Genomic DNA, 55283 nt, shown 5'->3' with positions numbered 1-55283 from the left:
TAGCGCCAGCTGTCGAACACGATGGGCCCATAGCCGGTGCGCGCCGTGGACCGGCCGTACTGCTTCGGGAAGATGGCGTCGGTGTCGACGTTCGGGCGGTCCAGCGGCACCACCAGGCCCGCGTGCAGGCCGCCCGGGAACGAAGGCATCAGGCGGCGGGCCCCTGCGAGCCGATCTGGCGGCGGTACCACTCGTGGAAGTGCTGCATGCCGTCTTCCATCGGGCTCTGGTAGGGGCCGGTCTCGTCGTCGCCGCGCTCCAGCAGCGCCTTGCGGCCGGCGTCCATGCGCAGCGCGATCTCGTCGTCTTCCACGCAGGTTTCCATGTACGCGGCGCGCTGCGCCTCGACGAAGTCGCGCTCGAACGCGGCGATCTCTTCGGGGTAGAAGAAGGCCACCATGTTCAGCGTCTTCTGCGGCGAGACGGGGTGCAGCGTGGACACGGTGAGCACGTGCGGGTACCACTCCACCATGATGTGCGGGTAGTACGTGAGCCAGATCGCGCCGTGCTTGGGCTGCACGCCGCCGCGGAAGTCCATCAGCGCCTTGTGCCAGCGTTCGTACACCGGGCTGCCGGCCTTGCCCAGCCGATTGGCCACGCCCACGGTCTGCACCGAGTACTGCTCGTGGAAGTCCCAGCGCAGGTCGTCGCAGGTGACGAAGTTGCCCAGGCCCGGGTGGAAGGGGCCGACGTGGTAGTCCTCGAGGTAGACCTCGATGAACGTCTTCCAGTTGTAGTCGCAGTGGTGCAGCTCGACATGGTCGAGCACCATGCCTTCGAAGCTCAGCTCCTTGAGCACGCGCATGCCGGCCAGCTCGGCGGCGACGTCGCGGCCGTTGTCCTCGAACAAGAGGCCGTTCCACTCGCGCAGCTTCCAGCGGTTGAGGTCCAGGCACGGGTCCTGCGCGAAGTGCGGCGCGCCCAGCAGCGCGCCGGCGGGCACGCTGGACTGGCCCGCGCTGTAAGTCCAGCGATGCAGCGGACACACGATGTTGCCGCCCGACTCGGCGTTGACCGAGCCGCTGCCGCGCAGGATGACGGCCTGGCGGTGGCGGCAGACGTTGGAGACGAGTTCGACGCCCTTCGGCGTGCGCACGAGCGCGCGCCCTTCGCCTTCCTGGGGCAAGGCGTAGTAGTCGCCGGCCTCCGGCACGGCGAGCGAGTGGCCCACGTAACGCGGGCCGCGATGAAAAAAGGTTTCCATCTCGCGCTTGAAGAGCGCGTTGTCGAAGTAGCTGGAAACGGGCAGTTGGCTTTGGGCCTGCTGGAGCTGAAGACTTAAATCAGACATTTCACCTGACCTAGAGACTCCCCCTATGAAGGGGCAGGGATGCGCTTGAAGCCAAGGCCGGGGCGCGAAGGGGACGGGGATTGTACCCGCGGGGTTCAGCGGTGGGCGGGGGCCTAAAATCCACCCTTTGCCCGACAGAAAACCGAAATGCCCAAGGACCCGTTCAAGCCCCCGGCCAGCTACGAGGCGGCGCTCGAGGAGCTGGAGCAGCTGGTGCAGGTGATCGAGTCCGGGCAGCTTCCGCTCGAACAGCTGCTCACCGGCTACCAGCGCGGCGCCGAGCTGCTGGCGTTCTGCCGCGGCAAGCTGGAAGCCGTGGAGAACCAGATCAAGGTGCTGGACGAAGGCACGCTCAAGCCGTGGACGCCGCAGTGACGGGATCGCTCGATTTCGCGGGCTGGACCCGTGACCGCCTCGGCCGCGTGGAAGCCGCGCTGTCCGGCTGGGTGGACGTGGGCGGGCCCGCGGGCCTGGGCGAGGCCATGCGCTACGCGGTACTCGATGGCGGCAAGCGCCTGCGCCCGCTGCTGGTGCTGGCCGCGGCCGAAGCGGTGGGCGGCCACGAAGGCGCCGCGATGCGCGCGGCCTGCTCGGTCGAATTGATCCATGCGTATTCGCTCGTGCACGACGACCTGCCTTGCATGGACAACGACGTGCTGCGCCGTGGCAAGCCGACGGTGCACGTGAAGTTCGGCGAGGCGCAGGCGCTGCTCGCGGGCGATGCGCTGCAGGCGCTGGCCTTCGAACTGCTCGCGCCCGAAGGCGACGTGGTTCCGGTGGCCGTGCAGGCCTCGCTGTGCCGCCTGCTCGCGAAGGCCGCGGGCGCGCACGGCATGGCCGGCGGCCAGGCCATCGACCTGGCCAGCGTCGGCCGCTCGCTCACCGAAGACGAACTGCGCCACATGCATCGCCTGAAGACCGGCGCGCTGCTGCAAGGCAGCGTGATGATGGGCGCGGCTTGCGGGCGCGCATCCGCCAGCTCGTCCGCGGCGTTGGCGCGCTACGGCGCGGCCCTCGGCCTGGCGTTCCAGGTGGTGGACGACATCCTGGACGTCACGGCCGATTCGCAGACGCTGGGCAAGACCGCGGGCAAGGACGCCGAGCAGGACAAGCCCACCTACGTTTCGCTGCTGGGCCTGGAGCGTTCGCGCGAACACGCGCGCGAGCTGCTGGCCGACGCCTTGGGCGCGCTGGACGCCAGCGGCCTGGAAGACACCCGCGCGCTGCGCGCACTGGCCCGCATGGTGGTCGAACGGGACAACTGAACACGCATCCATGGCAACCCTGCTCGAAACCATCCATTCGCCGGCGGACCTGCGCCGGCTCGCCCGCGGGCAGCTGCCGCAACTGGCCGACGAACTGCGCGCGTTCGTGCTCGACAGCGTCTCGCGCACCGGCGGCCACCTGTCGTCGAACCTGGGGACGGTGGAACTGACCATCGCGCTGCACTACGTCTACAACACGCCGGAAGACCGGCTGGTGTGGGACGTGGGCCACCAGACCTACCCGCACAAGATCCTCACCGGCCGGCGCGAGCGCATGCCCACGCTGCGCCAGCTGGGCGGCCTGTCGGGCTTCCCGCGCCGCGACGAGAGCGAGTACGACACGTTCGGCACCGCGCACTCGTCCACCAGCATCTCCGCCGCGCTGGGCATGGCGGTGGCCGCCAAGCAGAAGGGCGAAGACCGCAAGAGCGTCGCCATCATCGGCGACGGCGCGATGACCGCCGGCATGGCGTTCGAGGCGCTGAACAACGCGGGCGTCGCCGACAGCGACCTGCTGGTGATCCTGAACGACAACGACATGTCGATCAGCCCGCCGGTGGGCGCGCTCAACCGCTACCTCGCGCAGCTGATGTCGGGCCAGTTCTACTCGGCCGCCAAGAACGTCGGCAAGAACGTGCTGAAGGTCGCGCCGCCGCTGTTCGAACTGGCCAAGCGGCTGGAGGAGCAGGCCAAGGGCATGGTGGTGCCGGCCACGCTGTTCGAGAAGTTCGGCTTCAACTACATCGGACCCATCGACGGCCACGACCTCGACTCGCTGGTGCCCACGCTGGAGAACATCCGCCAGCTCAAGGGCCCGCAGTTCCTGCACGTGGTGACGAAGAAGGGCCAGGGCTACAAGCTGGCCGAGGCCGACCCGGTGGCCTACCACGGCCCCGGCAAGTTCGACCCGAAAGTGGGCCTCACCGCGCCGGCCACGCCGCCGAAGAAGACTTTCACTCAGGTGTTCGGCCAGTGGCTGTGCGACATGGCCGCCAGGGACGAACGCCTGGTGGGCATCACGCCCGCCATGCGCGAAGGCTCGGGCCTGGTGGAATTCGAGAAGCGCTTCCCCGCCCGCTACTTCGACGTCGGCATCGCCGAACAGCACGCGCTGACGTTCGCCGCCGGCCTGGCCTGCGAAGGGCTGAAGCCGGTGGTGGCGATCTACTCCACGTTCCTGCAGCGCGCGTACGACCAGTTGATCCACGACGTGGCGCTGCAGAAGCTGCCGATGGTGCTGGCGCTGGATCGCGCGGGCCTGGTGGGCGCGGACGGCGCCACGCACGCGGGCGCGTACGACATCGCTTTCCTGCGCTGCATCCCGAACGTCAGCGTGGCGTGCCCCGCCGACGAGAACGAATGCCGGCAGCTGCTCACCACCGCGTTCGGGCAGGACCACACGGTGGCCGTGCGCTACCCGCGCGGCGCGGGCGTGGGCGTGGAGACGCAGCCCGGGCTGGAGCCGCTGCCTTTCGGCAAGGGCGAAGTGCGCCGCCGGCGCGCGGCGGGGCAGGGCGGCATCGCCATCCTCGCTTTCGGCACGCTGCTGCACCCGTCGCTGCAGGCGGCCGGGAAGCTGGATGCGACCGTGGCCAACATGCGCTGGGCCAAGCCGCTGGACACCGCGCTGCTGCTGGAACTCGCGCAATCGCACGAAGCGCTGGTGACGGTGGAAGAAGGCTGCGTGATGGGCGGCGCGGGCAGCGCGGTGCTGGAAGCGCTGCAGGCCGCGGGCATCGTCAAGCCGGTGCTGCAGCTGGGGCTGCCCGACGTCTTCATCGAGCACGGCGACCCGGCCAAGCTGCTCTCGCTGCAGGGACTGGATGCCGCGGGCATCGAAAGCTCGGTGCGTGACCGGTTCGGCGAACTCGCTTCGCGCGGCACGCCTTCGCTCAAGGTCGTGGGCTGAACGCGATGCGCGCGTCGCGCGTGCCCGAAGGCTGAAGTTTTTCTGACACGCCGCGGTTCAACGAAAGTGTTCGCGATGAACCGCAAGGGAAAACCCCTGAGTACCTAAGTGTGGTCATTCCTAGAATGGCGGCGACATTCGTTGTCATCCGTTATTCGTACCAAGAGGAGACCCCATGGATCGTCGTTCCCTGATCAAAAACGCCGGCATCGGCAGCGTGCTGGCGGCGGGCGTCGCCCCGGCCGTAGTCCACGCGCAGTCCGCCATCCGCTGGCGCCTGGCCTCCAGCTTCCCCAAGTCGCTGGACACCATCTTCGGCGCGGCCGACACCTTCGCCAAGTCGGTCAAGGACATGTCGGGCGGCAAGTTCGAGGTCTCCGTCCATGCCGCCGGCGAGCTGATGCCGGCCTTCGGCGTGGTCGACGGCGTGCAGCAGGGCACCATCGAATGCGCGCACACGGCGCCTTACTACTTCTTCGGCAAGGACGAGTGCTTCGCCCTGGGCTGCGCCATCCCCTTCGGCCTGAACAGCCGCCAGATGACCGCGTGGATGTACGAGGGCAACGGCCTGAAGCTGATGCGCGAGTTCTACGCCAAGTACAACATGATCAACTTCCCCGGCGGCAACACGGGGGCCCAGATGGGCGGCTGGTTCCGCAAGGAGATCAAGAGCGTTGCCGACCTCAAGGGCCTGAAGTTCCGCATCGGCGGCTTCGCCGGCCGCGTGCTCGAGCGCATGGGCGGCGTGCCGCAGAACATCCCCGGCGGCGAGATCTACCAGGCGCTGGAGAAGGGCACCATCGACGCGGCCGAGTGGGTGGGCCCGTACGACGACCAGAAGCTGGGCTTCAACAAGGTGGCGCCGTTCTATTACTACCCCGGCTGGTGGGAAGGCGGCCCGCAGCTGGACTTCTTCATCAACCAGAAGGCGTACGACGCGCTGACGCCCGAGTACAAGGCCATCGTGGAAGCGGCCGCGTCCAAGGCCCACGTCACCATGCAGGCCCGCTACGACGCGCTGAACCCCACCGCGCTGAAGCAGCTGGTGGGCGCCGGTACCAAGCTGCGCCCGTTCCCCAACGACGTGATGAACGCCTCGTTCAAGGCCGCGATGACCGTCTACAGCGAACTCAACGCCAAGAACGAAAGCTGGAAGAAGATCTACGCGGACTACGACAAGTTCCGCGCCGACCAGAACCTGTGGTTCCGCTTCACCGAGATGAGCTTCGACCGCTTCATGCAAAGCCAGAAGCTCTGAACGCGGCTTCCTTCCATCCAAAAGAGCCGGGCGATGCCCGGCTCTTTTTTTGCCTGACGTCCTCCTGACGTCGCGCCGGATCTGTCAGGCGGCTGACAGCCTCGCCCGCGAACCGAACCGGAAGATCGCGCGGCGTTGATCGCGCGCGCTCGAAACAACACCACAGGAGATACATCATGGACCGCCGTTCCCTCATCAAGCATGCCGGCATCGCGGGCGTGCTCGCCGCCGGCGCGGCGCCGGCCGCGCACGCGCAGGCCGCCATCCGCTGGCGCCTGGCCTCCAGCTTCCCCAAGTCGCTGGACACCATCTACGGCGGCGCCGAGGTGTTCGCGCAGAAGGTCAAAGCCCTGTCGGGCGGCAAGTTCGAAGTCTCGGTGCACGCGGCCGGCGAGCTGATGCCCGCCTTCGGCGTGGTGGACGGCGTGCAGCAGGGCACGGTGGAAGCGGCGCACACCGCGCCGTACTACTTCTTCGGCAAGGACGAAACGTTCGCGATCGGCGGCGCCATTCCCTTCGGCCTGAACAGCCGCCAGATGAGCGCGTGGACCTTCGAGGGCAACGGCCTGAAGCTGATGCGCGAGTTCTACGCCAAGTACAACATCGTGAACTTCGCGTGCGGCAACACCGGCGCGCAGATGGGCGGCTGGTTCCGCAAGGAAATCAAGAACGTCAACGACCTCAAGGGCCTGAAGTTCCGCATCGGCGGCTTCGCCGGCAAGGTGCTGGAGCGCATGGGCGGCGTGCCGCAGAACATCCCCGGCGGCGAGATCTACCAGGCGCTGGAGAAGGGCACCATCGACGCGGCCGAGTGGATCGGCCCGTACGACGACCAGAAGCTGGGCTTCAACAAGGTCGCGCCCTTCTATTACTACCCGGGCTGGTGGGAAGGCGGCCTGCAGCTGGACCTGTACGTCAACCAGAAGGCGTACGACGCGCTGAACGCCGAGCAGAAGGCGATCGTGGAATCGGCCAGCGCGCAGGCGCACGTGGAGATGCAGGCCCGCTACGACGCGCGCAATCCCGTCGCGCTGAAGCAGCTGGTGGGCGCGGGCGCCAAGCTGCGCCCGTTCCCGGCCGACCTGATGGCCGTCGCCTTCCGCGAGTCGATGAAGCTGTACGACGAGCTGTCCGCCAAGAACGAGAACTGGAAGAAGGTGTACGCCGACTTCACCAAGTTCCGCGCCGACCAGAACCTGTGGTTCCGCTTCACCGAAGCCGGCTTCGACCGCTTCATGCAAAGCCAGAAACTGGGTTGACCCAAAAGCATTCGACCGCTCGAGAAAGCCGCACGGAAGTGCGGCTTTTTTCATCTGGATGCGCCGCAGCATGAGTACTGCCGCTGCAACCGCCGCAAGACTTCCGTCAGCCTTCCGCGGCCGCGCAGCCCATCATCGCCGCCGCGTTTTACCGCCAATTTCAAACAGGAGTTCCCATCCAATGGACCGTCGTTCCCTGATCAAGCAGGCCGGCATCGCCGGCGTGCTGGCCGCGGGCATCGCCCCCGCCGTGCACGCGCAGGCCGCCGTGCGCTGGCGCCTGGCTTCCAGCTTCCCCAAGTCGCTGGACACCATCTTCGGCAGCGCCCAGAAATTCTCGGAAGTCGTGAAGTCGCTGTCCGGCGGCAAGTTCGAGGTGTCCGTGCATGCGGCCGGCGAGCTGATGCCCGCGTTCGGGGTGGTCGACGCGCTGCAGAACGGCACGCTGGAGATGGCGCAGACCGCGCCGTACTACTTCACCGGCAAGGATGCGATCTTCGCGTTCGGCTGCGCGGTGCCCTTCGGCCTGACGGCGCGCCAGATGGACTCGTGGATGGAGCACGGCAACGGCCGCAAGCTGATGGACGAGTTCTACGGCCGCTACAACATGAAGAGCTTCAGCGCGGGCAACACCGGCACCCAGATGGGCGGCTGGTACCGCAAGGAGATCAAGACCGTCGCCGACCTCAAGGGCCTGAAGATGCGCATGGGCGGCGGCCTGTTCGGCGAGGCGATGGCCAAGCTGGGCGTGGTGGCGCAGAACATGCCCGCGGGCGAGGTGTACCAGGCGCTGGAAAAGGGCACGCTGGACGCCACCGAATTCGTCGGCCCGTACGACGACGAAAAGCTGGGCTTCAACAAGGTCGCCCCGTTCTACTACTACCCCGGCTGGTGGGAAGGCGGCGCCGAGCTGGAGTTCTTCGTGAACACCAAGGCCTGGGACTCGCTGTCGCCGGAAAACAAGGCGATCGTGGATGCCGCCACCAAGGTGGCCGCGCGTGACATGACCGCCAAGTACGACGCGGTGAACCCCGCGGCGCTCAAGCGCCTGGTGGCCGCCAAGACGCAGCTCAAGCCGTTCTCCAAGGAACTGATGGACGCCGGCTTCAAGGCTTCCATGGAAGTGTTCGCCGAGCACGAAGCCAAGGACGAGATGTTCAAGAAGATCCACCAGGACATGCGCGCCTTCCAGCGCGACCAGCTGCTGTGGACCCGCTTCTCGGAATACCGTTACGACAACTACATGACGGGCGTGAAGATCTGAGGCGCCGGCCTTGGATTCGAAAAAGGGGCCTTCGGCCCCTTTTTCTTTGCCGTCGCGCGGGAGATGGGCTGCCCTCGGCTAGATTCAGGCCATGGATCACCATGTGCCACTCATCGCGACCATCGCAGCCGCCCTGGGCCTGGCCCTGCTGCTCGGCTTCATCGCCGCCCGCCTGAAACTGCCCGCGCTGGTGGGCTACCTGCTGGCGGGCATCCTGATAGGGCCGTACACGCCCGGCTTCGTGGCCGACACTTCGCTCGCCTCGCAGCTGGCCGAGATCGGCGTGATGCTGCTGATGTTCGGCGTCGGGCTCCATTTCTCGCTGGGCGACCTGCTCGCGGTGAAACGCCTGGCCGTCCCCGGCGCCATCGTGCAGATGCTCGCCGCCACGGCGATGGGCGCGGGCCTGGCCACCTGGTGGGGCTGGGACCTGCGGGCCGCGATCGTGTTCGGCATCGCGCTGTCGGTGGCCAGCACGGTGGTGCTGCTGCGCGCGCTGGAATCGCTGGGCGTGCTGGACAGCTTCAATGGCCGCGCGGCCGTGGGCTGGCTGGTGGTCGAAGACCTGGCGATGGTGCTGGTGCTCGTGCTGCTGCCGCCGCTGGCGGCGCTGGCCGGCGGCGAGGGAGGCGACGGCGGTGGCGCCAGCCTCTGGAAGAGCCTGCTCATGACGCTGGCGTCGGTCGCCGTGTTCGTCGCGCTGATGCTGGTGGTGGGCCGCCGCGTGTTCCCGTGGGCGCTGTGGCAGGTGCAGAAGTCGGGTTCGCGCGAGCTGTTCACGCTGTGCACGATCGCGGCCGCGGTGAGCATCGCCTACGGCGCGACCAAGCTCTTCGGCGTGTCGTTCGCGCTGGGTGCGTTCTTCGCCGGCATGGTGCTGCGCGAATCGGAATTCAGCCACCGCGCGGCGGAAGAATCGCTGCCGCTGCGCGACGCCTTCGCCGTGCTGTTCTTCGTCTCGGTCGGCATGCTGTTCGACCCGGTGGTGCTGGTGGAGCAGCCGCTGCGCGTGCTGGCGGTCACGGCGGTCATCGTGCTGGGCAAGTCGGTCGCCGCGCTGCTGGTGGTGCTGGTGCTGCGCTACCCGCTGCACACGGCACTGACGGTGTCGGCCAGCCTGGCGCAGATCGGCGAGTTCTCGTTCATCCTGGTCAGCCTGGGCGGCGCGCTGCACGTGCTGCCGCCCGAAGCGCAGAGCCTGGTGGTGGCGGGCGCTATCCTGTCCATCGCGCTGAACCCGCTGCTGTTCAGGATGGTCGAGCCGGCGCAGAAATGGCTGCTGGCCAACTCGCAACTCGCGCGCGACCTCAACGCGCGCCAGGACCCGTTGGCCGAACTGCCGATGGACACCGAAGGGAAGTTCCTCGAGCGGCAGGTGGTGCTGGTGGGCTGCGGCCGCGTCGGCCGCCAGATCGCGCACGCGCTGCGCTCGGCGGGCGTGCCCTACGTGGTCGCGGAACAGAACCGCGAGATCGTCGAACGCTTGCGCGCCGAAGGCGTGCCCGCGGTGGCGGGCGACGCGGCGCTGGCCGAAGTGCTGGTGCAGGCGCATGTGGCGCGCGCGCGGCTGCTGGTGATCGCCACGCCCGACACCCTGGGTGTGCGGCAGATGGCCAAGAACGCGCGGCTGCTCAATCCCGGCATCGAAGTCGTGGTACGCAGCCACAACGAGGCCGAGGCGCAGCTGCTGGAGAACGAGCTGTCCGGCAAGGTGTTCCTGGGCGAGCGCGAACTCGCCCGCGCGATGACCGACTACGTGGTCGCGCGCTGCGCTCAGGCCTGAAAGGCGATCACCGCCACCGCCGTGGGCGCCAGCGCGCCCAGCAGCAGCCCGCCGGCGCCGATGGTGCCGTCGTTGAAGCCGGGGCGCAGCAAAGCCACGCCGGCCGGATTCGACGCGTTGGCGATGACCGTGAGGCCGCCGCCCGCCGCCGCGCCGGCCGCGAGCCGGCCACCACCATGATCGCGAACACGAACAGCGGCTCGGTGTACTGGCGCGATTCCAGGTAGTCCACCGCGGGCGCACCCAGCAGGGCCAGGCCCAGGATGGTGAGCAGCGACCAGAAGCCGAACACGACCTCCACTTCGCCCAGCAGGTGGAACAGGCCTTCGTGACGGGGGAAGCGAGCGCTCAGTCGCTCGAACTGGCGGGCGATGTTCGTGTGCGCCAGGGCGCACGCGAACATCGCCGCCGCCAGCCAATCGGCGGAGGTGGGGGCTGTCCTGTCATGGCCCCCGAGTCCAGGGACTTACTTCTTCTGCGTGCCGAACAGCTCGTCCATCTTCTTCTGCTCGTCGTCGGCCGAGGGCTCGAGGGGAGGCGCGAGCGGGTCAGAGGCACCGCCGGCGGATGGCGCGGCGGAAGGCGCAGGCTCCGTGTCGGCGGGCATCTCGATCTTCACCTTGTCCAGGTCGATCTTCTCTTCCTTGTCGCGCGAGACGATGCCCGGGAACGCGATGATCAGGCCCACCATCACGATCTGGATGATCACGAACGGCACGGCGCCCCAGTAGATCTGCATGGTGGTCACCGGCGCGATGGTCTTGCGCGTGATCTTGTCCACGTACTCCTTCATCGGGGCCACGCTGCGCAGGTAGAACAGCGCGAAGCCGAACGGCGGGTGCATGAACGAGGTCTGCATGTTCACGCCGAGCAGCACGCCGAACCAGATCAGGTCGATGCCCATCTTCTCGGCCACCGGCCCGATCAGCGGCACGATGATGAACGACAGCTCGAAGAAGTCGAGGAAGAACGCCAGCACGAAGATCAGGATGTTCACCACGATCAGGAAGCCGAGCTGGCCGCCGGGCAGGCTGGTGAGCAGGTGTTCCACCCAGCGCGGGCCGTCCACGCCCTGGAACACCAGGCTGAACACCGTGGAGCCGACCAGGATGAACACCACGAAGCACGAAAGCTTGGTGGTGGTGTTCAGGGCCTGCTTCAGCAGCGAGAAGCTCAGGCGGCCGCGCAGCATGGCCATGATCAGCGCGCCCAGCGCGCCCATGGCGCCGCCTTCGGTGGGTGTGGCGATGCCCAGGAAGATGGTGCCCAGCACCAGGAAGATCAGCAGCAGCGGCGGGATGAGCACGAAAGTCACGCGCTCGGCGATGCGCGACAGCAGGCCCAGGCTGGTGACCTTGTTCACGACGGCGGCGATGAACGCCAGGATGACGCCCGCGGCCATGGAGATGACGATGGTTTCGTCGGTCGCCACCTTGACCGGGCCGGACCCCTGGGTCCAGCCGACGATGGTGCCGTAGTGCTCGCCCATCACGAAGGCGACCGCCGTGCAGATGAGGGTGAGCACGAGCAGCGACGGCAGGCCGCTGCGGCCGTCGCTTTCGCGGATGGTGCGCGCCTCCAGCGGCAGGGCGGGCACGGTGGACGGCCTGAAGATCGCCATGCCGATCACGTACAGCACGTAGAAGCCCGTGAGCACGAAGCCCGGGATGAACGCGCCCTTGTACATGTCGCCGACGCTGCGGCCCAGCTGGTCGGCCAGCACGATCAGCACCAGCGACGGCGGGATGATCTGCGCCAGCGTGCCCGAAGCGGCGATCACGCCCGACGCGATGCGCCGGTCATAGCCGTAGCGCAGCATGATGGGCAGCGAGATCAGGCCCATGGAGATGACCGAGGCGGCCACCACGCCGGTGGTGGCGGCCAGCAGCGCGCCCACCAGGATGACCGCGATGGCCAGGCCGCCGCGCAGCGGGCCGAACAGCTGGCCGATGGTGTCCAGCAGGTCCTCGGCCATGCCGCTTCGCTCCAGGATCAGGCCCATGAGCGTGAAGAACGGGATCGCCAGCAGCGTGTCGTTCTGCATGATGCCGAAGATGCGCAGCGGCAGCGCCTGCAGCAGCGACTCGGGCAGCACGCCCAGTTCGACGCCGATGACGCCGAAGAACAGGCCGCAGGCGCCGAGGCTGAAGGCGACCGGGAAGCCGAGCAGCAGGAAGACGATCAGGCCCGCGAACATGATCGGGGCCAGGTTTTGGATGATGAAGGCCATCGTGGTTCTCCGTCGTTCTCGCGCGCGGCCTCAGGCCTTGGGCTTCTCTTCGGCCAGCCGGCGAATCTCCTCGGCCAGCTCCTCTTCGGCCGACTTCTCGGCCTTCTTCGCCGTCGGGTCCTCGATCAGGCCCATGCCGAACGCGATGCGCTTGATCAGCTCCGAGACGCCCTGAACGAGCAGGAGCGCGAAGCCCAGCGGCATCATCAGGTACACCGGCCAGCGCACCAGCCCGCCTGCGTTCTGCGACATCTCGCCCGAGCGGAACCCCTGCAGGAAGAAGGGCACGGCGAACCAGAGGATGACCGCGCACATGGGCAGCAGGAAGACGGTGAAGCCGAAGATGTCGATGGCGTTCTGCGTCTTGCGCGACAGGCGGCCGTAGATCACGTCGATCTTCACGTGCTCGCCGTTCAGCAGCGTGTAGCCGGCGGCCAGCAGGAACGCCGCGGTGAACAGGTACCACTGCACTTCGAGGTAGGCGTTCGAGCTGGTGTTGAACACCTTGCGGACCACGGCGTTGATGCCGCTGATGACGGTGGACGCGAGGATCAGCCAGATCAGCCAGCGCCCCAGGTGGGCCGTGAACCAATCGATGGCCTTCGACAGTTTCAGAAGTGCCTGCATGCCTGCTCCGGGATGGGTCGACGCTTACACGACACCGGGCGCTCGCTGCGTGTGCAGATCGGCGCCCGGCGGATGGGAAAGGGAAGTCGCAAAATTGTCGGGCAACTATAGATGGGTTGCTGACGAAATGATTACTAAAGGGCCCATGGTTTCCCCTTAGTGCACGGGTGGCGGGCGGCCTTCGCGGCACCGTCGCGATAATCGGCCATGGGCACGATGCGAACCGAAAGCGGCGCGCTGGCCGCGGGCCGGACGGGCCTGCGCGATCCGGACGCGGGCGTGCTGTCGCTGGCGCTGATGGACGCGCGCAACCAGACCTTGCAGTTGCTCGCGCGTTACGACGAGGCCATGGCCGCCGGCCTGAAGGTGCCCGTGCGGCCCGAATTCGAGCTGCCGCAATGGATCGCCGGCCACCTGGGATGGTTCGCCGAATACTGGATCGGGCGCAACCCGCGCCGCGGGCTCGGTGCGCGCTGCCCCGCCGATGCGCCGCGCCTCGCCTCCATCGAGCCGATGGCCGACCGCTGGTACCACCCGCTGCTGTCGCCGCACGATGCGCGCTGGGACTTGCCGCTGCCCACGCCTTCGGAGCTGCGCGCATGGCTGATGGAAACGCTGGAGCGCACCGTGGACCTGCTGGACCACGCGGGGCCGGACGACGACGGCCTGTTCTTCTTCCGTGCCGCGCTGCTGCACGAGGACCTGCGCGGCGAGCAGCTGGTGCGCCAGGCGCAGGCGCTCGGTCTCTCGATGCCCATCCGCCTTCCGGCGGCCTTGGCGCTGCGCGAGCCGGTGCAGCTGCCTGCCACGCGCTGGCGCCTGGGCAGCGAGAAGGGCGGCTTCGTGTTCGACGTGGAGCAGTGGGCGCACGAAGTGGAAGTGCCCGAATTCGAGATCGACGCGCAGCCGGTCAGCTGGTCGCAGTACGTGGAGTTCGTCGACGACGGCGGCTACGACCGCCAGGAGCTGTGGCGCGACGACGGCTGGGCGTGGCTGGAGCGGCTGGCGCAAAGCGAAGGCCGCCGCGGCCCGCGCCACGTCGACCAGATCGGCGTGGCCAGCGGCGCGGTGCTGCAGGACCTGTTCGGCCGGCCCACGCGCATGGCGCCGCAGCAGCCCGCGATGCACGTCAGCTGGTGGGAAGCCGACGCGTACGCGCGCTGGTCGGGCCGCCGGCTGCCGACCGAAGTGGAATGGGAAGTGGCCGCGCACCGCGCCGCGAGCCGCGGCTTCCGCTGGGGCGAGGTGTGGGAATGGACCGCGGGCACGCTGCGGCCTTACCCGGGGTTCGAAGCGCATGCGTGGACGCGGCATGGCGAGCACGAAGCCGAACCCGTGTTCGCGAAGGCGCGCGTGCTGCGCGGCGCTTCGTTCGCCACGCGGCCGCGCATCCGCTCGCCCAAGTTCCGCGGCTGGGCCTTGCCGGACCGCGACGACCATTTCGTCGGTTTCCGTACCTGCGCCATTTAGCCCGGCGGTTCCGCGCGTCCGACAGCGGCGCGCTGGGCCCGCCTACAGCGGCTGAGCGGCACCGCATCCAAGATGGCCGCATGGCCGCACCTGCGAGCACCCGCGCCGTGTGGAAAGGCGCCATCAGCTTCGGGCTGGTGCACATCCCGGTCGTGCTGTACAGCGCGACGGCCGACACGCGGCCGAAGTTCAACCTCATCGATCCCAACTCGATGAGCCCGGTGGGCAACAAGCAGGTGAGCAAGACCACCGGCGAGGCGGTGCAGCGCGAGGAACTGGTCAAGGGCATCCAGGTGGAAGACGGGCAGTACGTGGTGCTGTCCAAGGAAGAGATCCGCAACGCGCTGCCGCGCACCACGCAGACGATCGAGATCGAGGCTTTCGTCGAAGCCGATTCGATCCCGGGCACCTTCTTCAACAAGCCGTACTACGTCGCGCCGGGCGCGCGCGGCCTGAAGCCGTTCGCGCTGCTGCGCGAAGTGCTGGAGCGCACCGGCAAGGTGGGCGTGGCGCGCGTCGTGATCTCCACCAAGCAGCACCTGGCCGCGCTGCTGCCCCAGGGCGACCACCTGGTGCTGAACCTGCTGCGCTGGGCCGACGAGGTGCGCGAGGCGCCGGTTTCGGTCTTCGGCGAAGCGAAGGCCGAACCCACCGAGCGCGAGCTGAAGATGGCCGAAGCGCTGGTGAACGAACTGGCCGCGGCCTGGGACCCGGGCCTGTTCCACGACGAGTTCCGCGAGAAGCTGCAGCAGCTGGTGCAGGCCAAGGCGAAGGCCGGCGACGTCGCCACGCTGCAGCCGCTGCCCGGCGAGGAAGAGCCGGCGGCGAGCGCCGAGGTGATCGACCTCACCGAACTGCTCAAGCGCAGCCTGCGGGGCAAGAGCGCGGCAGCGCCGGCCGCCGCACGCCCGCGCGCTGCGGCGGCGAACGATGAGGAAGAAGCCGCGCCACGCAAGAAGGCCGCGGCCGTGAAGTCGCCCGCCAAGGCGCGCGCGGCCGTGAAGCCCGCGGTGCGCAAGCGCTGAGAGCGTATGCAACGCATCTCATAGGTTGAAGAACCGATAGCGGGCCATGCCCTGCCGCATAGCATTCGCGGCATGAGTTCCCACCTCTTCACCCGCCGCGCCTGCGCCGCGCTGCTGCTGGCCCTGGCCGCGCCGTTCGCTTCCGCCCAATCCGGCGCGCCTTCGATCGTGATGGCGTCCACCACTTCCACCGAACAGTCGGGCCTGTTCTCGCACCTGCTGCCCGCGTTCAAGCAGGCCACGGGCATCGACGTGAAGGTGGTCGCGGTGGGCACCGGGCAGGCCATCGACATGGCGCGCCGCGGCGACGCCGACGTGCTGTTCGTGCACGACCAGCCGGCCGAGGAGAAGTTCGTCGCCGAAGGCTTCTCGCCCAGACGCTACCCGGTCATGTACAACGACTTCATCCTGGTGGGCCCCAAGGCCGACCCGGCCGGCGCCAAGGGCCGCGACATCGCCCTGGCGCTGAAGAAACTGGCGGCCACCAACGCGTCCTTCGTCTCGCGCGGCGACAAGAGCGGCACGCACGCGGCCGAGCTGCGCTACTGGAAGCAGGCGGGCCTGGAGAGCAAGGGCAGCGGCTACAGGGAATGCGGCTGCGGCATGGGGCCGGCGCTGAACATCGCGGCGCAGGCCAACTCATATGTGCTGGCCGACCGCGGCACCTGGCTCAGCTTCAAGAACCGCGGTGACCTGGCCATCCTGGTGGAAGGCGACCAGCGCCTCTTCAACCAGTACGGCGTGATGGCGGTCAGCCCGCAGAAATTCCCTCACGTGAAGGCGGCGGAAGCGCAGAAGTTCGTCGACTGGGTCATCTCGCCCGCGGGCCAGCAGGCCATCTCCGCCTACAAGATCGGCGGCGAGCAGCTGTTCTTCCCGAACGCGAACAAGTAGGCCCGCCCTTCAGCGCACCAGGCCCACGCTCTTGACCTGAGCCCAGGCTTCGCGGCCGGGCGCCAGGGCCAGCTGGTCCGCCGCCCGCGCGGTGACGCGGGCCAGCAGCGCATGCCCGCCGCAATCCAGCCGCACGACGACCTGCGAAGGATGGGAGCCGGGGGCTACGCCGGCGACCGTGCAGCGCAGGACGTTCTGGATGCTCGCGGTGCCCGGCGCGGGCCGCTCGAGCGCCATGCTGACGTCGCGGGCCAGCACGCGCACCCGCACGCGGCGACCCGTGGGCAGGCCGTCGTTCGAAAGCCAGAGCGAGCCGCCGCCGAAATCGACGCGCGCCAGGTGCCAGCGCTCGTCCTGCTCGGCCACGGTGCCTTCCAGCAGCGCGCCCGCTTCCTCGTCGCGCGCCACCGGCAGGTCCAGCCGCGCCAGCACTTCCGTCAGCGGCCCGCTGGCCACCGCACGGCCGGCTTCCATCAGCACCAGCGTGTCGGCCAGGCGTGCCATTTCGTCGGCGGAGTGCGTGACGTACAGCATGGGCAGGCCGAGCGCGTCACGCAGGTTTTCCAGCCAGGGCAGCACCTCGCGCCGGCGCGCGGGATCGATGGCGGCCAGCGGCTCGTCGAGCAGCAAGAGCTTCGGATGGGTCGCCAAGGCGCGTGCGATGGCGACGCGCTGGCGTTCGCCGCCGGACAGGCCGGCAGGATCGCGGTCGAGCAGGTGCGCGATGCCCAGCAGTTCCACCACCTGCTCGTGCGCGATCGCGCCGGCGCCGTGGCCCGCGCGCTTGCGCGCGTAGGCGAGGTTGCCGGCGACGGTGAGGTGCGGGAACAGGCTCGCTTCCTGGAACACGTAACCCACGCGGCGCCGCCACGCCGGCAGGAAGGTGCCGGCCGCATCGTCCTGCCAGCACTCATCCGTGACTTCAACCCGGCCGCGCGCACGCTCCAGCCCCGCGACGCAGCGCAGCAGCGTCGTCTTGCCGCAGCCCGAAGGACCGAACAGCACCGTGATGCCGCGGTCGGGCAACGCCAGGTCCACATCGAGCCGGAAGCCGGCACGATCGAATGCGAGGCGCAGCGTGCTCAAGGCAGCACCCCCCGCGAGCGCCGCGTGAGCAGTCCCACGCACAGCAGCACCACGAACGAGAAGACGAGCATGCCGGCGGCCAGCGTGTGGGCCTGCGCGTATTCCAGCGCTTCCACGTGGCCGTAGATTTGCGTGGAGATCACGCGCGTCTTGTCGGGGATGTTGCCGCCGATCATCAGCACCACGCCGAACTCGCCCACGGTGTGCGCGAAGCTGAGGATGGCGGCGGTGAGGAAGCCGGGCCGGGCCAGCGGCACGGCCACGGTGAAAAACGCGTCGAGCGGACGCGCGCGCAAAGTGGCGGCCACTTCCATGGGCCGCCGGCCCGCGGCTTCGAAAGCGTGCTGCAGGGGTTGCACCGCGAACGGCATCGAGTACAGCACCGAGGCGACCAGCAGCCCGCCGAAAGTGAACGGCAGCAGGCCCAGGCCCAGCGACTGTGTCAGCTGGCCGCCCCAGCCTTGCGGACCGAACACCACCAGCAGGTAGAAGCCCAGCACCGTCGGCGGCAGCACCAGCGGCAGCGCGACCACGGCGCCGGCCAGCGCCGCCCAGCGCGAGCGAGCGTGCGCCAGCCACCACGCGATGGGCGTGGCGATGAGGAGCAGCAGCACCGTGGTGGAGAGCGCCAGCTTCAGCGTCAGCGCCAGGGCGCCCAGGTCGGCGCCGCCGAAAGGCATCAGAGCTCGTAGCCGTACGCGCGGATCACGGCGCGTGCGGCATCGCCTTTCAGGTAGGCGAGCCAGGCGGCGGCGGCGGCGTTGTCCTTGCCCTTGGCCAGCAGCACCGCGTCCTGGCGGATGCGCGCGTGCAGGTTCTCGGGCACCACCCACGCCGAGCCCTTCTCCAGCTTGCCGTCCACCATCACCTGCGACAGCGCGACGAAGCCCAGCGGCGCATTGCCGGTGCTGGCGAACTGGTAAGCCTGGCCGATGTTTTCGGCCTGCACCAGGCGGGGCTTGAGCTGGTCGGCCAATCCGAGCCTGGCCATGGTCTCGACCGCGGCGGCGCCGTAGGGCGCGAGCCTGGGATCGGCGATGGCGATCTTGCCGTCACCCGGCTTGCGCAGGATCGCGCCTTGCGTGTCCACCAGGCCGGGCGTGGCGCTCCACAGCACGAGGCGGCCATTGGCGTAGGTGAAGCGGCTGCCGGGCACGGTGAGGCCTTCCTTCTCCAGCTTGGCCGGCGTCTCGTCGTCGGCCGCCAGCAGCACGTCGAAGGGCGCCCCGTTCTTCACCTGCGCATAGAAGCGCCCGGTGGAACCGAAGGCCAGGACCGCCTTGTGGCCGGTCTCGCGCTCGAACGCGGCGGCGATCCTCTGCGCGGGCACGGTGAAGTTCGCGGCGACGGCGACCTGCACTTCGCCGGCAGCGGCGGCGGCGAACGAGCAGGCGGCGAGCACGAGGACGATCAGCTTCTTCATGGCGCTATTCAAGGATGGAATAGCGAAAGTGTAAACGGGAGGAGGCTCTGCGGCACAATGCCCCGCATGCCTTCCCGACTGCAATTGGCCGGCGCGCTGGGCCATGCCGCCACCGACAAGCGGGTGGAGATCCTGCGACTGGTGGGCGAGTGCGGCTCCATCTCGCAGGCCGCCCGCTCGGCCGGCGTCAGCTACAAGGCCGCGTGGCAGGCGCTGGACATGCTGTCCAACCTGGCCGGCGTGCCGCTGCTGGAAAAAGCCGTGGGCGGCGCGGGCGGCGGCGGCGCGCGCCTCACGAAGGCAGGCGAGCAGCTGCTGCGTGCGGCGGGCGAGATGGCGCGCTCGCGCGAGCAGGTGTTGAAGCGGCTGGACTCGCGGCGGGCATCCCCCGCGCTGGCCGCGCTGGGGCTGCGCACCAGCATGCGCAATCAATTGCCCGCTACGGTGGCGGCGCTTCACGTCGAAGGCCCGCTGGCGCGCGTCGAGCTGGAACTGCCGGGCGGTCTCACGATCGCTTCGCGCATCACGGCGGAAAGCGCGCAGCTGCTGGGGCTTTCGGCCGGCCGCGAAGTGCTGGCGCTGTGCAAGGCCACGGCCGTGGCGGTGGAAGCGGCATCGGCCCGCAAGCGGTCACGTGCCGGGACCAACGTCCTGGAAGGCCGCGCCACGCGCGTTTCCCGCGGCGGGTTGGGCGACGAGGTCGGCGTGCAACTCGCGGGTGGACAGGGCCTGGTCGGCTTCGCGCCCGCGCACAGCGGCTTGCGCGTGGGGAGCGCGGTGCGGATGCGGATGGACGAATCCGCGGTGGTGGTCGCCCTGGCAGGTTAGCGTTGCCGGTTGCCCAGCTTGCGGTAGACCGTCGCCCGCGAAATCCCCAGCGCCTTCGCCGCGGCCATCACGTTGCCGCGCGCGTCGCGCACGGCCTTGCGGATGAGCTCCGTCTCCAGGTCTTTCAGCGGCAGACGTGAATCGCCGGCCGCCGGCCGCGGCGTGTGCGTGGCGCCGGGCCGCTGCGGCAGCACCTGCAGGGTGAGGCCGGACCACAGCGGAACCTCGACGGCGGAACCCTCGCGCCCGGCCGCGTCGAAGAACGTTTCCCACGATGCCGCGAACAGGTCGCCGGCATGCACCGCATCCGCCGCCGCGTGCCCGAGCATCTGCCGCGCCGCGGGATTGAGCGCGACCACGCCGCCGTCGCCGTCCAGGCAGAGCAGGCCGTCGTCGTCGCCGAACGCGCGGCCCGGCCAGTTGAGCCTCAGCACCAGTGCGTGCGGCTGCGACAAGGCCAGCGCGTTCTCGATGCCGCGCGCCGACTGCACGACCAGGTGCTTGAGTTCGGGCCGTTCGGCGGCGTCGATGCCGGTGAGGTCCAGCATGCCCACTGCGCGGCCATGGGGCCCGATGACCGGCGCGCCCGCGCAGCTGTAGCAGCCGGTGTCGTCGAAGAAATGCTCGCCGCGGTGCAGCCACACGGGCTGCAGCTCGGCCAGCGCGGCGCCGATGGCGGTGGTGCCGACGGCGCGTTCGGACAGGTCCACGCCGACGCGCGTGATGAGCCCGGCGCGCCGGTCGCTGCGGTCGATGGCGCCGTCCACGCCCACCACGGTGCCTTGCGCGTCCGTCAGCACCGCGAAGTACCGGCTGCCGGCAATGGCGCGCGCCAGGCGGGACATCACCGGCCGGGCCGCCTGCACCAGCGTGTGGCTGGCTTCCTCCGTGCGGCGCATCGCCTGCGGCGACACCACGTCGAAGCTCAGCCGCTGGTCGGGACGCTGGCCCTGCGCCAGGCAGCGCCGCCAGGAGCGTTCGATCCAGCTGCGCTCGTAGAACTGGTCGACCAGCACATCCGTGGCGGAGCGGCCCTCGGCCATGACCGCGTGGCGGGCCCGCTCGATCTCGCGCAACCGCAGTTCGCTTGCCGCCTGCATGGTGTCTTCCGTTGTTGACCTGGCCGCGTGCCGATGTTGAGCCGGCCATTGTTCCATTTTGAGAATTTCCGTGCGAGGCGCTTCGTTCTCAGGGTTTCGCCTAGGGATCGCCGCGTGGCACGCTCGAAAAATGGCCGCGCCATCCATCCCCGCAAGGAGAGACAGCCATGCAGGTCCAACTGAAAGTCAACGGCAAGCCGGCCAGCCTGGACGTCGAGCCCAACACGCTGCTGGTCACGGCCATCCGCGAAAACCTGCGCCTGACCGGCACCCACGTCGGCTGCGACACCGCGCAGTGCGGCGCGTGCACCGTGCTCGTGAACGGCAAGGCGGTGAAGTCGTGCAACACGCTCGTGGTGCAGCACCCGGGCGCCGAGATCACCACCATCGAAGGCATCGCCGCCGCCGACGGCGCCATGCACCCGATGCAGGCCGCGTTCAAGGACTGCCATGGCCTGCAGTGCGGCTTCTGCACGCCGGGCATGGTGATGAGCGCCATCGACCTGTGCCGCCAGCACCCCAACGCCAGCGAGACGCAGATCCGCGAGCAGCTGGACGGCAACATCTGCCGCTGCACCGGCTACCAGAACATCGTCAAGGCCGTCCAGCAGGGACAGGCCGCCATGGCCAAGGCCTGAAGGAGAGCGACATGGGTGCTTCCGATCTCGCCAAGCTGCCGCACATCGGTGAAGCCTTGCGCCGCAAGGAGGACTACCGCTTCCTCACCGGCGCCGGCCAGTACACCGACGACATCCAGCTGCAGAACCAGAAATACGCGGTGTTCGTGCGCTCGCCGCATGCGCACGCCGCGATCAAGTCCATCGACACGTCGAAGGCCGAAGGCATGCCCGGCGTGGCCCGCGTGTTCACCGGCAAGGACGTGGAAGGCAAGATGGGCGGGCTGCCCTGCGGCTGGCTGATCACCAGCACCGACGGCACGCCGATGAAGGAGCCGCCGCATCCCATCCTGGCGCAAGGCAAGGTGCGCTACGTCGGCGACCACGTCGCCATGGTCGTGGCCGACACGCCGGTGCAGGCCAAGGACGCCGCGGAAGCCGTGGAAGTGGACTACGACGTGCTGCCGGCCGTGGTGGACGTGCGCGATGCGAAGAAGGGCACGGCCCTGCACGACGCCGCGCCCGGCAACCACTGCTACACGTGGGCCATCGGCGACAAGGCGCCGGTGGATGAGGCGTTCGCCAAGGCGGCGCACGTCACCACGCTGGACCTCACCAACAACCGCCTGGTGCCCAACGCGATGGAGCCGCGCGCGGCCATCGGCGCCTACAACCGCGCGAACGACGAGTACACGCTGTACGTCGCCAACCAGAACCCGCACGTGGAGCGGCTGCTGATGACGGCCTTCGTGCTGGGCCTGCCCGAGCACAAGGTGCGCGTCATCGCGCCCGACGTGGGCGGCGGCTTCGGCTCCAAGATCTACCTGTACGCCGAAGACGTGGCGCTGACGTGGGCGGCCAAGCAGCTCAATTGCGCCATCAAGTGGACCTGCGAGCGCAGCGAAGCCTTCCTCTCCGACGCGCACGGCCGCGACCACGTCAGCCGCGCCGAGATGGCGATGGACAAGGACGGCAAGTTCCTGGCGCTGCGCGTGCACACCGACGCCAACCTGGGCGCATACCTGTCCACTTTCTCGACGGCGATCCCGACCATCCTGTACGCCACGCTGCTGGCGGGCCAGTACACCACGCCGCTGATCCACGTGGAGGTGGATGCGTGGTTCACCAACACCGCGCCGGTGGACGCCTATCGCGGCGCGGGCCGGCCCGAAGCCACCTACCTGCTGGAGCGCCTGGTCACGCGCTGCGCGTGGGAGATGGGCCTGTCGCAGGACGAGATCCGCAAGCGCAACTTCGTCACCCAGTTCCCGTACCAGACGCCGGTGGCGCTGCAGTACGACACGGGTGACTACCACGCGTGCATGGACAAGGCCAAGTCGCTGGCCGAGGTGGATGGCTTCGAGGCCCGCCGCAAGGCCAGCGAAGCCAAGGGCCTGAAGCGCGGCCTGGGTTACAGCAGCTACATCGAGGCGTGCGGTCTCGCGCCATCGAACATCGCCGGCGCGCTGGGCGCGCGGGCGGGCCTGTTCGAATGCGGCGAGATCCGCGTTCACCCGACGGGCAGCGTGACGGTGTTCACCGGTTCGCACAGCCACGGCCAGGGCCATGAGACGACGTTCGCGCAAGTGGTCGCCGCGCGGCTGGGCATCCCGGTGGAGAACGTCGACGTGGTGCACGGCGACACCGGCCGCGTGCCGTTCGGCATGGGCACCTACGGTTCGCGCTCCATCAGCGTGGGCGGCGCGGCCATCATGAAGGCCCTGGACAAGATCGAGGCCAAGGCCAAGAAGATCGCGGCGCACCTGATGGAAGCCAGCGATGCCGACATCGAGTTCTCGGGCGGCGAGTTCAAGGTGAAGGGCACGGACAAGAAGATCCCGTTCGGCCAGGTCGCGCTGACGGCGTACGTGCCGCACAACTACCCGCTCGACAAGCTGGAGCCCGGCCTGAACGAGACCGCGTTCTACGACCCCACCAACTTCACCTTCCCGGCCGGTACGCACATCGCCGAGGTGGAAGTGGACCCGGCCACGGGCGTGGTGCGGCTGGACCGCTTCACCGCGGTGGACGACTTCGGCACCATCATCAACCCGTTGATCGTGGAAGGGCAGGTGCATGGCGGCCTGGCGCAGGGCATCGGCCAGGCGCTGCTGGAGAACTGCGTGTACGACAAGGAAAGCGGGCAGCTGCTCACCGGCAGCTTCATGGACTACGCCATGCCGCGCGCCGACGACCTGCCGGCGTTCAAGTTGGGGGCGGTGTCCACGCCTTGCACGCACAACCCGCTGGGCACCAAGGGCTGCGGCGAAGCCGGCGCCATCGGATCGCCGCCGGCGGTGATCAACGCCGTGCTCGACGCGCTGAAGGACGTCGGCGTCAAGGACCTCGACATGCCCGCCAGCCCGCCGCGCGTGTGGCAGGCCATCCAGCAGGCCACCCGCTGAACCATCGAAGGAAGGAGAACACCATGTACACATTCACCTTCGAACGTCCTGCCAGCCTGGCGGATGCGTCCAAGCTGGCGGGGGCGGGCGGCAAGGTGCTGGCCGGCGGCCAGACCCTGCTGGCTTCCATGAAGCTGCGGCTCGCCAATCCCGGGCAGTTGGTCGACCTGGGCGCGGTGCGCGAGCTGTCGGGCATCAAACGCGAGGGCAACAACCTGGTGATCGGTGCGATGACGCGCCATGCCGAAGTCGCCGCGAGCAAGGACGTGCGCGATGCCATCCCCGCGCTGGCCGACCTGGCCGGCGGCATCGGCGACCGGCAGGTGCGCGCGCTGGGCACGATCGGCGGCTCGATCGCCAACAACGACCCCGCGGCCTGCTACCCCAGCGCGGTGCTCGCGCTCAACGCCACGGTCACCACCACCCAGCGAAAGATCGCGGCCGACGATTTCTTCCAGGGCCTGTTCACCACCGCGCTGGAAGAAGGCGAGCTGATCACTTCCGTCTCGTTCCCCATCCCCAGGCGGGCGGCGTACGTGAAGTTCCGCCAGCCCGCTTCGCGCTTCGCGCTGATCGGTGTGTTCGTCGCGGACACGGGCTCGGGCGTGCGCGTGGCGGTCACCGGCGGCGGCAACGGCGTGGTCCGGCACCAGGAACTGGAAGATGCGCTGGGCAAGGCTTTCACGCCGCAGTCGGCCGCTTCGGTGAAGGTGTCGGCCGAAGGTTTGTCGTCCGACCTGCATGCCAGCGCCGAGTACCGCGCCAACCTGATCGGCGTGATGGCGCAGCGCGCGGTCGCCAAGGCGCTGGGCTAACCTCCGGGGTTTGCGGCCGCACCGGCGGCCGCCGCCCCGGACCCACGCCGTGAACTCCATCGACGAACTCATCCAGGCCCTCGAGGGGGCCGGCTACTACGCCGACCGCCGCCTGGCCACCGCCGTGTTCCTGGCGTTGCGCCTGCAGCGCCCGCTGCTGCTGGAAGGCGAGCCCGGCGTCGGCAAGACCGAACTGGCGAAGGCGCTGTCCGTCGCGCTCGGCCGCGAGCTGCTGCGGCTGCAGTGCTACGACGGCCTGGAGCAGCGCGAAGCGCTTTACGAATGGAACTATGCGGCCCAGCTGCTGCACTTGCGCGCGGCCGAAGCGCAGGGCACGGCAGCGCAGGCCGAGCGCGAGGTGTACCAGGAGCAGTACCTGATCCGCCGCCCGCTGCTTCGCGCGCTGCAGGCGCCGCCGCCCGGTGCGGTGCTGCTCATCGACGAGCTGGACCGCGCCGACGAGCCGTTCGAAGCTTTCCTGCTGGAGTACCTGGGCGAGTACCAAGTCAGCATCCCCGAACTGGGCGCCATCGGCGCGATGGCGCCGCCGGTGACCATCCTCACCAGCAACCGCACGCGCGAGCTGCACGACGCGCTGAAGCGCCGCTGCCTGTACCACTGGCTGGACTACCCGGACCGCGAGCGCGAACTCGCCATCGTCCGCGCGCGCGTGCCGCAGGCGGGCGAGAAGCTCTCGGAGCAGGTCGCGACCTTCGTCGCGAAGCTGCGCAGCCAGCCGTTCGCCAACGCGTTCCAGCGCGCGCCGGGCATCGCCGAGAGCGTGGAATGGGCGAAAGCGCTGGTGGCGATGGACACGCTGGAGCTCGATCCCGAGGTGGTGACCGACACCGCCGGCATCCTGTTCAAGCAGCGCGAGGACGTGGCCGCCCTCACGCGCGACTTCGCGGCCGGCTTGCTGCGACCGCAGGAGGCGTGATGCACCTCGGCGATGCCCGCACGGGCAAGCTCGCCGGCAACGTGGCGGGCTTCGGCCGCGCGCTGCGCCGCGCCGGCGTGCGGGTGGACAGCGCGCGCATCGCGCTCGCCACCGAAGCCGCCCAGCTGGTGGGCGTGGAGCGCCGCGACGACCTGGGCGCCGCGCTGGAATCGGTGCTGGTCGGCCGCGAGCAGGACCGCGAGGTGTTCCGCGAACTGTTCGACGCGTTCTTCCGCGACCCCGGCATGGCGCAGAAGCTGCTGGCGCAGATGCTGCCCACCGGCGAAGGCAAGGCCGAACCCGTGCAGCGCCGTCCGCGCGTGCGCGAGGCGCTGGCGCCGCTGAAGCGCGGCGCGGGCGTGGCCGCCAAGCCCGACGAGGAGATGCGGTTCGACGCATCGATGACGGCCAGCGAGCTGCAGCGGCTTCGCCATGCCGACTTCGGCGCGCTGAGCGGGGACGAGTACCGGCTGGTTGAGCGGCTCGCGCGTGACATCGCGCTGCCCGTGCCCGAGGTGCCCTCGCGCCGCACCCGGGCCGGTTTGCGCGGCACTCGCCCGCACTGGCCGGGCGCCATGCGCGCGGCCGCGCGCACCGGCGGCGAGCTGGTGCGGCTGCCGCGCCGCGAGCGGCGCACCCAGCCTTTGCCGCTGCTGGTGCTGCTGGACGTTTCCGGTTCGATGGAACGGTATGCGCGCCTGCTGCTCGCCTTCCTGCACTCGGCAACGCGGCACGCTGAGGGCGGGCGGGTGGGGCATGTCGATGTCTTCGCTTTCGGCACGCACCTGACCGACCTGACGCCGGCTTTCCGGCAGTCGGACACCGATGCGATGCTGGCCGTCGCCAGCTCGGCCATCGACGACTACGCGGGCGGCACGAGGCTGGGCGAATCGCTGGCGATGCTTCGCACGCAGCATGCCCGCCGCCTGGTGGGCCGGCGCACGCTGGTGCTGCTGATCACGGACGGGCTGGACACCGGCGAGCCCGAGGCGCTGGGCCGCGAGCTCGACTGGCTGCGCCTGCACAGCCGGCGCCTGTTGTGGCTCAATCCGTTGATGCGCTTCGAAGGCTACGAACCGCTGGCGCGCGGCGCCGCGCAGCTGCACCGCCGCGCGCACGGCATGCTGGCCGTGCACAACGTCGAGACGCTGCAACAGCTGGCCGCGAGCATCGCGGCCGTGATGGACCGATAGAAACAGGAAGAAATGACATGGACATGCAAGGCAGCCGCGTGCTGGCGGCACAACGCGAGCAGGCCTGGGAGGCGCTGAACGACCCCGAGGTGCTGAAGGCCTGCATCCCGGGCTGCGACCGCATCGAGTCCACCGGGCCCAATGCGTACTCGATCGGCATGTCGGTGAAGGTGGGGCCGGTGTCGGCCAAGTTCACCGGCAAGATCCAGCTGGAAGACGTGAACCCGCCCGAGAGCTACACGCTGAAGTTCGAAGGGCAGGGCGGCGCCGCCGGCTTCGGCAAGGGCTCGTCGCAGGTGCGGCTGGAGCCGCGCGACACCGGCTGCGAGCTGTTCTACACGGTGAACGCGCAGGTCGGCGGCAAGATCGCGCAGGTCGGCCAGCGGCTGGTCGACGGCGTGGCGCGCTCGATGGCGGAAGACTTCTTCAAGCGCTTCGAAGGCGAGCTGGCGAAGAAGCATCCGGCGCCCGCCGCCGAAAGCGCAGCACCCGAGGCCACAGCGGCAATGGCGGCGCAAGCGTCCGCGCAGGCGGCTTCGGGCATCCCGGCCTGGGTCTGGGCACTGGGCATCGCGGTGCTGGTGGGCGCGGTGGTCTGGCTGGCACGCTGACCGTGCGCCGCCTGGCACTTCCGGTGTTGGCGGCCACCTTCACGCTTCCCGCGGCGGCGCAAGTCGCGGGCGAGAGCAGCCTGCGTCCCATCGTCGTCACGCCCACCCCCGGCGTCGCGCAATCCGCGTTCGACACGCCCGCCTCGGTGGACGTGATCGGCAGCGAGGCGTTGCACGGCGCGCAGCTGGGCATCAACTTGTCCGAATCGCTGGTGCGCGTGCCTGGCATCACGGCGCTGAACCGGCAGAACTACGCGCAGGACATCCAGATCTCCTCCCGCGGGTACGGCGCGCGGTCCACGTTCGGCGTGCGCGGGTTGCGGCTGTACACCGATGGCATCCCCGCCACCGCGCCCGACGGCCAAAGCCAGGTGTCGCACTTCGACCTGCAGTCGGCCGACCGGGTGGAGGTGCTGCGCGGTCCGTTCTCCGCGCTGTACGGCAATTCGTCCGGCGGCGTCATCAGCCTTTTCACCGCCGATGGCGGGCCGGACACGGTGGCCGAAGGGTCCACCGCTTTCGGCAGCTACGGCACGCAGCGGCACAACGTGAAGCTGTCGGGGCAGCAAGGCGCGCTGCAGTACAACGCCAGCGCCACCCGCTTCGAGACCGGCGGCTATCGCGACCACAGCCCGGCCGAGCGCACGGGATTGAACCTGAAGGCGCGCTATGGTTTCAGCCCCGGCACCAAGTTGACGGTGGTGCTGAACAGCGTGGACATGCCGGACACGCAGGACCCGATGGGGCTCACCCGTGCCGAGTTCCAGACCAACCCGAAGCAGGCCAGCCCGGTGGCGCTGGCCTTCAACACGCGCAAGTCGGTGAACCAGCAGCAGGCCGGTGCGATCCTGGAGCATCGGTTGGATGAAGTGCATTCGTTCAAAGTCACCACCTGGCGCGGCATCCGCGACACGACCCAGTTCCAGGCCATTCCGGTGGCGACCCAGGCGCCGGTCACGCCAGTTCCAGGCCATTCCGGTGGCGACCCAGGCGCCGGTCACGCAGCCGGGCGGCGTGATCGGCCTTTCGCGTTCGTACGAAGGGACCGATGGCCGGTGGGTGATGCGCACGCGCGCTCTCGGCACGCCGCTCACCGTGACGGCGGGTCTCACCACCGAGCGCCTAGACGAGCATCGGCTGGGCTTCCAGAACTTCACGGGCACGGGTGTGGCGCAGGTGCTGGGCGTCGAAGGTGCGCTGCGCCGCGACGAGGACAACCGAGTGCGCACCTTCGACCAGTACGTGCAGGGCGTCTGGGAAGGCGAGCGCGTTTCGGTGACGGCGGGCGTGCGGCACTCGCGGGCGCGCTTCGATTCGCGCGACCACTTCATCAGCGGCGCGAACGGCGACGACAGCGGCGCGGTCGCCTACTCGGCCACCACGCCCGTGGCAGGCGTTGTCTGGCACGCGAACGACCGCCTGAACCTGTACGTCAGCGCGGGGCGCGGCTTCGAGACGCCGACCTTCAACGAGCTGGCTTACCGGCCGGGCGGCGGCGGGCTCAACTTCAACCTGCGGAGCGCCACCAGCCGGCAGCTGGAGGTGGGCGCCAAGGCGCTGCTCGGCGGCAACTGGAAGCTGAACGCGGCCTTGTTCGAAGCACGTACCTCGGACGAGCTGGTGGTGCTGACCAACTCGGGCGGGCGCAGCACCTTCCAGAACGCCGGCCGCACGCGTCGCCGCGGCTTCGAAGCCGCGTTGGACGGCACGCTTGGCGGCGGCTGGTCGGCATCGATCGCCGCCACCGCGCTGCAGGCCGAGTACGCCACCGGCTTCCTCACCTGCGGCCCGCCGCCGTGCACCGTGCCCACGGTCGCCATCCCGGCAGGGCAGCGCATCCCCGGCATCCCGCGCACCATGCTGTTCGGCGAGCTGGCCTGGACGCACAAGCCGTGGGGGCTGGAAACGGCAGCCGAGCTGCGGCACACCGGCCGCATGGCGGTGGACGACGCCAACAGCGATTTCGCCGGCGCTTCGACGGTGCTGGCCTTGCGCGCTTCGCTCCGGCAGGCGGTAGGCGCGTGGCGGCTCCGGGAATTCGTGCGGGTGGACAATGTGACGGACCGCCGCTACGCCGGCTCGGTGATCGTGAACGAGGGCAACGGCCGCTTCTTCGAGCCGGCGCCCGGGCGCAACTGGCTGCTGGGCGTGAACGCGGCCTACACCTTCTGAGGCGCAGGATGGAAAACCTGGACGTGATGGTGCTTCGCACGCTGCGCGATTGGCGCGCGGCGGGCAAGCGCGCGCTGCTGGCCACGGTGGTGCGCACCTGGGGATCGTCGCCGCGGCCGATCGGCTCGATCATGGCGCTGGCCGAAGATGGCAGCGTGGTGGGCTCGGTATCGGGTGGCTGCATCGAGGACGACCTGATCTACCGCTTCACGCAGGCGTACTCGGGCAAGGGGGAGGCCAAGGCCATCCCTTCCGGCGCGCCTTCCTTCATCAAGTACGGCATCACCGCCGACGAGGCGCACCGCTTCGGCCTGCCCTGCGGCGGTACGCTGGAACTGCTGCTGGAGTACGACCCCGATGAAGCCGCGCTGTCGCAGCTGGTGTCGGCGCTGGAGGCGGGGCAACTGATGCGCCGCACGGTGCGCATCGCGGATGGCGTGGTGGCACTCGCGCCGGCGGACACCCCCTCCGACCTGGCGGTGACGCCGGAGGCCGTGGTCAACACCTTCGGCCCCGAGTACCGCATGCTGCTGATCGGCGCGGGGCAGCTCACCGAGTACCTGGCGACGATGGCGCTGTTCAGCGGGTTCTCGGTCACGGTGTGCGATCCGCGCGAGGAATACCGCGGCGCGTTCAACGTCCCCGGCGCGAAGCTGGTGAACGACATGCCCGACGACGTGGTGAAGGCTTTCCGCCCCGATCGCCGCAGCTGCGTGGTGGCGCTGACGCACGACCCGAAGCTGGACGACCTGGCGCTGCTGGAAGCGCTGGAGACCGATGCTTTCTACGTCGGCGCCATCGGCAGCCGGCGCAACAACGAAGCGCGGCGCGAGAGGATGATCGAGCACTTCGGGCAGACCGAAGCGTCGCTGGCACGGCTGCGCGGGCCGATCGGCATCTACATCGGCAGCAAGACGCCGCCCGAGATCGCCGTGAGCGTGATGGCCGAGATCCTGGCCGTGAAGAACGGCGTGCCGCTGCCGCGCGACATGGACGTGGCGCAGGCGAAGAACCAGCTGGCGGTGAGCGCCAACGACCCGGGCGCGCTGGTGTGCGGCGTGCCGGGCCGGGACGCGGTCACCGGCGGCTGAAGCCGCCGGGCCCTGGTGAGGGTCAGTGCGCGCCGGCCCGTTCGAAGAACTGGCGGGCGGCGAGGTTGCAGAACGGAGTGACCAGGAAGCCGTGGTAGGCCGGCAGCACGTCGTCGGGGGCGGTGGCTGCCAGCGCAGCCTGGAACCCGGTCTTCATCGCCGCGTACGGATCGGAAGAACCCACCGGCGAGTCGATGTCCAGCAGCGTCAGCCGTGAGGACTGCATGCCGTTGGCGGTGAAATAGCCCGCGGTAGCCTGCGCGTTGGCCCAGAACGAAATGGGATCATTGTGACCGCCGCAGAGCAGCGAGGGCACGTTGGGTACGTAGGTGCGCAGGTCGTTGCGCCGCGCGGCTTTTCTCAGGCCCGTGGACGGGCTGCAGCCAGCCGGATTGGCGGCACATGGATTTGCCGTGATGTCGGCCAGGATGGTGTTGCGGAAGCTGGTCTTGACGAGGTGGTCGGCGTTGAAAAAGATTTCGAACCCGGCGTTCTGGGGCAGCGAATCGGCCGCGAACAGCGCCAGCTGGGGCAGCTTGCCCGCCACTACCAGGTCCGTGAAGCTGCTGGCGCCCGGCACGAGGGTTTCGATGCCGGTCGCGTATTGCGCCTCATAGACATCCGACGGTGATGCATAGATGTCGCCGTACGCTTTCTGGTAGCCGTTCAGCACCATGGGCAGGAACAGGGGGCCGCCCAGGTTCGGGCTGCCCCCGAACACGGCGTCCGTCAGCAGCGACATCGCGTAGGGACCCGAGATCGGCGCCATCGCCGTCACCGGGACGCCGGTCAGGTCCGCGGAGAGCTGCATCAGCCGCTGCGTCGCCATCGCCACGTACCCGCCCTGCGAGACGCCGGTGAGAAAGAGCTTGCCCGACTCGCTGGTGCTCACCTTCGCGAATGCCACGCGCGCCGCGCGATAGGCGTCCCGGACATCGATGCTCTGCTGGCTGCCGTTCAGGTAGGCGTGGTAGCGCAGGGACGAGCCCGCGTACCCGGCGTAGTTGGGCGCCACGACGATGTAGCCCTGCGCGGCGTACACGGCCGCGACCTCCGCCGATTCCTGGTGCGCGGCCGGATCGGCCATGTCGAACGACGTCTTCTCCTCGGTGCCGTGCGCGTAGATCACCACCGGGTGCGGGCCGTTGCACACCGCGGCCGGCCCCGAAGGCACCATGAGCGCGGCGGTGGCGTCGGTGGCCTCGCCAAGCGCGCCCAGGGTGCTGTACTTGATGGAATAGGTGGTCACCGTGCAGGTGGGCGCGCCAAGAACGGCGGACAGCCCAGGCTGCTGGCCATCGAGCACGGCCTGCAACGCTGCCGGAGCGAGGGCGCTCCTGGATTGCGGGTCCTGCAGCAGCGCGCCCGTGCCGCCGCTGGTCGAGCTTCCTCCTCCTCCGCACGCGGAAAGGGCGGCGGCCGCCGCCAGCAACATCAATCGCTTCAGTTGGTTCATTGGTCTTCATGTGGATTGCTTCAAACCGGCACCCCCACGGAGGAGCTGCCGCCCTGTTCCATGGAGACAGTGATCCAGGAACCTCGAGCTTCTAACTCGGAGGGGGCTAAGGGAATCCGCTGATAGACCGCGTGCTATGAACCTCCGGCGTGTCGTGAATACGTGGGACCGGCAACGCCGCAATGAAAAAGGGCGCCCTTGGGCGCCCTTTTTTTCGAGCCGTGTGCGGCTCACATCTTCTTGTACGAATCCACCAGCTGCTGGCCTTCGGGGCCGGCTTTTTCCAGCCATTCCTTCAGCATGGTGTCGCCGACCTTCTGCATGTCGGCCTTCAGGCCGGGCGGCGGCGTGAGGATCTGCATGCCGTTGGCCTTGAGCTTGTCCAGCGTCTCGGCGTTGGCCTTCTTGCTGGCCGCCCAGCCGCGCGTTTCCGCTTCGGCGCCGGCCTTGAGCAGCGCGTCCTGCGTGGCCTTGTCCAGCGCGTTGAAGGCGGCGCGGTTGACGATGACCGCGTTCTTCGGCAGCCAGGCCTGCGTGTCGTACCAGTTCTTGATGTGCTCGTATGTCTTGGTGTCGTAGCCGGTGGAGCCGGACGACATGTACGAGTCGATCACGCCCGTGGCCATGGCCTGCGACAGTTCGGCGGCCTGCACGGTGACCGGCTGCGCGCCCACCAGTTCGGCGATGCGGGCGGTGGCGGGGCTGTACGCGCGCCACTTCAGGCCCTTCATGTCGGCGGCGGAACTGAGCGTCTTCTTGGTGTAGATGCCCTGCGGCGGCCACGCCACCGCGTACAGCACCATCATGCCCTGCTCGCCGAGCTTCTTCTCCAGCAGCGGCTTCTGCGCGCGCCAGAGCTTGTAGGCGGCGTCGTAGCTGTCGGCCAGGAAAGGGATGCCGTCCGCGCCGAAGATCTGCCATTCGTTCTGGAAGTTCACCAGCAGGATCTCGCCGATCTGCGCTTGGCCGCCCTGCACGGCGCGCTTGATCTCGGGCGCCTTGAACAGCGAGGCATTGGCGTGCACCGTGATCTTCAGCTTGCCGCCGGTGGCCTTGTCCACGTCCTTGGCGAACTGTTCGAGGTTCTCGGTGTGGAAGTTGGACGCGGGGTAGGCCGCGGGCAGATCCCACTTGGTCTGGGCCATGGCCGATGCCGACAGCGCCAGCGCGGCGGCCGTGATGGCGTACTTGAGTTTCATGGACGCTCCGGGAGAGTGTTGTGATGAGCCGGGGCAGGATACGTGCAATTCCCGGGCCAACGGATGCGGTGTTACCCCAAGCGGGCCGGCGGCCCGCGCTCACATCTTGGACGGCAGCCAGACGGCGATGCCCGGGAACCACCAGAGCAGCAGCACCATCCCGCACATCAGGAAGAAGAAGGGCATGGTCACGCGAGCGATCCAGGTGATCTCCTTGCCCGTCATGCCCTGCAGCACGAACAGGTTGAAGCCCACCGGCGGCGTGATCTGCGCCATCTCGACCACGATGACGATGAAGATGCCGAACCAGATCAGGTCGATCTTCGCCGCCGTCACCGTGGGCAGGATCACGCCCATGGTCAGCACCACCATCGAGATGCCGTCGAGGAAGCAGCCGAGGATGATGTAGAAGATGGACAGCGCGATCACCAGCATGAACGGCGACAGGCCCAGCGAGCTGACGAACTCGGCCAGGTGGCGCGGCAGGCCGATGTAGCCCATGGCCAGGGTGAGGAAGGCGGCGCCCGCGAGGATCAGCGCGATCATGCAGTACAGGCGCGTGGCGCCCAGCAGCGATTCCTTGAAGGTGGCCCAGCTGAGCGAGCGCTGTGCAGCCGAGAGGACCAGCGAGCCGACCACGCCCACCGCGGCGGCTTCGGTCGCGGTGGCGAACCCGGAGTAGATGGACCCGAGCACGGCGCCGATCAGCAGCACCACGGGGATCAGGTGCCGCGACTCGTGCAGGCGCTCGCGCAGCGACATGGGTGCGTCGGGCGGGGGCACGCGGCCGCGATTGAGCGCCGACCACACGCCCAGGTAGCCCGAGAACAGCGCCGCCAGCAGGATGCCGGGCAGGATGCCGGCGACGAACAGGCGCGCGATGGAGACGTCGGCGGTGACGCCGTACACGATCATGATGATCGACGGCGGGATCAGCAGGCCCAGCGTGCCGGCGCCTGCCAGCGAGCCGATGGTGATGTCCTCGGGGTAGCCGCGCCGGCCCAGCTCGGGCAGCGTCATCTTGCCGATGGTGGCGCAGGTGGCGGCCGAGGAACCCGACACGGCGGCGAAGATGGTGCACCCGATGACGTTGGTGTGCAGCAGCCGGCCGGGCAGGCGGCTGACCCATGGGGCCAGCCCGCGGAACATGCTTTCCGACAGCTTGGTGCGGAACAGGATCTCGCCCATCCAGATGAACAGGGGCAGGGCGGTGAGCGTCCAGCTGGAGGCCGAGCCCCAGACCGTGACGGCCATCGCGTCGCCGGCCGGGCGCGAGGAGAACAGCTGCATGCCGATCCAGGCCACGCCGGCCAGCGTGAGGCCGATCCAGACGCCGCTGGCCAGCAGGGCGAACAGCGAGACGATCAGCAGGGTGGTGATGACGACGTCATTCATTGTGCAGGGCCTCCTCGTTTTCCGCGACGACGCGGCGGCCGCGCAGCTCCTGCACCCATTCGTCGACGAAGGCCAGCAGCAGCACCAGGGTGCCGATGGCCATCGCCAGCTGCGGGATCCACAGGGGCGTGGCGTCGTTGCTCGTGGACACGTCGTTCAACTGGTACGACACCACGGCCAGGCGCACGGAGTAGAACGCGAACAGCGCCGCCAGCAGCACCGCGGCGGTCAGCGCCCAGATCTCCAGGCCGCGCCTCGCGCCGCCCTGCAGGCGCGCGAGGATCAGCGTCACCCGGATGTGTTCGTTGCGCTTGAGCGTGTGCGCCAGCGCCAGGAAGCCCGCGGCGGCCATGGCGTAGCCCGCGTAGGCGTCGGTACCCGCCACGTGGAACTGCAACTGGCGGCTGACGATGGACAGCAGCACCATCAGCAGCACGCCTACCATCGCCAATGCGGCCAGCCAGGCCGCGGCGTCGTAGATGAAATCCAGCAGTTTTCGCATCAGAAGCCCCGTCTTGTCCGCCCACGGCTCGCGGTGTGCTGGACGAGCGATTCTCGCTCAGGAGCGGCACGGCGCCGCCGCGGGCCGGCGATGCGCCGGACGGGATGTTTGATCTTCGAGACAATGCGGGCCATGGACACCGGCAAGCAGGATGCGTTCCTGGAAAACTACCGCTGGCTGGCGCGCTACAACCGCTGGTTCAACGCCCGCCTGTACGACGCCTGCGAACGGCTGGACGACGCGGGCCGCCGGCAGGATCGCGGCGCGTTCTTCGGGTCCATCCACCGCACGCTGAACCACCTGGTGTGGGCCGACCGGATGTGGCTGGGCCGCATGGCCGCACTGGGACCGTTCCAGTCGCTGACGCCCGGCGTGCTGGCGCTGCCGCAAGGTGCAGTGCACGAAACGGTGCTGTACGAAGACTGGTCCGAACTGCGCAAGGCACGCGCGGAACTGGACGACGCCATCGTCGCCTGGACGCTGGAGATGGATGCGCGCCGGCCGCTGGCCGTGATGCGCTACGCGAACACGAAAGGCGTGAAGCGCGAGCACGCCGCATGGCGGGCGATGACCCATTTCTTCAACCACCAGGCGCACCACCGCGGCCAGGTCACCACGCTGCTGGTGCAGGCTGGTGTGGACCCGGGCGTCACCGACCTGATCGCGTTGCCGGACAACGCCTGAAAAAGAAGAAGCCCGCCGAAGCGGGCTTTCTTCATCGCGCGCGGGGCGCTTACTTCTTGGGGGCGCTGGCCGCGGTCTTGCTGGCTTCGGCCTTGTCCTTCTTCTCTTCCGCCTTCGCTTCGGCCTTGGCCTGCTTGGCGTCGGCCTTCGCTTCCTTCTTCTCGGCCTTGGCGTCGGCCTTGGCTTCCTTCTTGTCGGCCGTGGCGTCCGCCTTCGCGTCGGCGGACTTCTTCGCGTCCTTGGCGGCATCCTTCTTGTCGTTCTTGGCCGCGGCGCCGGTGGCGGCCGGCTTGTACGACTTGCCGCCGACCGTCAGGCCGGCTTCGGACAGGTTCTCGGCGCGCTTCTCGCCCACGCCCTTCACGCGCGTGATGAAGTCGTTCCAGTCCTTGAAGTCGCCCTTCTTGCGTTCCGTCATGATGATCTTGCTGGTGCCGGGGCCGATGCCCTTCACGCTGTCGAGCTCGGCTTCGGTGGCCTTGTTGACGTCGACGGCCGCCAGCGCCAGGGTGGCGGAGAGCAGCAGGGCCAGGGTGGCCAGGATCTTCTTGAACATGGGTACTCCTTCGCAAGGATGGTAGGAGTCCCCTCAACGGCGGGCGGCTGCGCGGCGTTGACGCGGCGCGCGGCTCAGCCTTGGCGCGAGAGCTCTTCCATGTACCGCGCGACGCCCGTGTGCACATCGGCAAAGACGTGCTCGCAACCGGCGGCGCGCAGGTTCGTCAGGTCGGCCTGCGTGTAGCTCTGGTACTTGCCGCGCAGCGCGTCGGGGAAGGGGGTGTACTCGATGAGTCCCGCCTTCGCGGCCGACTCGGCCGTGTGCTGCCGGCCCGACAGCGAGGACACCACGGCGGCCGCGACGTCATTGAAGGGTTGCGCGCGCCCCGTGCCCAGGTTGTAGATGCCGGACTTCTCGGGGTGGTCGAAGAACCAGAGGTTCACCGCGACCACGTCGTCGACGAACACGAAGTCGCGGCGCTGCTCGCCGGGGCCGTAGCCGCCGTATTCGCCGAAGAGCTTGACCTTGCCCTGCTCGCGGAACTGGTTGAACTGGTGGAAGGCGACGCTGGCCATGCGGCCCTTGTGCTGCTCGCGCGGGCCGTACACGTTGAAGTAGCGGAAGCCCGCCACCTGGCGCTTGTTGCGCTTGAAGTCGCGGCCGCATTCGCGGCGCATGCGCTGGTCGAACAGCAGCTTGGAGTAGCCGTACACGTTCAGCGGCCGCTCGAATTGCGGCACTTCGCGGAAGGTGTCGGAGCCGCCGTACGTGGCGGCCGACGACGCGTACAGCAGGCGCGTTCCGCGCTGCTGGCACGACTCGTACAGCGAGCAGGACACGCCGTAGTTGTTGTCCATCATGTACTTGCCGTCCTGCTCCATCGTGTCGCTGCACGCGCCTTCGTGGAACACGGCGTCGACCTTGCCGAAGTGGTTCTCGGCGAACAGGCCGTAGAACTCGTCGGCGTCCAGGTAGTCCTCGATGAACAGGTCGGACAGGTTCCTGAACTTGTCGCCCTGCGTGAGGTCGTCGACGGCGATGATGTTCTCGATGCCGCGCTGGTTCAGGCCCTTGATGATGTTGCTGCCGATGAACCCGGCGGCACCCGTGACGACGACACGCGTCATGCGCTCAGCTCCTCATACGAAACGGTGGCGGTGCCGAACTTGCCCACCACGATGCCGCCCGCCTTGTTGGCCAGGGGCATGGCCTGGCGCAGCGGCAGGCCCGCGGCCACCAGCGCGGCCAGCGTGGCGATGACGGTGTCGCCGGCGCCGGTGACGTCGAACACCTCGCGCGCCTGCGCCTGCACGTGCGTGTCGCCTTGTGCGTCGAACAGCGTCATGCCGTCCTCGCCCAGCGTGACCAGGATGGCGTCCAGCTCCAGCTGCGCGCGCAGGTTCTGCGCCTTTTCGCGCAGCTGTGCCTCGTCGCGCCAGCCGCCCACCACCTGCTGCAGTTCCGCGCGGTTGGGCGTGATGACGGTGGCGCCCGCGTAGCGCGCGTAGTCGGAGCCCTTGGGGTCGACCAGCACCGCCTTGCCCAGCTCGCGCGCGGCTTCGATCATGTGCGGGATGTGCGCGAGGCCGCCCTTGCCGTAGTCGGAGAACAGGATGGCCTGGTGCCGCGGCGCGAGCTGCGCGAAAGCCTCGTTCTGCGAAGCCAGCGCCTCGTGGTCGGGCTCGTTCTCGAAGTCCATGCGCAGCAGCTGCTGCTGGCGGCCGATGACACGCAGCTTCACCGTGGTCTTCAGGCCCGGGTCGCGTTTCAGGTGCGTCGCGATGCCGGTTGCGCGCAGCAGCTGTTCCAGTTTCTGGCCGGGCTCGTCGTCGCCGATGACGCCCAGGAAGCTGGCCTGCGCGCCCAGCGTGACCACGTTGTAGGCCACGTTGGCGGCGGCGCCGATACGTTCTTCCTCGCGGCTGACCTTGACCACCGGCACCGGGGCCTCGGGCGAGATGCGCTCCACCGCGCCGTGCCAGTAGCGGTCGAGCATGGCGTCGCCGACCACGAGGACGCAGGCCTGGGCGAGTTGTTGCTTGGCTGGGATCATGTGTTCAGAGTTCTTCCACGCGGCGCGGGGGGTAGCTGTCCCACGCCTGGCAGCCGGGGCATTGCCAGAAGTGCTGCTTGGCTTCGAAGCCGCAGGCGGCGCAGCGGTAGCGCACCAGCGGCTTGGCTGCGTGCTCCAGCGCGCGCTGCACCCGGGCATGGTACTGCTGGTGCTCCAGCTTTTCGCCGGCCAGCCAGCGCGAGGCGGCCACCAGCGAAGGCTCGCGCTCCAGGTGGCGCACGTACCAGTCGCGCGCGTCGCCGTTGCTGTCGAGCGAAACGATGGCTTCCAGCACGTCCAGCGAAGGCGAAAGCTCGTAGCTGTGCTTGAGCATGGCCAAGGCCTGGTGCTCCATGCCGCATGCGGCGGCGTACTGGGCCAGCGGCCGGGCCAGCAGCGGGATGGAAGCGGGCGAAGCCTGGCCCAATTCGTCCAGCAGGCGGAAAGCGCCGGCGGCGTCGCCGGCCTTGCGGCGCGACGCGGCCAGTTCGATGGCGGGGCGGGGCGAATCGGGCGCGGCCTGCATGGCCTGGCGCAGCAGGCTTTCGGCTTCGGCGCCGTCGGACAGCGCGGCCTGTTCGCACAGGTAGTGCGCGCGGCGCCCGGCGAAGCTGCCCTGGCCGGACTCTTCCAGGCGGTGGGCGATCTCGGCGGCCTGCGTCCAGTCGCGCGAGCGCTCGTAGATGGACAGCAGCGCCAGCAAGGCCTGGCCTTCGTACGCGGTGCCGTCCAGTTTGCGCAGGGCTTCTTCCGCGCGGTCGAGCAGGCCCGCCTTGAGGAAGTCCAGCGCGAGCGCGTGCTGCGCGCGCTGGCGCTCGGCGCGGCTCAGGTCGCCGCGCGAGAGCAGGTGTTCGTGCACGCGCACCGCGCGCTCGTATTCGCCGCGGCGGCGGAACAGGTTGCCCAGCGCGAAGTGCAGCTCGGACGTGTCGGGGTCGCCGCGGACCGCTTCGATGAACGCGTCGATGGCCTGGTCCTGCTGTTCGTTCAGCAGGAAGTTCAGGCCGCGGAAGTAGGCCTTGGGCGCCTGCCGGTTTTCGATGCGCAGCTGGCGCAGGTCCAGGCGTGAGGCCACCCAGCCCAGCACGAACGCGATGGGCAGGCCCCAGAGGACCCAGCTGAGGTCAAAGTCCATTCGGCTGCGTCAGGTCGGCCGCGGGGGCGGCATTGGGTCCGGCGGGTTGCGCCGCGGCGCGGCGGGCAGCGGCGCGCTGGCGCCACCAGCGCGGCACCATGCCCATGGCGCCGACCACCAGGCCCAGCGCGAAGGCGGCCAGCACCACCAGCACCAGCGGGGCGCGCCAGGCAGTGCCGAAGAAAAAGTTCAGCGTCGCCTGTTGCTGGTTGTTCAGCGCGAAGGCGAAAAGCGTAAAAAAAATGGCTGCCTTGAGCAGCCACATCAGGTACTTCATCAGGCTCCTCGGAACTTGATGACGAATGACGAAATGACTTCGGCTTCGCCTTCAATGACGCGGCTCGCGCCGCATGACAGGCATCATTCTGTCATTGAGCCGCGCAGCGGCGAAGTCATTTGTCATGCGCAGCCATTTCCTCGGTCCTCTTGTCGACGGCCTCGCGCAGCGCCTTGCCCGGCTTGAAGTGCGGCACGCGCTTCTCCGGGATCTGCACGCTTTCGCCGGAGCGCGGGTTGCGCCCCAGGCGCGGCGGGCGCCGGTTGATCGAGAAGCTGCCGAAGCCGCGGATCTCGATGCGGTGCCCGCGCACCAGCGCTTCGCCCATGGCGTCGAGGATGGCCTTGACGGCGTACTCGGCGTCGCGGTGCGTCAGCTGCCCGAAGCGGGCGGCCAGTTCTTCGACGAGGTCGCTGCGGGTCATGACGTTCGCGTGCGCTCACATGACTTCGCCGCAAGCGGCCCAATGACGAATGAATTCATTGGTCATCGAAGCCGCGCAGCGGCGAGGTCATTGAGTCATCACTTCTCGAGCTTGGCCTTGAGCAGCGCGCCCAGGTTGGTCGTGCCCGCGTTCTCGCGCGCCGACGCCTGGTTCAGGTTGGCCATCGCACCCTGCTCGTCGGCCATGTCCTTGGCCTTGACGGACAGCTGGATGTTGCGCGTCTTGCGGTCGATGTTGACGACCACGGCGCTGACTTCGTCGCCTTCCTTGAGCACGTTGCGCGCGTCTTCCACGCGGTCACGGCTGATCTCGGAGGCGCGCAGGTAGCCCAGGATGTCCTGGCCCAGGTCGATCTCGGCGCCCTTGGGGTCGACGGTCTTGACCTTGCCCGACACCACGGAGCCCTTGTCGTGGATCGACACGAAGGTGGTGAACGGGTCGGCGTCCAGCTGCTTGACGCCCAGGCTGATGCGCTCGCGGTCCACGTCGACGGCCAGCACGATGGCTTCGACTTCCTGGCCCTTCTTGTAGTTGCGCACGGCGGCTTCGCCGGTTTCGTTCCAGGACAGGTCGGACAGGTGCACCAGGCCGTCGATGCCGGCGGCCAGGCCCACGAAGATGCCGAAGTCGGTGATCGACTTGATCGGGCCCTTCACGCGGTCGCCGCGCTTGGTGTTCTGCGCGAATTCCTGCCACGGGTTGGCCTTGCACTGCTTCATGCCCAGGCTGATGCGGCGCTTGTCCTCGTCGATCTCCAGGACCATGACTTCGACTTCGTCGCCCAGCGACACGACCTTGGACGGGGCCACGTTCTTGTTGGTCCAGTCCATCTCGGACACGTGCACCAGGCCTTCGATGCCGGGTTCCAGCTCGACGAACGCGCCGTAGTCGGCGATGTTCGTGACCTTGCCGAACATGCGCGTGCCCTGCGGGTAGCGGCGCGACACGCCCAGCCACGGGTCGTCGCCCATCTGCTTGAGGCCCAGCGAGACGCGGTTCTTCTCGGTGTCGAACTTGAGGATCTTGGCCGTGATCTCCTGGCCGGCCTGAACCACCTCGGACGGGTGGCGCACGCGGCGCCAGGCCATGTCGGTGATGTGCAGCAGGCCGTCGATGCCGCCGAGGTCGACGAACGCGCCGTACTCGGTGATGTTCTTGACCACGCCGCGGACGATGGAGCCTTCCTTCAGGGTTTCCATCAGCTTGGCGCGCTCTTCGCCCATGGACGCTTCCACGACGGCGCGGCGCGACAGCACGACGTTGTTGCGCTTGCGGTCGAGCTTGATGACCTTGAATTCCAGGGTCTTGCCTTCGTAAGGCGTCAGGTCCTTGATGGGACGCGTGTCGATCAGCGAGCCGGGCAGGAAGGCGCGGATGCCGTTGACCAGCACGGTGAGGCCGCCCTTGACCTTGCCGGTGGTGGTGCCGGTGACGAACTCGCCGGATTCCAGGGCCTTTTCCAGGGCCATCCACGAGGCCAGGCGCTTGGCCTTGTCGCGCGACAGGATGGTGTCGCCGTAGCCGTTCTCGATGGCGTCGATGGCGACCGACACGAAGTCGCCCACCTGCACCTCGATCTCGCCCTTGTCGTTCTTGAACTCGTCGATGGGCACGTACGCTTCGGACTTCAGGCCGGCGTTGACCACGACGAAGTTGTGTTCGATGCGCACCACCTCGGCGGTGATGACCTCGCCCTGGCGCATTTCAGCGCGCTGCAGCGATTCCTCGAAAAGGGCGGCGAAGGATTCAGACATTCGGTTTCCTTGCACGTCGGCAGGATTCACACCGGCACCATGCCGATGTTTCCAAGGCTGCGGACGGCTATCTTTTGCGGCTTTGCGGCCGCGGGTTGGTTGTCGATCCGCACCGCCAGTGCGCTGCTGCGCGGGTGGGGGCGTTGCGGGCCTGTCTACCGTGACCGTCGCCGGCCGCGGCTTACTGCTGTTGCGAGGCCGCCGCGAACGGCTGCCTGGCTTCCCACCAGCCGAGCACCTGGGCGACCGAGTCTTCGACCGATTGCTCCGAGTTGTCCAGCAGGAGGGCATCCTGCGCCGGCTTCAAGGGAGCGACGGCGCGCTGTGAGTCGCGGGCGTCGCGCGCTTCGAGGTCGGCGCGAAGAACGTCGATTGTAGTGGGAATACCCTTTGAAATCAATTGCTTATGCCGCCGCTCGGCGCGCTTGGCGGCGCTGGCGGTGAGGAACACCTTCATGGGCGCGCCCGGGAAGATCACCGTGCCCATGTCGCGCCCGTCGGCCACCAGCCCCGGCAGGCGGCGGAACGAGTGCTGCAGGGCGACCAGCGCGGTGCGCACGGCGGGCAGCACCGACACCCTGGAGGCATTCATGCCCGCTTCCTCGGTGCGGATGGCGTCGCTGACGTCCTCGCCGGAGAGCAGCACGTGGCCGCCTTCGAAGCGCACCGGCAGCACCCGGGCCATGGCCGCGATCTGCTGCTCGTGCGCCAGGTCCAGCGCGAAGCCCTGGCGCAGCGCGGCCAGCGCCGTCAGGCGGTACAGCGCGCCGGAATCGAGGTAGTGGAACCCCAGCCGCCGAGCAGTTTCCGCAGCCAGCGTGCCTTTGCCGGAGGCGGTTGGCCCGTCGACGCAGACGACCGGCACCTGCGCCGTGTCCACGCGCGCGACCGAGAACAACGCCTCGAAGTAATCCGGGAAGGTCTTGGCCACGCACTTCGGGTCTTCGATGCGCACCGGCAAGCCCACCGGGTTGAAAGCCGCGAGCGAGAAGCACATGGCGACGCGGTGGTCGTCGTAGGTGTGGATGGACGCGGCGCGCCACTGCGCCGGTGGCGAGACCTTCAGGAAGTCGGCGCCTTCGTCGACGGTGGCGCCGAGCTTGCGCAGTTCCGTGGCCATGGCGGCGAGGCGGTCGGTTTCCTTCACGCGCCAGCTGGCGATGTTGCGCAGCGTGGTGGGGCCGCCCGCGTACAGCGCCATCACGGCCAGTGTCATGGCGGCGTCGGGGATGTGGTTGCAATCGAGGTCGATCGCCTTCAACGGCCACGCGCCGCGCTTGACCTCCACCCAGTTGGGCCCGGCGCTGACGGCGCCGCCCATCGCTTCGACGGCCTGGAGGAACCGGATGTCGCCCTGGATGGAGTCGCGACCCACGCCGAGGATGCGCACGCCTTCCGGCGACGCGATGGCGCCCAGCGCGGCGAAGTAGCTGGCCGAGGAAGCGTCGGCTTCCACGTGCACTTCGCCCGGCGTGGCGTAGCGGCTGCCGGCGGGGATGGTGAAGCGTTGCCAGCCATCGCGGCGCACCTGCACGCCGAATCGCGCCAGCAGGTTGAGCGTGATCTCGATGTAGGGCTTGGAGATGAGCTCGCCCACCACCTCGATCACGATGTCCTTCGCCGCCACCAGCGGCAGCGCCATCAGCAGCGCGGTGAGGAACTGGCTGGACACGTCGCCGCGCACGCGGATGGGCGCGTCGAGCTTCAGCTGCGGCCGGCCGATGCGAAGCGGCGGGTAGCCGGGATTGCCGAGGTAGCCGATGTCGCAGCCCAGCGGCAGCAGCGCGTCGACGAGATCGCCGATGGGCCGCTCGTGCATCCGGGCGACACCCGACAACTCGAAGTCGCCGCCCAGCACGGCCAGCGCGGCGGCCAGCGGGCGCATCGCGGTGCCGGCGTTGCCGAGAAAGAGTTTCGCCTGGCGCGCCGGGCCCTTCGCGCCGAAGCCGGTGATGCGCACGACGCCGCCATCGTGCTGCACGCCACAGCCCAGCGCGCGCAGCGCTTCGAGCATCACGCGCGTGTCGTCGGAGTCGAGCAGGTCGTGGACGGCCGTCGTGCCCTGGCTCAGCGCCGCCAGCAGCAGCACGCGGTTGGAGATGCTCTTGGAGCCGGGCAGGCGCACTTCGCCCGCGGCGCCCTGCAGCGGGGGAAGGTCGAGAAACGCGGTGTCGAACATCGGCCGCAGCGTAGCGCGGCGTCAGGCCCGGCGGGCGCCCATGCGCCAGTTCGCGCGCAGCTGGCTGGCCTGGGCGATGAGTTCTTCCAGCGCCTCGCCGTTGCCGGCCTCGATGAGCGAGTGCATGGCCTGCAGCGTCTGCTGGAAGAACTGGGTCTGTTCCAGCAGTTCCTGCTTGTTGGCCAGCAGGATGTCGCGCCACATCTTGGGTTCGCTGGCCGCGATGCGCGTGAAGTCGCGAAAGCCCGGGCCGGCCAGCGACAGGAAGTCCTGGCCGTGCGGCTGGGCCGCGATGGCGTTGACCAGCGCGAAGGCGATGAGGTGGGGCAGGTGGCTGACGGCCGCGAAAGCCGAGTCGTGCGCCTCCGGCGCCATCTGCAGCACCTGGCAGCCGATGCCTTCCCACACGTCCTTGGCCTTGCCCAGCTGCGCGACCTGCGTTCGTTCGAGGGGCGTGAGGATGACCTGGCGGTTGGTGTACAGGTCGGGGTCGGCGTGCTCCACGCCCGAGGCTTCCTTGCCGGCGATGGGGTGGCAGGGCACGAACGAGCCCACGTTGTCGCGCAGCACCCGGCGCGCCGCATCGACGACGTCGCGCTTGGTGGAGCCGACGTCCATGATCAGCATGTCCTTGTTGACCAGGTGGCGGATGGCCTTGAGCGTGGCTTCCGTCGCGGCCACCGGCACGGCCAGCAGCACGATGTCGGCGCCCGAGACGGCCAGCAGCGCCGAGGGCGCCTCGACGTCGATGACGCCCATCTGGCGCGCGCGCTCGGTGGTGGAGGGCGACTTGCTGTAGCCCACCACCCGCTTGACCAGGCCGGCCCGCTTGAGGGCGAGCGCGAACGACCCACCCATGAGGCCGCAGCCGATCAGGCCCAGTTGCTCGAACATGCTCTTTACTCCGCTCTCGTTTGTTGTCGTCAGTCGCCCACGGGGTAGGTGCCCAGCACCTTGTAGTAGGCGCACAGCTTCTGAAGGTCGGCCAGAGCGGCCGCGACGTGCGGCTGGGAGGGGTGCCCCTGCACGTCGATGAAGAAGAAATATTCCCACTGGCCGGATTTGGCCGGGCGGGATTCGAAACGCGTCATCGACACGCCGTGCTGCTTGAGCGGCACCAGGATGTCGTGCACCGCGCCGGGCTTGTTGGGCACCGAGACCACCACGCTCACGCAGTCCTTGCCGGAAGCCTGGGGCGCGGCCAGGGTCTGCGGCAGGCAGACGACGGCGAAGCGGGTGCGGTTGAAGGCTTCGTCCTGGATGGCGTGCGCCGCGATGTGCAGGCCGAATTCGCTGCCGGCGCGCTCGCCGGCGATGGCGGCCCAGGCCGGGTTGCCGGCGGCCATGCGCGCGCCTTCGGCGTTGCTGGCGACCGCGCGGCGCTCCGCGCCGGGCAGGTGCTTGGCCAGCCAGCCCTGGCATTGGGCCAGCGCTTGCGGATGCGCCAGCACGGCTTCGATGCCTTCGAGCGAGCGTTCCTTGCGCAGCAGGTGGTGGCGAACCAGCAGGCTGATCTCGCCCACGATGTGCAGCGGAGAAGTGAGCAGCAGGTCGAGCGAGCGCGTGACCACGCCTTCGGTGCTGTTCTCCACCGGCACCACGCCGAAATCGGCGGTGCCGGCCGTGGCAGCCTGGAACACCTCGTCGAAGCTGACGCAGGGCACGTGTTCGATGCTGGAGCCGAAGAACTGCACGGCCGCCTGCTCGCTGAACGTGCCTGCGGGGCCCAGGTAAGCGACGCGCTGCGGCGCTTCCAGCGCGCGGCAGGCCGACATGATCTCGCGCCAGATGGTGGCGACGTTCTCGGGCTTCAGCGGGCCTGCGTTGCGCGTCTGCAAGCCGTGGATGACCTGGGCTTCGCGCTCGGGGCGGAACACCGGCGAGCCTTCGCCGCGCTTGAGCTCGCCGACTTCGTTGGCGAGCGAAGCGCGGCGGTTGAGCGCCGCCAGCAGTTCGCGGTCGACGGCGTCGATCTCGGTGCGCAGCTGCGCCAGGTCGCGGGGCATGCGGCTAGCCTTCGCCGCCGTCCGGCGCCGCGTCCACCGCGTCGCCTTCGCCTTGGGCATCGTTTTCCACGATGCGCTGCAGGCCGCTGAGCTTGGAGCCTTCGTCCAGCCCGATCAGCGTGACACCCTGGGTGGCGCGGCCGAGTTCGCGGATCTCGCCGACGCGCGTGCGCACGAGGACGCCGCGGTCGGTGATGAGCATGATCTCGTCGTCGGCGTGCACCAGCGTGGCGGCCACGACCTTGCCGTTGCGCTCGCTCTGCTGGATGGCGATCATTCCCTTGGTGCCGCGGCCGTGGCGCGTGTATTCCACGATGGGCGTGCGCTTGCCGTAGCCGTTCTCGGTGGCGGTGAGCACGCTCTGCTGCTCGTCTTCGGCCACCAGCATGGCGATGACGCCCTGGCCTTCGTCCAGCTGCATGCCCTTGACCCCGCGCGCCGCGCGGCCCATCGGGCGCACGTCGTTCTCGTCGAAGCGCACGGCCTTGCCGCCGTCGGAGAACAGCATCACGTCGTGCTTGCCGTCGGTGAGCGAAGCGCCGATGAGGAAGTCGCCCTCGTCCAGGTCGACGGCGATGATGCCGGCCTTGCGCGGGTTGCTGAACTCGTCCAGCGCGGTCTTCTTCACCACCCCCATGCTCGTGGCCATGAACACGTAGTGGTCGGCGGGGAAGCTGCGGAACTCGCCCGTCAGCGGCAGCACCACGTTGATCTTCTCGCCTTCGGCCAGCGGGAACATGTTGACGATGGGGCGGCCGCGCGAACCGCGCGAGCCCGCGGGCACTTCCCACACCTTCAGCCAGTACAGGCGGCCGCGGTTGGAGAAGGCCAGCAGCCAGTCGTGCGTGTTGGCGATGAAGAGCTGGTCGATCCAGTCGTCTTCCTTGGTCTGCGTGGCCTGCTTGCCGCGGCCGCCGCGCTTCTGCGCGCGGTACTCGGACAGCGGCTGGCTCTTGATGTAGCCCTGGTGCGAGAGCGTCACCACCATGTCGGTGGGCGTGATCAGGTCCTCGGTGGCCAGGTCCTGAGCGTTGTGCTCCACCTGGCTGCGGCGGGCGCCCGCCTTGGTCTGGCCGAACTCCTGCTTCAGCGCGGTGAGCTCTTCGCTGATGATGGTGGATACGCGCTGCGGCTTGGCCAGGATGTCCAGCAGGTCGTCGATCTCCGCCATCACTTCCTTGTACTCGGCGACGATCTTGTCCTGCTCCAGGCCCGTCAGGCGCTGCAGGCGCATCTGCAGGATTTCCTGGGCCTGGGTTTCGGATAGGCGATACAGGCCGTCGCCCTGCATTCCGTACTCGATGCCGAGCCCCTCGGGGCGGTAGTCGTCGGCGTTCACGACGCCGCCGTCGGCCTTGGCGCGGGTGAGCATCTCGCGCACCAGCTTGCTGTCCCAGCTGCGCGTCATCAGCTCGGCCTTGGCCACCGGCGGGGTGGGGCTCTCGCGGATGATGCGGATGAACTCGTCGATGTTGGCCAGCGCGACGGCCAGGCCTTCCAGCACATGGCCGCGCTCGCGGGCCTTGCGCAGGTTGAACACCGTGCGCCGCGTGACCACTTCGCGGCGGTGCTCCAGGAAGACCTCGACCAGGTCCTTCAGGTTGCAGAGCTTCGGCTGCCCGTTGATCAGGGCCACCATGTTGATGCCGAAGGTGTCCTGCAGCTGGGTCTGCTTGTAGAGGTTGTTCAGGACGACCTCGGGCACTTCGCCGCGCTTGAGCTCGATGACCAGCCGCATGCCGGACTTGTCGCTCTCGTCCTGGATGTGGCTGATGCCTTCGATCTTCTTCTCGTTGACCAGCTCGGCCATGCGCTCCTGCAGCGTCTTCTTGTTGACCTGGTAGGGGAGCTCGTCGACGATGATCGCCTGGCGCTGGCCGCGGTCGATGTCCTCGAAGTGGCACTTGGCCCGCATCACCACCTTGCCGCGGCCGGTGCGGTAGCCTTCCTTGACGCCGTTGATGCCGTAGATGATCCCGGCGGTGGGGAAGTCCGGCGCCGGCACGATCTCCATCAGCTCGTCGATGGTGGCCTGCGGGTTCTTCAGCAGGTGAAGGCAGGCGTCCACGACCTCGTTGAGGTTGTGCGGCGGGATGTTGGTGGCCATGCCCACCGCGATGCCGCCCGAGCCGTTGACCAGCAGGTTGGGCAGCTTGCTGGGCAGGACCGCCGGTTCCTTCTCGCTGCCGTCGTAGTTGTCCTGGAAATCGACGGTTTCCTTGTCGATGTCGGCCAGCATCTCGTGCGCGATCTTGGCCAGGCGGATCTCGGTGTAGCGCATGGCCGCGGCGTTGTCGCCGTCGACCGAACCGAAGTTGCCCTGGCCGTCCACCAGCATGTGGCGCATGGAGAAGTCCTGCGCCAGACGCACGATCGTGTCGTAGACCGATTGATCGCCGTGCGGGTGATACTTGCCGATGACGTCGCCGACGATACGGGCCGACTTCTTGTACGGCCGGTTCCAGTCGTTGTTGAGTTCGTGCATCGCGTACAACACGCGGCGATGCACCGGCTTCAGGCCGTCGCGCGCATCCGGCAGCGCCCGCCCCACGATCACGCTCATGGCGTAGTCGAGGTAGCTCCGCCGCATCTCCTCTTCGAGGCTGATGGGCAGGGTTTCTTTCGCGAATTGAGTCATGCGGGAAGGCGCCGGCGGGGGAGGTGAACCGGCCATTTTACCGGCCGCGATACCCTGTCGCGCACCTGCAACAAAAGCGCTTCAATGCGGTTTTGTCCTACGCCCTGTCCCGGCAGTGCCGATTGATTGTGTAAACACGTGTGGCACAATCGACCGGACGTTTTTGGTGAATGGTCACCTGAATCGTAGTTCTGACGCAGCGCGGCTGCGGCTTTTTCCCCCTAAGAGGAGAACCATGAAGAAACTGAACCACGTGGCGTTGCTGTTCGCCGCTGCCGCCATGTCGACTGCCGCCCTCGCGCAGGCCCCTGCCAAGCCCGTGGCCGCCAATGGTGGCGCGATGATCGACAACTGGCAGAACGGCACCAGCGAACTGGTGTGGAAGAACGGCACGAACGAACTGTGCTGGCGCGATGCCAACTGGACGCCGGCCACGGCCGCCCGCGGCTGCGACGGCGCCCTGCCGCCCGCGCCCGCTCCGGCCCCCGTCGCCGCTCCGTCGCCCGCGCCTGCTCAGGCCGCCCCGGCCCCGGCCCCGGCTCCCCAGCCGCCCGCCGCGACCAAGGTGACCTACGCCGCCGATGCCTTCTTCGACTTCGACAAGGCCGTCCTGAAGCCCGAAGGCCGCGCGAAGCTGGACGACCTGGTTGGCAAGGTCAAGGACATCAACCTGGAAGTGATCATCGCCGTCGGCCACACCGACTCGGTCGGCTCCGATGCCTACAACCAGAAGCTGTCCGTGCGCCGCGCCGAAGCCGTGAAGGCCTACCTGGTCTCCAAGGGCATCGAGAAGAACCGCGTGTACACCGAAGGCAAGGGCGAGAAGCAGCCCGTCGCCGACAACAAGACCGCCGAAGGCCGCGCGAAGAACCGCCGCGTGGAAATCGAAGTGGTCGGCACCCGCGCCAACAAGTAAGCCTCGCGGCTTGCGAAAGAGGGCCCTTCGGGGCCCTTTTCAATTCCGGCCCTTCGGGGCCTTTTCCGTTTGTGGGGCCCGCCGCGGCCCCGCCTTCGCCACAATCCACGCATGACCGAAGTCACGAGCAGCAGCCTGAACGCCGACCCGGCCGAGCTGGCCAAGTTCTCCGAACTCGCCCACCGGTGGTGGGACACCGAGAGCGAGTTCCGGCCGCTGCACCAGATCAACCCGCTGCGCCTGGCGTGGATCGAATCCCTCGCGCCCCTGGCCGGCAAACAGGTGCTGGACGTCGGATGCGGCGGGGGCATCCTGGCCGATTCCATGGCTCGCCGCGGCGCGCAGGTGCTGGGCATCGACCTCGCCGGCAAGGCGCTGCGCGTGGCGCAGCTGCACGCCCTGGAAGCCGAAACGCCCAACATCCAGTACCGCGAGGTCAGCGTCGAGGCGCTGGCGCTCGAGCAGCCCGGCCACTACGACGTGGTCACCTGCATGGAGATGCTGGAGCACGTGCCCGATCCCGGCTCGGTGGTGCGCGCCTGCGCCGACCTGGCCAAGCCCGGCGCCCATGTGTTCTTCTCCACCATCCACCGCAACGCCAAGGCATTCGTGCAGGCCATCGTCGGCGCGGAATACGTGCTCAACCTGCTGCCGCGCGGCACGCACGAGTACCTGAAGTTCATCAAGCCCAGCGAGCTGGCCGCGTTCTGCCGGCCCGCGGGCCTGGACTGGGTGGCCACGCGGGGGCTGGGCTACAACCCGCTGCTGCGCCGCTACCGGCTGGACGACGACACGTCGGTCAACTACCTCGTCGCCACTCGCAAGGCCTGACATGTTCCAGGGCATCCGTGCCGTGCTGTTCGACCTGGATGGCACGCTGATCGACAGCGCTCCCGACCTCGGCGCCGCCGCTGACCAGATGCGCATGGCGCGCGGCCTGCCGTCGCGCCCGCTGGCCGACTACAGGCCCATGGCGGGCGCGGGCGCGCGGGGCATGCTGGGCGTGGCCTTCGGCATCACGCCCGACCATGCCGACTTCCCCGCGCTGCGCGAGGAGTTCTTCCAGACCTACGAGAGGCGCATGACGCAGGACACGTTCGCTTTCGACGGCGTGCCGGAGTTGCTGGCGGCGCTGGTGCAGCGCGGGTTCGCATGGGGCGTGGTCACCAACAAATCGATGCGCTTCACGGGCCCGCTGACGGCTGCGATGCCGCTCTTCGCCGGCGCGGGCGCGGTGGTCGGTGGCGATAGCACACCGCATTCGAAGCCGCACCCGGAACCGCTGCTGGAAGCGGCGCGCCGTCTGGGCCTGTCGCCTTCGCGCTGCATCTACGTGGGCGATGACGAACGCGACATCGTCGCGGGCAAGGCCGCCGGCATGCCGACGGTCGCGGCGACCTACGGCTACCTCGGCGGCAAGCCGGACGTTGACCACTGGGCGCCCGATGCCCGCATCGGCAGCCCGGGCGATCTGCTCGCGCTCTTGCAAACGCGCGCCGCGGCTTAAAATAGGTGTTCCTGGGGCTGCACTGGTTTCGACGCGGGTTCGGACACGCAGCAGGGCATGCCGAGGTTCAGTCACCTCGTTAATCCGCTGAAACAAACCAACTGCGAACGACGAACGTTACGCACTCGCCGCTTAAACACCGGTGAGCTTCACAACAGCTGGTCCATGGGCTGGGCCGGGGTCGCAAGGTCCCGGTTGTGAAGGAATCCACATGGGCTGGTCCCCACCCGGGCGCCTTGGGCGGGGACGAGAAAGTAGGGCGCTGGCGGCTGGCATAGCGTGCACCTGCGCGATGCCGGCGGCGAGATCCAAATCAGAGCGCTAAGCATGTAGAACTGTTCGGAGAAGGCTTGCGGACGCGGGTTCAATTCCCGCCAGCTCCACCACTACACCATCCAAGGCCGTCCGGTGACAATCATCGGACGGCCTTTTTCATTGGGGATGGGGGGCCCAAGGAAGTTCAGCCAGGTCCATTGACAGACACAAGCAATGCAAGACGGCCGCCTGCCCGCCCGACAAGAAGCGCATGCGCTTTACGGACTCTGCGGGGTTGTACCTCGAGGTCAGCCCTGGTGGCTCGAGGCGCTGGTTCTGGAAGATCTATAGCGATGGCAAGGAGAGTCGGCTTGCACTGGGGAGCTACCCTGCCGTCGGGCTTGCCGACGCTCGGCGCGCGCGGGATGCCGCCAGGTTGCAAAAGCACCAAGGGCTCGACCCCGTCCAGGTAAAGCGGGCAGGAAGGCTGAAAGCCGCCAACTCGACGGCCACCACCTTTCGCGAAGTCGCCTTGGAATGGCACAGCAAGCAGCTTGCGCAGTGGAGCTCCAGTCACCCAACCCGTGCAGAGCGCCAGTTCGAGCGGGATCTTTTTCCCTGGATCGGAAGCCGGCCCGTTGCCGACATCGAACCGGCCGAGTTGCTCGCGACCATCCGGAAAATCGAAAAACGCGGCGCTTTCGAAACTGCGGACCGCGGGCTGATGCTTTGCCGGCAGGTTTGGCGCTACGCGATTGCCACGGGTCGGGGCTCAACGCGATGTCACTTACGGCCTTAAAGAAGCCTTGTCGCCCTACCGGGGAAAGCATTTCGCTGCCATCACGGATCCGGAGCAGCTCGCCGTGCTCTTGCGGGCAATCCAGGCGTATCGCGGTGGACCGATTGTTCGCTCTGCGCGGACCAGTTGAGGCTAGGCGGTTTTTCGCAGAGAGTTCCCGGCGCTCAAGTGGGAGCGGATGGCGGAGACGATTTCGTCTGCGCTGACGGGCTTGCAGAAGACCCGCGCGAAAGGAGCCGAACTGCCTGCTGCAACAGCCAGGTCAGGGCGCCCCGTGGCCGCGATGAGAAGCACACCGGGATGCCGGGCTTTCATGTGCCTGGCGGCAGCGAGCCCGTCCATCATCGGCATTTGGATGTCGAGGACGGCGACGTCCGGCCTTTCGCGGTCGAAGCATTCCACAGCCTCAACGCCGTTCGCCGCGCACTGCACGCGAAAGCCGGACAGCTGAAGGAACGCCGCCAACATTTCGGTGATGTCAGGATTGTCATCGGCGACAAGCACGCTGGCGAAGTGGGCCGGCGCTGAATGCGAGTTGCGCATGGTTGACACTCCTTCCGGATAAGGCGCTCGAGCGCTGATGCTTCTTGGCTGCGGCGCCGCCAGCATAGGCGCCAGTTGCCAGACTGACGATCAAGGCCGCCGCAATGGACCGCCATTTTTTCTGAACTTCCTCCAGGTCGAAGCCGGCGCGTCGCCACGTTCGGACATTTGACTAAAAACTGGAAGGTTCTCCAGAGCGCGCGTGCGACGATGCAAGCTTCGGAGACCACCTTTCGTCGAGGATGATCAAGCGCGACTTGAAAAGAGCGGATCCAGTGGCAGAGGAAGGCACAAGCGGCCGCGCGGAAGTCCGCCTTCATACTCTGGCCGCAAATACATCGGTCGTCGTCTGGTACACGGGGCCCGATGGTGCGATGACGGCGTTGAATCCGTCGTTCGGAGCGTTCACCGGTCGAGCGCCGAGGCAGTACCTGGGTTGGAAATGGCTCGGTGCGGTCCATCCCGAAGACGCGAAGCACCTTTTCGATGCGGTTCAACGCGATGTCGCAGCGGAACGTCCCGCCACGGCGCGCTACCGGATGCGGCGCTACGACGGTGAATACCGGCTCATGGCCGCGCAGGTCGCGCCGATCCGCGAGGACGGGCGCATCTGCGAGTGGGTGGGCGTCTCCATCGATGTGACGGAGCAGGCGGAAGCTGAAGCGGCGCTCCGCGCCAACGAAGCCAGGCTGCAGTTCCTGGACGACCTGGTCGGCGCCACGCGAAATGCCGCCGATCCCACCGCCATCATGCGCAGAACGGCGCGGATGATGGCCACGTTTATCGGAGCGACTTCATCTTCATATGCCGAGGTGCACGCCGACGCGCAAACCTATACCGTCAGGGCGAGCTGGGATGCGGATGGCGAACTCGAGGAAGGGGTTGCGCATCCTCTTGATGTTCTCGGACGCGAAGCCCTGGCGGCCATTGGGAGGGGGGACAGCTTCGCGCTCGAGAACGCCGGCCCGGCACGCCTCCACGCACCGGGGCTGTACAGATTGGAGAGCGAGTCGGTTCTCATCGTTCCTTTGTTGAAGGACAACCGGCCGGCGGCAATGCTCGCGGTCACATCCATCCTGCCCAGGACCTGGTCCAGGGAAGTCGTTAGTCTCATCTATGACGCTGCGGACCGCTGCTGGGCCCATGTTCAGCGGGTACGCGATCATCTGCTTCTGCTGGAGCAGGACAGGAATCGAGACCACTTCCTCGCGACGCTGGCACACGAACTCTCCAACCCCTTGTCCGCAATCTCGTACGCCGCGGCGACCTTGCGTCAATCGAGCAGCAGCCGCAAAACGGTCGAAACGTGCACTGCGGCGATCGAGAGGCAACTCGGACTCATTCGACGGCTGGTAGCCGACATCTTTGATCTCGCTGCAGTGAAGAGAGGACAGCTCAAGCTGCAGCCGACCGTCGTCGTACCCGACGTGATCGTGAACGACGCGGTCGCCGTTGCGGGTCCTTCGATTGCGCTCGCACGGCATGACCTGCGCGCACTCGTTCTGGATGTGCATGAGGCCGGTGTGCTTGGCGATCCCGCGCGACTGACCCAGGCACTTTCGAACCTGCTGGTGAATGCGGCCAAATACACGCCGGACGGCGGAACGATCACGGTGAGCGTGACGGCAGACGCGGCGGCTGTGACTTTCAGGGTCCAGGACAACGGCCCAGGGCTGACGGCTGATGAACGAGCCCGCCTGTTGTTGGGCGGTGGTTGGCGGGGCAGCCACTCGACGGTTGGTTTGGGCTTGGGACTTGAGCTGGTCAAGAACGTGGTTTCCATCCACGGAGGGAAGACCGAAGTCGCCAGCGAAGGGTCCGGGCTGGGATCGGCGTTCTCGATTGAACTGCCACGGATTTACGGCCACCTCAACGAGAGGTGCAGGATCCTCTACATCGGCGCCCTGGATGCGGCTGAAGTGCTGTCGCAACTCAGTTCGCTGCCCGTGTGCGCATTGGCGACCGCTTCGCTTGCTCGAGCCCGCGCCATCGCCGAGATGCTCCATCCCACAGTGATGGTCTTCCATACGGGGGTTGAACCTGGCGACCACACAGACGCGCTCAAGGATCTGGTCGATCCAGGAGCGCAGGTCGTTTGGTACGGGGACCCACCTGCCTGGGTCGGTGCCGCCTCCATCCCCAATGCAGCACGCATCCGCGGAGGCGACCTCAAGGCGCTGCGCGATTTGCTCGCAGCGTCCCTCTCACGGGAGAAGGGGACTCACTGAGCCGGCGTCGAACCGTCGAAGCCAACGGCGCTCAACTCCGGTGCGGGTGCCGCCCTGGGGAGGGCGTACGAGCACCAGAAGTGAGTGACAGTCCCATTCTCCAGGAAGCCGACCATCGATATCGTCGTTTGGATCCGCTGCTGATCGGGTCCGAGAACCTCGATCGGTTCGTGCCGAAGTTGGTAGCCGCGGTGGACCAACGATTCCAGCGCGTGGGCTGACCCCGCGCTTGGCAAGAGCATGCCCAATGGCGTGCCGAC

At 68.3% G+C, this 55283-nt stretch carries 52 protein-coding genes, 1 other RNA gene and 2 pseudogenes (2 of these 55 only partly in view); 27 read left to right on the top strand and 28 right to left on the bottom strand.

Annotation, left to right across the window (positions count from 1 at the left end; genetic code table 11):
• Together leuD and EZ216_RS14660 are read right to left on the bottom strand one after the other, a co-directional pair.
• Positions 1-149: the 5' end (the start) of a 3-isopropylmalate dehydratase small subunit gene (gene leuD / locus EZ216_RS14665; RefSeq protein WP_135250522.1), read on the bottom strand. 502 nt of this gene lie to the left of the window's left edge; 149 of the gene's 651 nt are visible here — the first part of the coding sequence; its start codon is at positions 147-149; the stop codon falls past the left edge of the window.
• Complete coding sequence (locus tag EZ216_RS14660; RefSeq protein ID WP_135250521.1) at positions 149-1291, bottom strand: aromatic ring-hydroxylating oxygenase subunit alpha; 1143 nt, start codon at positions 1289-1291, stop codon at positions 149-151. The genes leuD and EZ216_RS14660 overlap by 1 nt, the downstream gene beginning before the upstream one ends.
• Before the next feature lie 147 nt (positions 1292-1438).
• Here EZ216_RS14660 and EZ216_RS14655 point away from each other — a divergent pair, with 147 nt between their 5' ends.
• The 7 genes from EZ216_RS14655 to EZ216_RS14625 all read left to right on the top strand — a co-directional run bounded on the left by EZ216_RS14655 (position 1439) and on the right by EZ216_RS14625 (position 10029).
• Entirely contained in the window at positions 1439-1666 is a 228-nt protein-coding gene (locus EZ216_RS14655) for an exodeoxyribonuclease VII small subunit (RefSeq protein ID WP_135250520.1), read from the top strand.
• A complete protein-coding gene (locus EZ216_RS14650; protein WP_205959679.1) occupies positions 1651-2556 on the top strand; it encodes a polyprenyl synthetase family protein in 906 nt (301 codons plus the stop codon). The genes EZ216_RS14655 and EZ216_RS14650 overlap by 16 nt, the downstream gene beginning before the upstream one ends.
• Positions 2557-2566: 10 nt before the next feature.
• Entirely contained in the window at positions 2567-4465 is a 1899-nt protein-coding gene (gene dxs / locus EZ216_RS14645) for a 1-deoxy-D-xylulose-5-phosphate synthase (RefSeq protein WP_135250519.1), read from the top strand.
• A gap of 175 nt (positions 4466-4640) precedes the next feature.
• Positions 4641-5723, top strand: a complete 1083-nt coding sequence (locus tag EZ216_RS14640; protein ID WP_135250518.1) for a TRAP transporter substrate-binding protein — start codon at positions 4641-4643, stop codon at positions 5721-5723.
• Positions 5724-5899: 176 nt separating this feature from the next.
• Positions 5900-6982 (top strand): TRAP transporter substrate-binding protein, encoded by a 1083-nt coding sequence (locus tag EZ216_RS14635; RefSeq protein WP_135250517.1) that lies wholly within the window; start codon positions 5900-5902, stop codon positions 6980-6982.
• 181 nt (positions 6983-7163) lie between these two features.
• Positions 7164-8246 (top strand): TRAP transporter substrate-binding protein, encoded by a 1083-nt coding sequence (locus EZ216_RS14630; RefSeq protein WP_135250516.1) that lies wholly within the window; start codon positions 7164-7166, stop codon positions 8244-8246.
• Between the two features lie 91 nt (positions 8247-8337).
• Positions 8338-10029 carry a cation:proton antiporter domain-containing protein gene (locus EZ216_RS14625; RefSeq protein WP_135250515.1) on the top strand — a complete coding sequence of 564 codons (1692 nt, stop codon included), beginning with the start codon at positions 8338-8340 and terminating at the stop codon, positions 10027-10029.
• On the opposite strand, the gene EZ216_RS22065 is transcribed toward EZ216_RS14625, so the two are convergent.
• The 4 genes and pseudogenes from EZ216_RS22065 to EZ216_RS14610 form a co-directional block, all read right to left on the bottom strand.
• Positions 10020-10154, bottom strand: a complete 135-nt coding sequence (locus tag EZ216_RS22065) for a putative Na+/H+ antiporter (RefSeq protein ID WP_369126984.1) — start codon at positions 10152-10154, stop codon at positions 10020-10022. The genes EZ216_RS14625 and EZ216_RS22065 overlap by 10 nt on opposite strands.
• A gap of 99 nt (positions 10155-10253) precedes the next feature.
• Positions 10254-10432, bottom strand: a pseudogene (locus EZ216_RS21830) (putative Na+/H+ antiporter); the annotation flags it as partial.
• A gap of 63 nt (positions 10433-10495) precedes the next feature.
• Positions 10496-12259 (bottom strand): TRAP transporter large permease, encoded by a 1764-nt coding sequence (locus tag EZ216_RS14615; protein WP_135250513.1) that lies wholly within the window; start codon positions 12257-12259, stop codon positions 10496-10498.
• Between the two features lie 30 nt (positions 12260-12289).
• Complete coding sequence (locus tag EZ216_RS14610) at positions 12290-12886, bottom strand: TRAP transporter small permease subunit (RefSeq protein WP_135250512.1); 597 nt, start codon at positions 12884-12886, stop codon at positions 12290-12292.
• Between the two features lie 207 nt (positions 12887-13093).
• Between EZ216_RS14610 and EZ216_RS14605 the strand changes: the two genes are divergently transcribed.
• From EZ216_RS14605 to EZ216_RS14595, 3 genes are all read left to right on the top strand, one after another.
• The gene (locus EZ216_RS14605) at positions 13094-14356 is read left to right on the top strand and encodes an SUMF1/EgtB/PvdO family nonheme iron enzyme (RefSeq protein ID WP_239024391.1); all 1263 of its coding nucleotides are present in this window, start codon (positions 13094-13096) and stop codon (positions 14354-14356) included.
• An 80-nt stretch (positions 14357-14436) separates the two neighbouring features.
• A complete protein-coding gene (gene ku / locus EZ216_RS14600; RefSeq protein WP_135250511.1) occupies positions 14437-15381 on the top strand; it encodes a non-homologous end joining protein Ku in 945 nt (314 codons plus the stop codon).
• A gap of 72 nt (positions 15382-15453) precedes the next feature.
• Positions 15454-16275, top strand: coding sequence for an ABC transporter substrate-binding protein (locus tag EZ216_RS14595; protein ID WP_135250510.1), 822 nt, complete (start codon positions 15454-15456; stop codon positions 16273-16275).
• Between the two features lie 9 nt (positions 16276-16284).
• Here the strand turns inward: EZ216_RS14595 and modC are convergent, their stop codons facing one another.
• Genes modC through modA form a run of 3 tightly spaced genes read right to left on the bottom strand, consistent with a single transcriptional unit; the run spans position 16285 to position 18784 of the window.
• Positions 16285-17361: a molybdenum ABC transporter ATP-binding protein gene (gene modC, locus EZ216_RS14590; protein WP_135250509.1), complete on the bottom strand. Its 1077-nt coding sequence runs from the start codon at positions 17359-17361 to the stop codon at positions 16285-16287.
• The gene (gene modB / locus EZ216_RS14585) at positions 17358-18041 is read right to left on the bottom strand and encodes a molybdate ABC transporter permease subunit (protein ID WP_135250508.1); all 684 of its coding nucleotides are present in this window, start codon (positions 18039-18041) and stop codon (positions 17358-17360) included. The genes modC and modB overlap by 4 nt, the downstream gene beginning before the upstream one ends.
• Positions 18041-18784, bottom strand: coding sequence for a molybdate ABC transporter substrate-binding protein (gene modA / locus EZ216_RS14580; protein WP_135250507.1), 744 nt, complete (start codon positions 18782-18784; stop codon positions 18041-18043). Before modA ends, modB begins: the two co-directional genes overlap by 1 nt.
• 66 nt (positions 18785-18850) lie before the next feature.
• Between modA and EZ216_RS14575 the strand changes: the two genes are divergently transcribed.
• A complete protein-coding gene (locus EZ216_RS14575) occupies positions 18851-19612 on the top strand; it encodes a TOBE domain-containing protein (RefSeq protein ID WP_239024390.1) in 762 nt (253 codons plus the stop codon).
• Here EZ216_RS14575 and EZ216_RS14570 read toward each other — a convergent pair.
• Positions 19609-20712, bottom strand: coding sequence for a helix-turn-helix domain-containing protein (locus EZ216_RS14570; RefSeq protein WP_135250505.1), 1104 nt, complete (start codon positions 20710-20712; stop codon positions 19609-19611). The genes EZ216_RS14575 and EZ216_RS14570 overlap by 4 nt on opposite strands.
• A 167-nt stretch (positions 20713-20879) precedes the next feature.
• On the opposite strand from EZ216_RS14570, the gene EZ216_RS14565 reads away from it, so the two are divergent.
• From EZ216_RS14565 to EZ216_RS22050, 7 genes and pseudogenes are all read left to right on the top strand, one after another.
• Positions 20880-21350, top strand: a complete 471-nt coding sequence (locus EZ216_RS14565) for a (2Fe-2S)-binding protein (RefSeq protein WP_135250504.1) — start codon at positions 20880-20882, stop codon at positions 21348-21350.
• Between the two features lie 11 nt (positions 21351-21361).
• Positions 21362-23734 carry a xanthine dehydrogenase family protein molybdopterin-binding subunit gene (locus tag EZ216_RS14560; protein ID WP_135250503.1) on the top strand — a complete coding sequence of 791 codons (2373 nt, stop codon included), beginning with the start codon at positions 21362-21364 and terminating at the stop codon, positions 23732-23734.
• A gap of 23 nt (positions 23735-23757) precedes the next feature.
• Complete coding sequence (locus EZ216_RS14555) at positions 23758-24549, top strand: FAD binding domain-containing protein (protein ID WP_135250502.1); 792 nt, start codon at positions 23758-23760, stop codon at positions 24547-24549.
• A gap of 49 nt (positions 24550-24598) precedes the next feature.
• On the top strand, positions 24599-25486 hold the full coding sequence (locus EZ216_RS14550) for an AAA family ATPase (protein WP_135250501.1): 888 nt from the start codon (positions 24599-24601) through the stop codon (positions 25484-25486).
• Positions 25486-26679, top strand: a complete 1194-nt coding sequence (locus EZ216_RS14545) for a vWA domain-containing protein (RefSeq protein ID WP_135250500.1) — start codon at positions 25486-25488, stop codon at positions 26677-26679. Before EZ216_RS14550 ends, EZ216_RS14545 begins: the two co-directional genes overlap by 1 nt.
• 17 nt (positions 26680-26696) lie before the next feature.
• Entirely contained in the window at positions 26697-27290 is a 594-nt protein-coding gene (locus tag EZ216_RS14540; RefSeq protein ID WP_135250499.1) for an SRPBCC family protein, read from the top strand.
• Positions 27291-27292: 2 nt separating this feature from the next.
• Positions 27293-27691 (top strand): annotated as a pseudogene (locus EZ216_RS22050) (TonB-dependent receptor plug domain-containing protein); the annotation flags it as partial.
• 266 nt (positions 27692-27957) lie between these two features.
• Here EZ216_RS22050 and EZ216_RS21820 read toward each other — a convergent pair.
• Positions 27958-28248 (bottom strand): hypothetical protein, encoded by a 291-nt coding sequence (locus EZ216_RS21820; protein WP_239024400.1) that lies wholly within the window; start codon positions 28246-28248, stop codon positions 27958-27960.
• Between the two features lie 20 nt (positions 28249-28268).
• Here EZ216_RS21820 and EZ216_RS21815 point away from each other — a divergent pair, with 20 nt between their 5' ends.
• Both EZ216_RS21815 and EZ216_RS14525 read left to right on the top strand, forming a co-directional pair.
• Positions 28269-29462 carry a TonB-dependent receptor domain-containing protein gene (locus tag EZ216_RS21815; RefSeq protein WP_239024398.1) on the top strand — a complete coding sequence of 398 codons (1194 nt, stop codon included), beginning with the start codon at positions 28269-28271 and terminating at the stop codon, positions 29460-29462.
• Positions 29463-29470: 8 nt separating this feature from the next.
• Positions 29471-30553 (top strand): XdhC family protein, encoded by a 1083-nt coding sequence (locus EZ216_RS14525; RefSeq protein WP_135250497.1) that lies wholly within the window; start codon positions 29471-29473, stop codon positions 30551-30553.
• Between the two features lie 22 nt (positions 30554-30575).
• On the opposite strand, the gene EZ216_RS14520 is transcribed toward EZ216_RS14525, so the two are convergent.
• The 4 genes from EZ216_RS14520 to EZ216_RS14505 all read right to left on the bottom strand — a co-directional run bounded on the left by EZ216_RS14520 (position 30576) and on the right by EZ216_RS14505 (position 35105).
• A complete protein-coding gene (locus EZ216_RS14520; RefSeq protein ID WP_135250496.1) occupies positions 30576-32009 on the bottom strand; it encodes an alpha/beta hydrolase family protein in 1434 nt (477 codons plus the stop codon).
• A 230-nt stretch (positions 32010-32239) separates the two neighbouring features.
• Complete coding sequence (locus tag EZ216_RS14515; protein WP_135250495.1) at positions 32240-33208, bottom strand: TRAP transporter substrate-binding protein; 969 nt, start codon at positions 33206-33208, stop codon at positions 32240-32242.
• 99 nt (positions 33209-33307) lie between these two features.
• A complete protein-coding gene (locus EZ216_RS14510) occupies positions 33308-34603 on the bottom strand; it encodes a TRAP transporter large permease (RefSeq protein ID WP_135250494.1) in 1296 nt (431 codons plus the stop codon).
• Complete coding sequence (locus EZ216_RS14505) at positions 34596-35105, bottom strand: TRAP transporter small permease (RefSeq protein WP_135250493.1); 510 nt, start codon at positions 35103-35105, stop codon at positions 34596-34598. The genes EZ216_RS14510 and EZ216_RS14505 overlap by 8 nt, the downstream gene beginning before the upstream one ends.
• 132 nt (positions 35106-35237) lie before the next feature.
• Between EZ216_RS14505 and EZ216_RS14500 the strand changes: the two genes are divergently transcribed.
• Positions 35238-35789, top strand: a complete 552-nt coding sequence (locus tag EZ216_RS14500; protein WP_135250492.1) for a DinB family protein — start codon at positions 35238-35240, stop codon at positions 35787-35789.
• A 49-nt stretch (positions 35790-35838) separates the two neighbouring features.
• Here EZ216_RS14500 and EZ216_RS14495 read toward each other — a convergent pair whose 3' ends face one another.
• The 11 genes from EZ216_RS14495 to gyrA all read right to left on the bottom strand — a co-directional run bounded on the left by EZ216_RS14495 (position 35839) and on the right by gyrA (position 48775).
• Positions 35839-36345, bottom strand: coding sequence for a ComEA family DNA-binding protein (locus EZ216_RS14495; RefSeq protein ID WP_135250491.1), 507 nt, complete (start codon positions 36343-36345; stop codon positions 35839-35841).
• A gap of 74 nt (positions 36346-36419) precedes the next feature.
• Positions 36420-37415, bottom strand: a complete 996-nt coding sequence (gene rfaD / locus EZ216_RS14490) for an ADP-glyceromanno-heptose 6-epimerase (protein ID WP_135250490.1) — start codon at positions 37413-37415, stop codon at positions 36420-36422.
• Complete coding sequence (rfaE1, locus tag EZ216_RS14485; protein WP_135250489.1) at positions 37412-38341, bottom strand: D-glycero-beta-D-manno-heptose-7-phosphate kinase; 930 nt, start codon at positions 38339-38341, stop codon at positions 37412-37414. Before rfaE1 ends, rfaD begins: the two co-directional genes overlap by 4 nt.
• A gap of 4 nt (positions 38342-38345) precedes the next feature.
• Positions 38346-39476: a lipopolysaccharide assembly protein LapB gene (gene lapB / locus EZ216_RS14480; RefSeq protein WP_135250488.1), complete on the bottom strand. Its 1131-nt coding sequence runs from the start codon at positions 39474-39476 to the stop codon at positions 38346-38348.
• On the bottom strand, positions 39466-39753 hold the full coding sequence (locus EZ216_RS14475; protein WP_135250487.1) for a LapA family protein: 288 nt from the start codon (positions 39751-39753) through the stop codon (positions 39466-39468). Before EZ216_RS14475 ends, lapB begins: the two co-directional genes overlap by 11 nt.
• Positions 39754-39868: 115 nt before the next feature.
• Positions 39869-40177: an integration host factor subunit beta gene (locus EZ216_RS14470; RefSeq protein WP_135250486.1), complete on the bottom strand. Its 309-nt coding sequence runs from the start codon at positions 40175-40177 to the stop codon at positions 39869-39871.
• A 98-nt stretch (positions 40178-40275) separates the two neighbouring features.
• Positions 40276-42243, bottom strand: a complete 1968-nt coding sequence (gene rpsA, locus EZ216_RS14465) for a 30S ribosomal protein S1 (protein WP_439126736.1) — start codon at positions 42241-42243, stop codon at positions 40276-40278.
• A complete protein-coding gene (locus EZ216_RS14460; RefSeq protein ID WP_135250484.1) occupies positions 42134-44131 on the bottom strand; it encodes a bifunctional 3-phosphoshikimate 1-carboxyvinyltransferase/cytidylate kinase in 1998 nt (665 codons plus the stop codon). The genes rpsA and EZ216_RS14460 overlap by 110 nt, the downstream gene beginning before the upstream one ends.
• Positions 44132-44152: 21 nt before the next feature.
• Positions 44153-45025 (bottom strand): prephenate dehydrogenase, encoded by an 873-nt coding sequence (locus tag EZ216_RS14455; protein WP_135250483.1) that lies wholly within the window; start codon positions 45023-45025, stop codon positions 44153-44155.
• A 29-nt stretch (positions 45026-45054) separates the two neighbouring features.
• A complete protein-coding gene (gene pheA, locus EZ216_RS14450; RefSeq protein WP_135250482.1) occupies positions 45055-46137 on the bottom strand; it encodes a prephenate dehydratase in 1083 nt (360 codons plus the stop codon).
• A gap of 4 nt (positions 46138-46141) precedes the next feature.
• Positions 46142-48775, bottom strand: coding sequence for a DNA gyrase subunit A (gene gyrA / locus EZ216_RS14445; RefSeq protein WP_135250481.1), 2634 nt, complete (start codon positions 48773-48775; stop codon positions 46142-46144).
• A gap of 235 nt (positions 48776-49010) precedes the next feature.
• Here gyrA and ompA point away from each other — a divergent pair, with 235 nt between their 5' ends.
• The 5 genes from ompA to EZ216_RS14420 all read left to right on the top strand — a co-directional run bounded on the left by ompA (position 49011) and on the right by EZ216_RS14420 (position 52252).
• Positions 49011-49691, top strand: a complete 681-nt coding sequence (gene ompA / locus EZ216_RS14440; RefSeq protein WP_135250480.1) for an outer membrane protein OmpA — start codon at positions 49011-49013, stop codon at positions 49689-49691.
• 111 nt (positions 49692-49802) lie between these two features.
• The gene (gene ubiG / locus EZ216_RS14435; RefSeq protein ID WP_135250479.1) at positions 49803-50522 is read left to right on the top strand and encodes a bifunctional 2-polyprenyl-6-hydroxyphenol methylase/3-demethylubiquinol 3-O-methyltransferase UbiG; all 720 of its coding nucleotides are present in this window, start codon (positions 49803-49805) and stop codon (positions 50520-50522) included.
• Position 50523: 1 nt separating this feature from the next.
• Positions 50524-51198, top strand: a complete 675-nt coding sequence (locus EZ216_RS14430) for an HAD-IA family hydrolase (RefSeq protein ID WP_135250478.1) — start codon at positions 50524-50526, stop codon at positions 51196-51198.
• A 13-nt stretch (positions 51199-51211) separates the two neighbouring features.
• Positions 51212-51584, top strand: a transfer-messenger RNA (tmRNA) gene (gene ssrA / locus EZ216_RS14425).
• A gap of 140 nt (positions 51585-51724) precedes the next feature.
• A complete protein-coding gene (locus tag EZ216_RS14420) occupies positions 51725-52252 on the top strand; it encodes a tyrosine-type recombinase/integrase (RefSeq protein WP_239024388.1) in 528 nt (175 codons plus the stop codon).
• A gap of 132 nt (positions 52253-52384) precedes the next feature.
• On the opposite strand, the gene EZ216_RS14415 is transcribed toward EZ216_RS14420, so the two are convergent.
• Positions 52385-52795 (bottom strand): response regulator transcription factor, encoded by a 411-nt coding sequence (locus EZ216_RS14415; protein ID WP_167772929.1) that lies wholly within the window; start codon positions 52793-52795, stop codon positions 52385-52387.
• Positions 52796-53037: 242 nt separating this feature from the next.
• Between EZ216_RS14415 and EZ216_RS14410 the strand changes: the two genes are divergently transcribed.
• The gene (locus EZ216_RS14410; protein ID WP_135250476.1) at positions 53038-55023 is read left to right on the top strand and encodes a sensor histidine kinase; all 1986 of its coding nucleotides are present in this window, start codon (positions 53038-53040) and stop codon (positions 55021-55023) included.
• Here the strand turns inward: EZ216_RS14410 and EZ216_RS14405 are convergent.
• On the bottom strand, positions 55017-55283 hold the end of the coding sequence (locus tag EZ216_RS14405; protein WP_135250475.1) for a PAS domain-containing protein. It continues 963 nt past the right edge of the window; the window shows 267 of its 1230 coding nt (coding positions 964-1230); its start codon lies off the right edge, out of view — the gene reads right to left on this strand; its stop codon occupies positions 55017-55019. The two genes, EZ216_RS14410 and EZ216_RS14405, sit on opposite strands and share 7 nt — an antisense overlap.

This window comes from Ramlibacter humi (genome assembly GCF_004681975.1).
Taxonomy (GTDB): Bacteria; Pseudomonadota; Gammaproteobacteria; order Burkholderiales; family Burkholderiaceae_C; genus Ramlibacter; species Ramlibacter humi.
The sequence above is the reverse complement of the archived record's forward strand: the minus strand, read 5'-3'. Positions and strand labels throughout refer to the sequence as shown.

Bases quoted from the DNA above. Each gene is read 5' to 3' on its own strand.
- EZ216_RS14660 (WP_135250521.1), bottom strand. From the start codon at position 1,291: ATGTCTGATTTAAGTCTTCAGCTCCAGCAGGCCCAAAGCCAACTGCCC.
- EZ216_RS14655 (WP_135250520.1), top strand. From the start codon at position 1,439: ATGCCCAAGGACCCGTTCAAGCCCCCGGCCAGCTACGAGGCGGCGCTC.
- dxs (WP_135250519.1), top strand. From the start codon at position 2,567: ATGGCAACCCTGCTCGAAACCATCCATTCGCCGGCGGACCTGCGCCGG.
- EZ216_RS14640 (WP_135250518.1), top strand. From the start codon at position 4,641: ATGGATCGTCGTTCCCTGATCAAAAACGCCGGCATCGGCAGCGTGCTG.
- EZ216_RS14635 (WP_135250517.1), top strand. From the start codon at position 5,900: ATGGACCGCCGTTCCCTCATCAAGCATGCCGGCATCGCGGGCGTGCTC.
- EZ216_RS14630 (WP_135250516.1), top strand. From the start codon at position 7,164: ATGGACCGTCGTTCCCTGATCAAGCAGGCCGGCATCGCCGGCGTGCTG.
- EZ216_RS14625 (WP_135250515.1), top strand. From the start codon at position 8,338: ATGGATCACCATGTGCCACTCATCGCGACCATCGCAGCCGCCCTGGGC.
- EZ216_RS14615 (WP_135250513.1), bottom strand. From the start codon at position 12,259: ATGGCCTTCATCATCCAAAACCTGGCCCCGATCATGTTCGCGGGCCTG.
- EZ216_RS14610 (WP_135250512.1), bottom strand. From the start codon at position 12,886: ATGCAGGCACTTCTGAAACTGTCGAAGGCCATCGATTGGTTCACGGCC.
- EZ216_RS14605 (WP_239024391.1), top strand. From the start codon at position 13,094: ATGGGCACGATGCGAACCGAAAGCGGCGCGCTGGCCGCGGGCCGGACG.
- ku (WP_135250511.1), top strand. From the start codon at position 14,437: ATGGCCGCACCTGCGAGCACCCGCGCCGTGTGGAAAGGCGCCATCAGC.
- EZ216_RS14595 (WP_135250510.1), top strand. From the start codon at position 15,454: ATGAGTTCCCACCTCTTCACCCGCCGCGCCTGCGCCGCGCTGCTGCTG.
- modB (WP_135250508.1), bottom strand. From the start codon at position 18,041: ATGCCTTTCGGCGGCGCCGACCTGGGCGCCCTGGCGCTGACGCTGAAG.
- modA (WP_135250507.1), bottom strand. From the start codon at position 18,784: ATGAAGAAGCTGATCGTCCTCGTGCTCGCCGCCTGCTCGTTCGCCGCC.
- EZ216_RS14575 (WP_239024390.1), top strand. From the start codon at position 18,851: ATGCCTTCCCGACTGCAATTGGCCGGCGCGCTGGGCCATGCCGCCACC.
- EZ216_RS14570 (WP_135250505.1), bottom strand. From the start codon at position 20,712: ATGCAGGCGGCAAGCGAACTGCGGTTGCGCGAGATCGAGCGGGCCCGC.
- EZ216_RS14565 (WP_135250504.1), top strand. From the start codon at position 20,880: ATGCAGGTCCAACTGAAAGTCAACGGCAAGCCGGCCAGCCTGGACGTC.
- EZ216_RS14560 (WP_135250503.1), top strand. From the start codon at position 21,362: ATGGGTGCTTCCGATCTCGCCAAGCTGCCGCACATCGGTGAAGCCTTG.
- EZ216_RS14555 (WP_135250502.1), top strand. From the start codon at position 23,758: ATGTACACATTCACCTTCGAACGTCCTGCCAGCCTGGCGGATGCGTCC.
- EZ216_RS14545 (WP_135250500.1), top strand. From the start codon at position 25,486: ATGCACCTCGGCGATGCCCGCACGGGCAAGCTCGCCGGCAACGTGGCG.
- EZ216_RS14540 (WP_135250499.1), top strand. From the start codon at position 26,697: ATGGACATGCAAGGCAGCCGCGTGCTGGCGGCACAACGCGAGCAGGCC.
- EZ216_RS14525 (WP_135250497.1), top strand. From the start codon at position 29,471: ATGGAAAACCTGGACGTGATGGTGCTTCGCACGCTGCGCGATTGGCGC.
- EZ216_RS14520 (WP_135250496.1), bottom strand. From the start codon at position 32,009: ATGAACCAACTGAAGCGATTGATGTTGCTGGCGGCGGCCGCCGCCCTT.
- EZ216_RS14515 (WP_135250495.1), bottom strand. From the start codon at position 33,208: ATGAAACTCAAGTACGCCATCACGGCCGCCGCGCTGGCGCTGTCGGCA.
- EZ216_RS14510 (WP_135250494.1), bottom strand. From the start codon at position 34,603: ATGAATGACGTCGTCATCACCACCCTGCTGATCGTCTCGCTGTTCGCC.
- EZ216_RS14505 (WP_135250493.1), bottom strand. From the start codon at position 35,105: ATGCGAAAACTGCTGGATTTCATCTACGACGCCGCGGCCTGGCTGGCC.
- EZ216_RS14500 (WP_135250492.1), top strand. From the start codon at position 35,238: ATGGACACCGGCAAGCAGGATGCGTTCCTGGAAAACTACCGCTGGCTG.
- EZ216_RS14495 (WP_135250491.1), bottom strand. From the start codon at position 36,345: ATGTTCAAGAAGATCCTGGCCACCCTGGCCCTGCTGCTCTCCGCCACC.
- rfaD (WP_135250490.1), bottom strand. From the start codon at position 37,415: ATGACGCGTGTCGTCGTCACGGGTGCCGCCGGGTTCATCGGCAGCAAC.
- rfaE1 (WP_135250489.1), bottom strand. From the start codon at position 38,341: ATGATCCCAGCCAAGCAACAACTCGCCCAGGCCTGCGTCCTCGTGGTC.
- lapB (WP_135250488.1), bottom strand. From the start codon at position 39,476: ATGGACTTTGACCTCAGCTGGGTCCTCTGGGGCCTGCCCATCGCGTTC.
- EZ216_RS14475 (WP_135250487.1), bottom strand. From the start codon at position 39,753: ATGAAGTACCTGATGTGGCTGCTCAAGGCAGCCATTTTTTTTACGCTT.
- EZ216_RS14470 (WP_135250486.1), bottom strand. From the start codon at position 40,177: ATGACCCGCAGCGACCTCGTCGAAGAACTGGCCGCCCGCTTCGGGCAG.
- rpsA (WP_439126736.1), bottom strand. From the start codon at position 42,243: ATGCCCTCCTGCTGGACAACTCGGAGCAATCGGTCGAAGACTCGGTCG.
- EZ216_RS14460 (WP_135250484.1), bottom strand. From the start codon at position 44,131: ATGTTCGACACCGCGTTTCTCGACCTTCCCCCGCTGCAGGGCGCCGCG.
- EZ216_RS14455 (WP_135250483.1), bottom strand. From the start codon at position 45,025: ATGTTCGAGCAACTGGGCCTGATCGGCTGCGGCCTCATGGGTGGGTCG.
- pheA (WP_135250482.1), bottom strand. From the start codon at position 46,137: ATGCCCCGCGACCTGGCGCAGCTGCGCACCGAGATCGACGCCGTCGAC.
- gyrA (WP_135250481.1), bottom strand. From the start codon at position 48,775: ATGACTCAATTCGCGAAAGAAACCCTGCCCATCAGCCTCGAAGAGGAG.
- ompA (WP_135250480.1), top strand. From the start codon at position 49,011: ATGAAGAAACTGAACCACGTGGCGTTGCTGTTCGCCGCTGCCGCCATG.
- ubiG (WP_135250479.1), top strand. From the start codon at position 49,803: ATGACCGAAGTCACGAGCAGCAGCCTGAACGCCGACCCGGCCGAGCTG.
- EZ216_RS14430 (WP_135250478.1), top strand. From the start codon at position 50,524: ATGTTCCAGGGCATCCGTGCCGTGCTGTTCGACCTGGATGGCACGCTG.
- EZ216_RS14420 (WP_239024388.1), top strand. From the start codon at position 51,725: ATGCGCTTTACGGACTCTGCGGGGTTGTACCTCGAGGTCAGCCCTGGT.
- EZ216_RS14415 (WP_167772929.1), bottom strand. From the start codon at position 52,795: ATGCGCAACTCGCATTCAGCGCCGGCCCACTTCGCCAGCGTGCTTGTC.
- EZ216_RS14410 (WP_135250476.1), top strand. From the start codon at position 53,038: ATGATCAAGCGCGACTTGAAAAGAGCGGATCCAGTGGCAGAGGAAGGC.